Below are 57,671 nucleotides of genomic sequence, written 5' to 3'. Positions count from 1 at the left end.
TAATGCAGATAGTTTAGCGACATGGTTTTTGCCCGCACTCACCGAAGTTTTTAAACGGCATAAGTGGCTATTGGAGTTAGTGGTCGATGATGAGGCTTACACACATCATCTATTGAAAAGTGGCGACGCGGTAGGATGTGTGACCACCAGCCAATCACCTATGGCGGGTTGTAGCAGTGAGTTTCTTGGCCACATGGAATATATTTGTGTCGCGACACCCGAGTTTATAGGCCTTTACTTTAATGACTTAATAGACAAACCTCAGTCAATACTACTGGCACCTGCCGTCGTATTCTCCACTAAAGATAAACTGCATGATAAATTTCTTAGCTTCTATTTTGATATTAGCGAATGCAGTAGTCGAGAGCATAAAATCCCCTCTTCGGAAAGTTTCTTAGAGGCAATAAAAATGGGGCTAGGCTATGGATTAGTGGCTCATTTACAGGCCAAACCCTTGCTCGACAGTGGCCAACTGGTAGAAGTATTTCCGGCTAAACGGATGCAAGTGCCGCTCTATTGGCAACATTGGAACATTAAAGCGAAGCAAACAACCATTGTTTATCGTTCATTAGCCGCGACGGCTCGTCATCTGCTGATCAATCCTAACGAATAAAAAAAGGGGCATTAAGCCCCTTTCCGTTGATTTAACTACTCAAAGCCTATTTTACTTCGGGCAATGATTCGTCGCTATTGGTCAGTAGTGGCTCATGCACTGGCCAGGCATTAATCACCGCTTTGACCAGTGATGCCAGCGGGATTGCAAAAAAGACGCCCCACACTCCCCACATCCCGCCAAATACCAGTACAGCTGCAATGATAAATACAGGATGTAAATCCACCGCGTCAGAAAACAGTAGCGGCACGAGTACATTACCGTCTAAGGCTTGGATTATTCCATAGCCAATCATCAGATAACCAAATTCAGAGCTTATACCCCATTGGAAAAAAGCCACCAATGCGATAGGTAAAGTCACCAGTGTTGCCCCCACATAAGGGATAAGCACTGACAAGCCAGTGAGCACGCCTAACAACGCTGCATACCTCAGATCCATAACGGCAAAAAAGGCATAGCTCACAACACCGATAATCACAATTTCGATCACTTTACCGCGAATATAATTAAAAATTTGTTGATGCATCTCATTCCAAACCTTACGGGCTAAATCTCGGTTTGAAGGAAAAAACCGTTTGCTACCGCGGATCAGTTGATCTTTATCTTTCAAAAAGAAAAACACCAATAATGGCACCAAAATCACATACACCATCAGTACTAAGAGCGATGCTGAGTAACCTAACAACTGCTTACCAATATCTAACAGGTGCTGGGTATCTAGCATTTTTTTCAGCTCTGCAACCATGGTATCTAACTGCGTCGGATTGACAAATTGTGGGTACTGATTAATGTATTGCTGCGCTGTCTGCAGCCCTTTATCAATCATATTAGGCAGGTCACCAATTAAGCTGACACCTTGACGCCAAAGGCTTGGGATCAAGCCAAAACTTATCAGCAGCATTAAACCGATAAACAAAATTAATACCAGCGACGCTGCGGGTGTGCGGTTGATCCCAATCCGCGCCATTTGAGCAACGGGCCATTCCAATAAAAATGCCAAGACTAGCGCAACGAGTAAAGGCGCGAGTAAGCCACCAGCAACATAAATAGCTAGCGCGATGCCAACAAGAATAAAGACTAAAGTAACGGCTTGTGGATCACTAAAACGTTCTTTATACCAACGACTCAAAATGGTTAACATTTATATTCCCTAATCCAGCAAAAATACACTCGGTACTGCTGCCGCTAAAAATGATGTTTTACACTTACAGATGTAAAACAGTTTAAAAGTCACTTTACTTAGTGATCTCAAGTGCCAAAATACACTCATCGTGTTTGAAAGTTTGGTGATGATAACCAACTTTTTTTAAAAAGCGGGGAACATCTTGCTTAGACCCAGGGTCTGATAACAATACCCTTAATTTTTGTCCCGGGTTAAGCTGCTTTAAAGCCAATTTAACTTTGACTAATGGCAACGGACAGCGAAAGGCAGTTAAATCAATAATAATCATAATGAACTTGCTATAAACAATCTAAGGCTATTATCCTAATAAGCAGCGCAAACCACAAGTATGCATTGTGGCCTTACAACAAGAAAAGCATAGCCCAAATTAAGGATCCGCTTGAGTAAATTAACTTTTTCAAAATCAGTTATTGCAGGGACGTTGGCATTTATCTTAAGTACCACTACAGCGGTTACCTACGCTAACAACGATCTGCCTGATTTAGGTACTGCCGCAGTTAACACCTTCAGTTTAGAGAAAGAAACTGTATATGGTGATGCGTATATGCGTGTTATCAGGGCTTCAGCCCCAATGCTCAATGACCCCGTGCTTAACCAGTACCTAACAGAACTGGGCAATAAGCTGGTAGCGCATGCAAGCGGGGTGAAAACACCTTTCTATTTTTTCTTACTGCGTAATGATGAAATTAATGCTTTTGCCTTTTTTGGTGGCCATGTTGGCGTACACACTGGCTTGTTTCTCAATGCTGATACCGAAAGCGAACTTGCTTCAGTGCTTGGCCACGAAATCACTCACGTCACCCAGCGGCACTTAGCTCGCTCGCTTGAAGCTCAGGATAAAAGCTCGACTGCCACTATAGTAGGGATGTTAGGGGCGATATTATTAACCATAGCCTCACCTCAAGCTGGTATGGCTGCCCTTGCAACAACCCAAGCGTTAGCAACTCAAGCAAAAATTAACTTCACCCGTTTGCATGAAAAAGAAGCTGATAGAATCGGCATGCAAATTTTAGTTGATGCCGGTTTTGATCCCAATGGCGCTGCCAATTTTTTTGGTAAACTTGCAACCCGCTATCGATTCACCACCAAGCCACCACAAATGTTGCTGACTCACCCTTTACCAGAGTCACGGATCTCAGAAGCCAGAATTAGAGCACAGCAATACCCGTTAAGGCATATCCCAGATAATTTGAACTTTCAGCTAGCAAAGGCACGAATTCAAGTTCGATTTTCTGGCTACAGTGAAGCTGCAGTGCTATCGATATTCGAAAAACAGTTAAAACATAACCGTTATAGTTTTAAAAGTGCGGCTGAATATGGCAAAGCACTCGCACTCTTTAGAATGGATAAATTTGACGAATCGGAAGAGATGATTGACGAATTGTTGAAAAGTGCCCCTAACAATCTGTTTTTCATTGATACGAAAACCGATCTATTGACTCAAAAAGGTGATTTTAAAGGCGCTATAGCCTTACTGCTTAAAGAGCAACAAATCAAACCGACCTCTAATGTGGTTAATACCAATTTAGCCAATGTTTACATAGAAGATGACCAAACCGAAAAGGCGATCCCATTACTCGAAGACCTTATCTTTCTTGACAAGCAAGATCAGCTTGCCTATTTACTCTTGTATCAGGCTTATAGAAAAAACGGCAACAAGGCGATGGAATATTATGTTAAAGCAGAATCTTTAGCGCTAGCCGCCGATTATAAAACAGCAATCGATCAACTGAACTTTGCCTATAAACAATCCAAAGATAATCCATTGCAGCTTGCGCGAATTGAAGCCAGAATAAGACAATTTAGACAAGCAGACAGAGCAATGGAAGCCTTGCAGTAACCACTGTTTATTGTGACTCACATCACTAATTACAGTATGATGTCGGCAATTTTAAAATAAGAATAAAATGACTATGACAAGTGTAAGTATTATCCACAACCCTAGGTGCTCAAAAAGCAGACAAACGCTGGCTTTATTGGAAGAGCAAGGCTGTGATATTCAAGTCATTGACTACTTGAAAACACCTCTCTCGGCAGATGAAATCACCAGCATACAAACCAAGCTTGGCGTAAGTCCTAGACAAATGATGCGAGTAAAAGAGGATGAATACAAACAGCAAAATTTATCTGACGAAAGTTTAACAGATGCACAGCTAATTCAAGCAATGGTCGACACTCCCAAGTTAATTGAACGACCCATTGTATTAGCCAATAATAAAGCGGCCATTGGTCGTCCCCCTGAAAATGTATTAGCAATTTTATAAGCGAGCACGCAAATGGAGTCATCTACCCTCTTTACACTTTGCCGCGCTGGATATGTCATTTTAGTTATATTGCTTGGCAGCTGGTTTATCCAACAAGGTATGTCAGGCGAATATTCAATGTTATTTAGTCTGCTATGGTTAGTGCCGTTGCTACTCCCTCTGAAAGGGATCTTGACGGGCAAGCCATACACCTACGCCTGGGCAAGCTTTATACTTTGTTTATATATGCTGCACGCCCTAACCTTACTTTATGTTACAGATACCCGTTTTATGTTTGCTCTGACTGAATCTCTCCTTATCGGCGCACTGTTAATTGGTTTTCCTTTTTACGCTAGAATTCGTGGTCGCGAATTGGGCCTTGGTCTTAAAAAGAAGAAAAAATAACACGGTTCCCTAAAGGCTGGTTTGCGCCAGCCTTGGCTCTTTACTTCATTTAAAAGCCTTTTCTACCTCACAATAGCAGCCACGATCAGTCAACTCTGAGCCAAAAAACTCGGCGAAAAATGCCAATCGCGCCCATTACGCTTTTCAATCGGCACCTGAATCCGGTGCAACATATCATTAAAGTCTAGCCATAGCCCAATATTGGCTTTTACGGCGTAAACCAGTGGCAGCTATCAATTTGAACTAACATGACTAGGACAAAGCAACTCACACACGCTAATGACTTATTCCCTCGCAGTATTCGTTCAAACTTTCAAGGGCCAACACTGCTATTCGATTATCAACAGCGAGATAGTCAGCAACAGCTCATCGCTGATCAATTATCAGCCACATATCCGTTAAGCCGCGAGATAATGGCGAACCTAGCCGATATGAGTTTCAGAGGTGAAACCTGCCAATTATAACCAAACGGCTTACAGTCCAAGTGATATAACCAGCTTTTTCTCAACCGATACCGCCACCGATTACTATGCCTATTCCACCCGTAGGGAAGATGCGCCGATGTTATTTGAAGAAGCCATGATGAGTTATCGACTTTCAATACTACGAGACGTTGCAGTGACTGACAGCCCTGAAGTGACCACAGCTGAGACTATTAGTGTTGACTGGGGACAAAGAGGGATAGTCGGTGATAATGCCCTGCAGCCACGCGCTGCATTCGTTATTGAGCAAATATTGCCAGAGCTGGATAGTGTTGGCTTGGTGAGTCGTTTACCGCAGCCAATTCTTATGAATCAAGGAGATAGCTGCTCTAAAATTTATCGATTTCACAAGCAGTATCTAACTCAGACAATCGCGTATCACACCAAGTTGAAGTGACTGCGCCAGCACTGACTTTAAGGGGCAAGCGACACTTCTTACACGAAGAGTAGCTCAGTAGCGACTGCTGTCCAAGTTGCAAAAAGCCCAGCAAACGCTGGGCTTTTTATCTTTAATATTTTGACTCAATGACAACGATTAAAGACGTAACATCTCTTTTATAAAAGGAATGGTCAGTTTACGTTGGTGAACCAATGATGCTTTATCTAGACGGTCTAACACATCAAACAAGGTTCTTAAGTCTCTGGCTAATCGATTCAGCAAAAAACGACCGACATCGTCAGTCAGCTGTAATCCGCGCATCGCGGCGCGACGCTGCAGCGCTGCTAGCTTTTCATCATCAGCCATAGGCTGTAGTTGGTAATTAAGACCCCACTGCATACGTGAGATGAGATCGGGTAACGAAAAGCCGGTATCTCCCGGTGAAACACTGGCACTTAATATCAATGAACAGGTTTTTTGTTCAGATATTCGATTGTAAAGATCGAAAATAGCTTCTTCCCAAACGGGATGACCTGCGATCGCATTGACATCATCAATACAGACTAAATCAATCTTTTCCAAACCTTCTAACAATGCAGGAGAGATACTGGCATGGATCCCTAATGGGATATAAAAACTACTGCGTCCGAGCTCGTTAGCATGGGCACACGCTGCATGCATTAAATGAGTGCGACCAGACTTCTCTGGGCCCCAGAGAAAAACAGCACCTTCAGCTAAGCCTTCGGCACAGGCTTGCAAACTCTGTATGAGTTGATCATTTCCAGCTGCAGGATAATAACTGTTAAAGGTTTCATCGTCTGGTAGATGAACGGGTAATGATAATTGTAACGGTGAGTTTGATTTCACTCAGGAGTATCTCGACAACGCAGTATTCAGTTTAGGTGCACATGCTACCATGTGCACCTCCTAATTGGGAGCTATTGACCTTTCCAATAGTAGATCTGTGTCTGTTTCTCGACGTTAGTCATTGTTTCAAAGCCTGCATATTCCACTTCATCAGCAGTAATACTGCTGATGACTTCAATTCGCGGATCTAGCTTCATCAGGCGGTGTAGGTCATCTTCATTACCAAATAGTGCGACGTTAAACTCAACGGTCATGCCTTCAATACGCGCAACGCTTACTGTTTTGATGGCGCTTAACTGATTGAGGTATTTTTCTATTTCAACCAATTGTTTCATTTGACTGACATCGGTAAACGCAACTTTAGCAGTCAACTTTTCACCTGAGTCTGCTATCGCATATTGACCTACGTAATACTCACTCGCCGCTGCTGTTATCGCCGTTACAGCCTGTTCTACCGTCGATACTTCACCATTAGCACTGATTAAGGGGGTGAGTTGACTCGCGTCATCAGCACGCTCTCTTGGATAAAGTGCCATTTGGTAACGTAATACAGCCCCTTGCGGTTCTATGGTCGCCATAATGAAATAGTTTGATTGATACCTCAATGACGCGTTGGCGACATTATCAGTAAACTGACCACGAATATCGTTGACACCCACCTGCATAGCATCATCTAAATCCATTAAAGGAAACACTAAAGGCACACCGCGATTAGCCGACTGCTTATTGAACGCATTTCGTGTCGCCGACAAAGAGGCATCACTTAAAATACTTTTATCAGCTTCAACTTCTTCAACAAGCCACACTAAGGTTGATGGACGTTGTCTTCCCCAAACAGGCAAACCTGCTTGGCGTAATAGACGAATCAAACGTTTATGGTCGAAGTTAACTTGGATGAATAACTCACCGTCTAACTCTTGATAGCCATACTGGGTCATCAGTGAACTCGCACTGGCTAACTGCTTAACGACATCCGGATGAGATAAAGCACTCTGGGTACCTGTATTTTTAAGCACAACTTCCTTGAAAGCCTGTTTAATCGCTTGGCTTCTCAAGTTATTGGCTCTTGATTCAACAGCCACGAGGCTTTCATCAAGCTTACTCACTTCGGCGGCGGTAACAAGGGAAGGAATACTCGCGAATAGCGCAAATATCATCAAGTAACGACAAATAGATCTCAGCATACTTAGGCTTCAAAAACGACACGATTATTCAATATTGTACCACAGTCGCTGAGATTAGGAATTTTTATCAACAAGGCATTAATGTAATAAGATCAGTGTAGTTTGAGCTAAATCGCTTTATATTTTGCTGCATAAAGATATGATTGATAAGTTTATTTAAAATCAGAGAATAATAATGAAAAACCTTACACAGCCTTTGCAGGGGGCACAAATGTTGTTTGTCGCCTTTGGTGCGCTAGTATTGATGCCTTTATTGACAGGCTTAGATACCAATGTTGCATTATTTACTGCGGGGATCGGCACCTTAATCTTTCAATTAATCACCAAGCGTCAAATCCCGATCTTCTTAGCATCTTCTTTCGCCTTTATTGCACCCATTATGTATGGCGTGCAAACATGGGGGATCCCGTCAACCATGGGTGGACTGATGGCCGCCGGCATGGTGTATGTGTTATTAGCCACCGTTGTCAAAGTTCGCGGCCCAGGCTTTATTAAACGCTTATTACCTCCAGTCGTTGTTGGTCCGGTTATTATCGTTATCGGATTGGGCTTAGCGCCTGTTGCGGTCAATATGGCCATCGGTAAAACAGGCGATGGAAGCTTAGTATTAATAGAACAAAATACGGCATTAATCATCTCTTTGGCCTCATTGTTTACTACCATCGCGGTGGCAATATTTGCTAAAGGCATGTTGAAGTTAATGCCCATTTTGGCAGGTATCTCTGTTGGCTATGGCTTAAGCTTGGCATTTGGTATCGTAGATTTCTCAGCCGTGACCAACGCAAGCTGGATTGCCATGCCTAACTTTGTGGCTCCAGAATTTAACTGGCATGCCATCCTCTTTATGATCCCTGTAGCGATAGCACCCGCGGTAGAGCACATTGGTGATATTCTAGCGATATCCAACGTCACAGGAAAAGATTTCATCAAGAAACCAGGCTTACACAGAACACTCGCGGGTGATGGCTTTGCGACCATAGCCTCTTCTGCATTCGGTGGTCCACCAAACACCACTTATTCTGAAGTGACTGGCGCTGTAACCCTGACGAAAGCCTTTAATCCCGTGATCATGACATGGACTGCCATTACCGCCATTACTCTGGCCTTTGTCGGTAAATTGGGCGCGTTGATGCAAACTATCCCCGTCCCAGTGATGGGCGGTATTATGTGCTTACTATTCGGCTCAATCGCAGCAGTAGGGCTTAATTCCTTAATCAAAAATAATGTTGATATGAATGAACCGCGTAACTTAAGTATCGTGGGTGTGACCTTGGTTTTTGGTATTGGGGGGATGGCCTTTGGTATCGGTTCATTTAGCCTTACCGGGATCAGTTTATGCGGTATCGTAGCGATATTAATGAATCTTGTGCTTCCAGATAATGCAGCAGCGCATAGCAAAATCATCAGTGAAGACATTGATCAGATTTAGGTCACTGAGTTTGCATTCTTCATAAGACCCCATCAATAAAAAAGCCCTGAATATCTAAAATATTCAGGGCTTTTCTTTAACAAACTGAAGATTAGCTACTCGCTTGCTCATCTTCCGTTTTATGTTTTGCAGCCGTTTCCTTGATAAGGGTCTGTAACTCACCCTTTTGGAACATTTCAGTAAGGATATCGCACCCACCGATCAGCTCGCCTTCAATCCACAATTGTGGGAAAGTCGGCCAGTTAGCGTATTTAGGCAGTTCGCTACGAATATCTGGGTGCAGAAGAATATCAACGAATGCAAATTGCGCTTCACAATTAATCATGATCTGCGCGACTTGAGAAGAAAAACCACAGCTCGGTAACTTTGGTGAGCCTTTCATGTAAACGATAATTGGATTCTCAGCTATTTGCTGCTTGATTTTCTCAACTGTTTCCATTTTTATTTCCTGAGTTATACAACATTGCAATTTAGCTATTGTACGCCAGTATAGTACAGAACAAAAACCTACTTTTAGTAAGGACAATTGCTAATAGATATAATCGATTGAGGTAATCGACCAATTCGAATAAACAATGATACACTTCACAAGTTTATTAGGTAAAATGTCTCGCAGTGAGCAAGAACGCATAAAACAACAATCTAGAGTTAACGGAGAAAACTAATGGCTTTCGAATTACCAGCATTACCTTACGCAAAAAACGCACTTGAGCCGCATATCTCAGAAGAAACAATCAACTATCATTACGGTAAGCATCACAACACTTACGTTGTAAAGCTTAACGGCCTAGTTGAAGGAACTGACCTTGAACAGAAGAGCCTAGAAGAGATCATCAAGACCTCTACTGGTGGTATCTTCAACAACGCAGCTCAAATCTGGAATCACACTTTTTACTGGAACTGCCTCTCACCAAATGGTGGCGGAGAAGCAACTGGACCAGTAGCTGACGCTATTGTTGCAGCTTTTGGTTCTTTTGAAGCATTTAAAGCACAGTTTACAGATTCTGCAGTTAACAACTTCGGTAGCGCTTGGACTTGGTTAGTGAAGAAAGCTGATGGTACTGTTGCAATCGTTAATACGAGCAATGCAGCGACTCCACTGACTGATGGAACTGTAACGCCAATCATGACTGTTGATGTTTGGGAACATGCTTACTATATCGATTACCGCAATGTTCGCCCTGATTACATGGCTCACTTCTGGCAGCTAATTAACTGGGAATTTGTTAACGCAAACTTCGCTGGTTAATAGCAAGTCTATTTCAACGTAGTCCTTGTTGAAAATGAACTTAAATACAAAATCCGAGCTCTATCAGAGGTCGGATTTTTTTATACCTGTAGGTGCTACCTACCAGACCTTAATCGTGCACTTTTTTGCTGTGCTAAACCTATAGCGGCAGCTTATAAGCTGTGAATGATGAAGGCTAGTTATACCTCGACTTAACACCGCAATTTAAAAACACGATTTAAAAACAGTCTTCAAGTGTCGTTCGGGTGAGAATGTTGGTGAACTGCATTCAATAAACACTGCGTTTGCTGACGTTATAAAACGAATGCGATAGCCACTAAGGTGTGTCATGGTGCTAAAACAAAAATGCCGATAAGCAAAGCGTATCGGCATTTTTATTCAGGGCAAATAATTCAATCGCCCCTCTTAACTTTACTTACGTTAAAACTTATACAGTACCGGTGCCATTGCTGGGGTTGTAGATTCAGTTGCTTGCCCTGAAAATATTGCCTGTAAGTAATAACCCTTTTCTATAGCGGATGCCACATCAGCAGCAATGTTAAATTTTACGTTTTGCGTTTTACCCGCTGCCATCACCGTTTCACGTAACGCTTGAGTAAACATCATCTCATTAGACCAAGCCCATACTTTTTTGCCTGCTGAATTAAACAGCCATAGGTCAGCTGTCATTCCTGAACGAAACATCAGTGGCACACCATGTGATTGATTATTGGTGTATTGCAACGTTACTTTCATTGCACTACCTGCAACGCGATCTACCATCAACTTGCCATCAAACAAGCTTTTGGCGATAAGCTTAGCCTTCATATCATCACTCTTAGCTATTGGAGTAATAATCGCTGGCGACACCTTGGCATTACTCTCTGCTTTTGTCATCTCAGCAACCTCTATCGAACTTTGACTCGTCGCGCCCTGCGAGCAGCCCAAAGCACTTAATACCACTAAACCTAATCCTGCTTTATATAACATCAAAATCCTCCGAATTTTTTAAATAAGCTGTCTTTCAGCTTATTGGTTTCATCTTTTAGCTGTGAATCAAACAAGGCTTTAGTATCTAACGAAAATTTAGGTTCTGACATTGTGCCGCTTATTGCAAATGGGATCTCAACACCGTATAGCGCATCGCGTTCATTGCCTCCTTGCCCTTCCAGCGAGCCAACGACCGACGTGGTCAGTCTGTAATCTAAAGCCTCATTGATGACATTCGCGGTCCCCGCTCCCGTAAGACGTATGAGTGGGGACGCCATATGAAGGTCAGGATTTGAAACAACCCCATTGGCGACCTTAAAAGACCCCGTCATACTGGTAAAGTCTGTCTTTTGTTCTGTTGAGTCACTTGGTGACATATCACCGCCAAGTTTGGCTTTTGCATCGCGGATCATTTGTGGAATATTGACACCATGAATAGCGCCATCGGCAATTTCAAATTTGCCATTGGCCAGTAAGTTCTTTTTCAAATTATCAGGGAGTAAACTCCTACCCTTGCCTACAACATTGAAGTTAGCCGTACCATCGAGCATATCGACTTCAGCTGCATCCACTAATAATGCACGAATATCGACGCCACTCAAGCGCTTGTCAAACTGGTACTGTGCCACTTTATTTCGGCCATCGAGTTTTGCCGACGCCTTTATCGTCCCGCCATATAAATCGGCTGATAACTGGTTGATATTAGCAACACCTTGCTTCATGACCATTTTAAATACCCAGTTTTGAGTTTTTAAATTGGCTACTTTTACTGATTTAACATTAACGTTGATATCTAAGTTAACCGTTTTCATTGCCGTTAAATCCGGTTCAACTGCAGCCGCATTTGATGAACTGGTTTGTTTTTGAGTTGCAGCGCCCTCCTCTTGTTTTGGCAATAATCGATCGATATCAATATCTCCAATATCAAGTTTGGCGACTACAGTGGGGACTTTAGCGCCATAGGCAATATCGACTTTACCTGATGCATTAATATCAGCGGCACTGAAACTGGCTAACACTAAGCTCATTGTTTGCTTATCTAGCGCCATTTCAAGCGACGTATTGACGTCAGCTTTTAAAGAACCGTTTGGAATACTGTTACCAGTGATAAGATTTGTCACCACAAAGTCGTTAATCGTCACATGTTGTAGATCTTGGGACACTCTAATTTGACCTTCACCACTGCTGTCTAGATTAAGATCGGGTAATGACGCGGATAACTCATATTGCAATGTCGCAAACTTATCTAGCTGAAAACGCCCTAGCGTTAATGACTTGAGTGACAATACTTGTGTCGTGTTTGTTTGATGGTCAAAATTACTGATTTTGGTATTGGTGATTGAAATACCGCCAATATCTAATTTTGATAACGTTGCATTTGATGCCGCACCGTCACTGGTCTGTGGTTGAGCGTTATCGCTAGCCTGCCCAGTAAGCCCATCAAAACTGGTTCTACCGTCTTTTTGAGTTTCTAACGCCAATGTCAATCCATCTAAGTTTAGCTGGGAGATCTCTACCTCTTTCTTTAGCAAAGGCATTAAGGCCACTTCCGCGACGACTTCATTGATTGAAACCATGGCTGCATTTTCAAACCCTTCTGGATTTGAAAGTGTGATCCCCCCAAGCTTGATCCCTAAACTAGGAAAGAAGGTCCACGATAGATCACTGCTTATTGCCAAATTACGACCGGTTTTATCTTTAACCACATCGACAATTTGAGGTTTAAAATCATTTGGGTCAAAAATTAAGGTGATATATAACACCAACGCTGCAACTAAACCTAAGATTGCTACAAAAAACCATTTTAAAAATTTCATGACAGATTCCATCTGAATAAAAAAAGCGATTACTATAAATTTAGCACGGATAAATCTAAAGCTTGATGAGATATTGCGATCCCGTTGAGATCAGCATATACAAATGAATGTGGAGAAATAATGACACCGTATATTTCTACCGCGATATTAATCTCCCCAAGCCCTTTCTTAACTGTTTTTACAGGGTTAACCCCAATGGCTTGTATGCCAATATCCATGGTCTTAAGCGCAGCCACATCTCGAACACAGCCAAAAATCACAATACCTTGCCAATCATTCAGTTCGGCATTTTTTGCGATCATATCGCCTAGTAGCGCACTGTCGGTTACCCCTTGCCCATCAACAACAAGCACCTTACCTTTACCATTTTTCGATAACACCTCTTTTACTAATGAGTTATCTTTAAAGCATTTAACGGTGACGACTTCACCCCAAAAACAATCTTGTTTACCGAAAGACTTAAACATAGGGGGAAGCAGCGACAAACGTTCAGCATATGAATCAAATAAATCAGGTAATAGATCTAGCATCAGCGGTTCCTTGCTTTAAAAGCGGTAAATCATATTAACTAGACTGACAGGTCATTAAGCTAAACCCAAGTAAATAGTTGTCCTTTTATACTAAAAATGACGTTTTTCCTTTTACAGATATAGATTACAAACTATAATCTTTAGCAATGTCTACTTTTAGACGCGAATCTTGTTAACCTCGGACTCCTATGAAAGAAAATCTTGATTTAGAAAATGCCATCGCAGCTTTAGACCAGTACGGTTATGATAAAAAAACCAGCAGCGATCTTGAGCAAGCTCGTAATAAGCCACAAATGCTAAAATATATTGATTCGCTTGATTTTAATTTACGACGTTTACTTATTTTACAAGAGGCTGTGAGTGAACTTGTCGATAATGAAAAAAAAATACTTGCTCAACAAGAAAGCATTCAAACATATAAAACAAAAATAATTAATCTTTCTCGTCAATTCAATATATCTTACGATGACGTCATTCAAATCATGAGACAACAGGAAAGCGCATAAGAATAGCCCGCGTGATTTTCTATTCCTTAATTATTGTGATGTTATAGAAGCACAACAATATGCATTTCAAGCCTCAGCTATTAGTTAAATAATTACTCCATTAAACAATCGTAAAGTGCCTACGGATGGGCGCCAGCGAGACATCTCACTACAAAAAAATCCTTATATAGAGTCAACACCCAATAAAACCAGTGTTAACCGATGGCATAATATTTCGCCACGCTCAGCGATGAACAATAGTTAAATCAGTGTATCTTCAACAGATTAATAGCGTTACGTCTTATTCATGCCTATAAAAAAGGCCAGACATTTATCAATGCCCAGCCTTCTTACAATTGAAACATTAAGATTCAGGATTTATTTCTCTGCCTTTGAATTTACTTTTAACAGATAACTGTTTCCACCAACGTGATGCTTTCAATCTTATTCCTAGCAGTAAACCCACCATTATAAAATAGAGTATCGGTTCAATAATCTCAGATTTTACCGACCAATAAAAATGTATTGGAATAAGTAACGCGATTAGGTAAATGGCATTATGCAGCTTTTGCCAGCGTCTCCCCATTTTTCGCATAACGGCTTTAAACGAAGTGAACGCCAGCGCCGCTAGCAGTAAATAAGCTGCTGCTCCCACTAGAATGTATGGTCGCTTTAGCACTTCTTCAAAAAATAGTCCCCACGCAAACAATAAGTCTAGGCTGAAAAAAGCCAATATATGCAGGCTTGCGTAGGCAAATACATAAAGGCCCACAAGCCGCCTTGTTTGCAATAACATTCCTTGCTTAAACTTTCTTGCAATAGGCGATATCAACAAGGTCGCAATCAATGCATTGAGGGCACCAACCCCCGTGTAGTGGATAATGTATTGCACTGGGTCGCCGCCAGCCTTGTCATTGAATACCAATAACACCAAATAGATAATAGGTAACAATCCGATACAGTGCATTAAGCCTTTAAGCCAAAACAGCGAGCGAGAGGTTAATCTAAATTGTTTATTCTTCATCAAACCCTCTCATTAAAAGTTTCTTTTTAGGTCTAGTCCTTCATATAAACCAGACACTAGATCACCATAACCGTTAAAAGGAAGTGTGGGGATCCTTTTCGCTGAAAACAGTCCACCTTCTGCAATGCGCCTTTCTGACGCTTGTGACCAACGAGGATGATCCACTTCTGGATTCACATTCGCATAAAAACCGTATTCACTTGCGGCCAAGAGATTCCAAGAAGATTTAGGTTTGTTATCTGTCACACGAATTCGTACGATAGATTTAATGCTTTTAAAGCCATATTTCCAAGGCACAACTAATCTGATTGGCGCTCCGTTCTGTGGCGGCAACGTTTTACCATACAAGCCCACAGACATAAATGTAAGATCGGTCATCGCCTCCGCTAATGTAAGACCTTCAACATAGGGATAGTTTATTCCACCACCGCTATAACGATTCTTTTGTCCTGGCATTTGTTCAGGGTCATACAATGTTTCAAACGCGACGTGGGTTGCATTGCTTTTAACACCGGCCTTTTTTAATAGATTGGCCAATGAAAAACCTACCCACGGGATCACCATTGACCATGCCTCAACACATCTAAAGTTGTAGATCCGCTCCTCTAACGGAAACATCTTTAAAATGTCGTCATAATCCAATGTCAAAGGGGTATCAACTTCACCCTCAATCACTAACTGCCAAGGATTAACCTTTAATTCCTGCGCATTTTCGACGGGATCCGTCTTACTGGTACCAAACTCATAGAAATTGTTATGTGATATCACCTTATTTTCAGGTGTTAGCTCACCATAAAGCAGATGATCGTATTCAGTCTGTTTCGCATGTGGTAGTGCCACCCGCGCAAATGCTGCTTTTTCCTCTTCGCTAGAAAACAGATCAAATACTCCCGCATTAGCCTGTGAAGATAGCAAAGCTCCGGCACCAACAAACCCCATCTGCTTAAGAATACGTCTTCTGTCATGGTAAACCTCTTCAGGTGTTACATCACAATCTTTAAATTTATCCCATGCAGCTTTCTTAATTATATTCATTGGCCGCTATCCTCTAGATCCGTCAAATTAAAACACTTAAATAATCAGACCGCGCTATTGTGTAAAAGATTTCGTAACGGTTAAAACATTACATTTCATTAACAGCTGATTACGTCTGCAGCACTCATCTTATACTTGATGTACTTAAGCTTGCAGTGTTTAAAGCAGCATGCCACTCTACGGTTTTCATCAACCATGTTAAGAGCCTTCTCACATGCCTTTAAATATCGCTTTCTCTACTCCTGAGATTATCATCATAATCGCAATCGCGTTTCTTTCTATTTTAATCGGGGCTCTTTTTAACCAACGTAAAACGCGCATTAAATGGGAATACGTTCGTAAACAGCTAACAGATGACATTGAACTGACAAAAGTTGAACTCAATTCAGAGATTTTAGAACTAAAACAATCATTAAATCAAAAAGATGACCAATTAAGTCATTTGCAAGAAAAATTAGAATATCGCATAGAGCAACTGGGTAAGGCACAAGCACAAGCAGAAAGAGCCCCAGAGCTTGAGCAAGCGTTAAGCGATAATCAGCGCAAGCAAATGGAAACCCAACTAGCCCTGTCTAAATCCAATGCTATGCAACAAACCATCACGGCACGCTATGATGCGGAGCAGCAAGCACTTAACGACAAAATTCAATTACTAGAAGATACTGAAATTAGGCTTAATGCCCAATTTGAAAACCTCGCCACTAAAATATTTGAAGCGAGAAGCGAGAAACTGCAAACTCAGAACAATCAGCAGCTCGACAGCGTGCTAGCGCCCTTCAAACAACAGCTTGAAGGGTTCAGAGTCCAAGTACAAACCTCTTATGCCCATGAACAAAGCCAGCGCAGCGCTTTGAAACATCAATTAGATTCTTTAACTGAACTCAACCTAAAAATGAGCCAAGACGCTATTAACCTTACCAAAGCGTTAAAGGGCGATAACAAGCAACAGGGTAACTGGGGTGAGGTTATTTTAGAGCGAGTATTACAAGAAAGCGGGCTACGCGAAGGACATGAGTATGACACTCAAGCAGAGCTAAAAAACGACGATGGCAAACGCTTTAAGCCCGATGTCATTGTGCACCTGCCTGAGAATAAAGACGTTGTTATCGACGCGAAAATGTCATTGCTTGCTTATGAGCGCTATTTTAACAGTGACGATGATGTCGTGCGTGCTCAAGCTATTAAAGAACACATTGTATCGGTTAGAGCTCATATTAAGGGATTAAGCCACAAGGATTATCAAAAGCTACACGGCTTAACGAGCTTAGATTATGTATTGATGTTTATTCCGCTGGAACCTGCATTTTTACTCGCGTTAGAGCATGATCCAAGTTTAGTTAATTACGCGCTTGATAGTAATATCATGCTGGTGAGTCCTACCAATTTATTAGTGGCACTTAGAACCATCCATAATATTTGGCGTTACGAGTATCAAAATCAAAATGCGCAGTTGATAGCAAAGCAAGCAGGGAAAATTTACGACAAGCTATGTGGGTTCCTAGAAGACATGGAAAAAATCGGTCGCTCTCTGGAATCTGCTGATAAAAATTATAACAATGCCATGAACAAACTCGCATCTGGCAAAGGTAACGTTATACGTCAAGCTCACCAAATGCAGCTACTCGGAGTCGAAACCAGTAAAAAAGTCGATACCCAGTTGCTTGATAAAGCGCTAAGCTTATCTCAAGATGAAATCATCTCGCAATAAAATAAAGAAACATATCTGGCAATAGGGACATTGAAAGAGGATTTAAGCAGATGCACAAGCAGTTACGAGGCATTTTATTCGCGGTTATAACGTTCATTTCCTACCCCATTTCTGCTGCTCAGGCCTTAACGCCTCAGCAGCAAATTTACTTAGATGCCAAACAAGCGCTCGATAAACAAAAGCTAAATACTTATCAAGAATTACGCGATAAATTAGCAGATTACCCTTTGGCTATCTATCTCGATTTTAACAAAAATATCGAGTCGATATTAAAACAACCCGGTAGCAAAGCAGCAAACTCTTTTCTCCAATTTGACGGTAGTCCTTTATATAACACTGCTCGCTCTCGATATTTAACCCGCAGCGGCAAACAAAAACGCTGGAATGACTTTCTGGCTGTTAGCCCCGAAAGACCCAACAACATCTCATTGCAATGCTATTTTTATCGTGCCCAATTACAAAAAGGCGACAAGCAGCAAGCCTACAAAGGTGCAAGCGAGCTTTGGCTTTATGGCCGTTCACGTCCAAAAGAGTGCGACCCACTGTTTAAGGAGTGGAAAAAAGCAGGTTTTCAGACTCAAGAGATGATTTGGTCAAGAATGCTGCTCAGTTTTAAACAGGGTCAATACGGCCTATTAAGCTACCTATCAAGAAAAGTCACCAGTAATAAGCAAGCCGCTGAGCGCCTAGTGAGTGTCTATAAAGATCCTCGTAGCCTTCGTCACACCTCCAGATTTAGTGGGAAAGCCAAGATAAACTCGACAATTGTAGATTTTGGTCTGCGACGTTTAGCAAAAAAAGATTTAAAGCAAGCGGTTAAATTATATGCTAAATATCAAAAAGCAGATCGTTTTAGCGATTATAAAGGACGCCAACTGAGCCGTTATCTGGTCCGTAGAGCCTTAATTTACCAGACTGAAGAGCTAAAGAGTTTTGTCGATACTATGTTACCGCTGCTTGATAGTGACGATTTAATTGAGATGCGACTGCGTTGGGCACTAAGAACAAATGAACGCACTCAATTTGAACAATTTGTCCCTTTACTCAGTAAGGAAAAACAAAATACCGCTCGCTGGACATATTGGCGCGCAAATATTTTGCTCAATAGTGACGCTAAGCAAAATCAACAAAAGGCTCAAAAACTATTATCATCACTGAGCCAACAGCGTAATTTTTACGGCTTTTTAGCGGCGAATGCCATTAAGGTCCCCTTTCAGGTACAACATCAACCGACGCTTAGTGTCTTAGAACGTCAAAGCCAAATTTTTACAGATAAAGGGCTAGCGCGTGTAACGGAACTGTTAGCATTAGACAAACAATCAGATGCCCGTGCTGAATGGGTTATGTTATTAAGTCGATATGATAAAGCCATGCAAAAAGAGTATGCGGTCTATGCTATTTCGCAACAATGGCACAGCCTAGGTGTGCAAGCGAGCATCCAAGCTAAATTATGGAACGATATGGATATGCGCTTCCCTTATGCGGCTCAATCTTCGTTTACCAATGCCAGTAAAAAGTATCACGTAGATATTGATGAAATACGCGCCATAGCAAGGCGTGAAAGCGCTTATTACCCCAATGCTACCTCAGGTGTCGGCGCTAGAGGTTACATGCAGCTCATGCCAAATACAGCCAAACAGACCGCAAAAAAAGCCAAGCTAAACTACCGCGGGACGCGTAGCCTTTACGATGAGAAACTTAATATTGCCTTGGGCAGTGCCTACTATTCAGGTTTACTTAAACAGTTCGATAATAATAGAGTTCTAGCCACTGCATCCTATAATGCAGGTCCACACAGGATTAAGGGGTGGCTTAAAAAGAGCGACGCGCAGCTCGATGCTGTGAGTTTTATTGAATCTATCCCGTTCACTGAAACAAGAGAATACGTACAAGCCGTGTTAAGTTATCGAATTATCTATCAAGTAAAGCAAGGTAAAATACCCGAATTACTTTCTAAAGATGAACTCAATTTTGAGTACTAAAGAATACATACCTAGAGTTAATCGCAGCTAAGCTGCTTCCATTTAGGCACCGGCATTTAATTACTGCAATTTAAGCACTGGCACTTTTGCGTCCGCATCAAAAAAGTTAACGGCTGGCTCCTACATATCTTTCTAAGCGTATTACCGTTCTCATGAGAGCCCTTACATAGGGCTCTGATCCATCAAAGTGTTGCAAACCAATCCTTGAACAAGCCTATACTTTTTAGGGGCTGTTGATCTTTCGAGCTTAGTTTTTGTTCGATTCTTTACCGTAAGGAATAATGGTTTTAGTACGAGGCTTGAGCGATGATGCTTAGCTGGCTAAGCGGAAAACTCGTAACGCATTCTAGTCATAAAAGACTAAAAGTATTGAAACGAACCCTAAGGGCCGCGCTTCTTGGCTATTTTTACTGTGTTGTAGGCTATTTGTAGAGAATGACTAAACGACATAGCCTCCGCCTTGTCAAAATAGCCAATAAACTGCGGCAAAAAACAACCGTGAAAGATCTACAGCCCTAGTCTAATCACTCATAAGTGTCTATAAATAAGCCACTTAAATATTATTTACATTCTGTTCAACTCAATACATGATAGTGTTAACAATTATCATTTCACATGGAAGCGCTACGATTGGAAAGAACTATGTTTCAGCTCACTGGCCTACATTTAAGTGCAGAGTTTCAACCTCTGTTAAATCCTCACACCAATGAGATCTACGGTTATGAAGCGCTTTCACGTTTTTATAACCAAGACGGCATACCAATAGCACCCAATATTGTGTTTGAAGAATTACACGCTCATCATGAGTTACTCAGCAGTGTTGAAATGGCGGCGAAATCTTTCCAGTTTAAACATGCACCTAAAGAGGGTGTACTCTTCGTCAATATTGACCCTCATGCGGTTGAATTTAATACTCCTGACATGCTGTCTTTGCTTAGACAGCAGCACAATATCTGCGTTGAGATAATTGAGAATACCTGTATAAATGATGCACACCTAGCCGCAAGTTTTATCAAACAATTGTTGAAATATGATATTCCCGTCGGTTTAGATGACGTTGGTGCCCCCCACTCCATGCTTTCAATCGATTTAGTAAGCCAAGTTAGCTGCCTGAAATTTGATAAATACTGGCTAGAAACCGCTAAAGATCCTCAGTATCACCATCTCATTACCGCGCTATTAAGTTTTGCAAAAAAAACCAATAAACTCACCGTTCTAGAAGGTATTGAAACTGAGGAACAACTATTATTTGCCCAGCAGATTGGCGTTGATTTAGTACAAGGATTCCTGTTTAAACCACTGTTCATTTCAGCGGATAGAAAAGAGTTACTGGCACCCTTGATAAAGTCATCTCAGCGACAACCAGTCATTAGTTAACCCTAGAACTGGCATTCTATGGCTAATATGCCTAGTGACGATAAGCCAAGTCATAATTAACTGCCGAACCAGTTATCATTTAACAAAAAACCAAGCTAACACGCTTTTAATTGGCCTAGTCCAAATAATAGAGTGGAAAGCAAGAGGATTTTCCACCATAGTCATTAATAAGCTTAATTCTCCAGCGAGCAACAGCTTCAGCACTTTATTATTGACATCTAACTGAGTAAAGGACGCTCATGACTAATGAAAATATTGCGATTCTATTAGCCCAATTAGATCAGGTCTTACTCGGTAAAAATCACCAGATAAAACTCGCGTTGTGCTGCATCTTAGCCAGAGGGCACCTATTGATCGAAGACCTACCTGGTATGGGCAAAACCAGCCTATCTCACGCGCTAGCGCAAAGTCTTAGCCTCAGTTATCAAAGGATCCAGTTTACCAGTGACATGTTGCCAGCCGATATCCTCGGGGTGACCATTTTCGACAAGCAACAAACAAAATTTATCTTTCACCCTGGTCCCATTTTTAAACAGATGATCCTTGCCGATGAAATCAACCGTGCCAGCCCCAAAACCCAAAGTTCTTTGCTAGAGGCGATGGCGGAGAAACAGATCACCGTCGATGGTGAGACATACCCTTTACCCGCACCATTTTTTGTTATTGCAACGCAAAACCCCAGCGATCAATCAGGCACCTTTCCACTGCCAGAATCTCAGCTTGACCGCTTTATGATGCGCTTATCTATTGGCTATCCCGATCCCAGTTCTGAATTCGCTATGTTAAAGAACCAACAAGATGACAACGCAGTAGCGTTACCACAATGCTTAAATGCGATGGACTTGCAAGCATTACAAGAAAACGTCAGTAACGTCAGCGCCTCAGATTCACTGCTAAAGTATATTCTAGCTTTAGTGAATACCTCACGAAATCAATCAGAAGGCATAGGTTTATCACCAAGAGCAAGTAAAGCAATTTTACAAGCCGCTAAAGCCTGGGCCTTAATCAGTGGCCGCCAGTATGTTGTTCCCGAAGATGTACAAGTTATATTCCCTTATGTTGCCGAGCATAGAATTAGACAAAATGCCCAACAACAAGGTCAGGTGATGTCAGCAGCGATATTGAGCCAAGTAAACCCCATTCTTTAATCACGCTGTTAAAGGGATTTATGATATTAACTTTTGCCGCCATTAAACGTCAGATAAAGTTTCGATTAGATAGCTGGTTATCTCGGCGTATACCAGCGGCTAAATCAGTCACCTTAAGCCACAAAAGTATTTTTATACTGCCCACGGGTTTCGGTTTTGCTTGGATTTGTCTGTTTATTATTCTGTTTCTCTTCGGCACCAACTATCAAAACAACCTGGTAATGGGGTTAAGCTTTTTACTATTAAGCATGTTTAATACGTGTATCATCTACAGCTACCAGAATCTCGCAGGGCTTACCCTTTCCAGTACTCAGTCATCCACTCATTCTTTTGCAGGTCAACCTAGTTACATCCCTATTTTGTTGTCATCTAAAAGCAGTGCATTTGAGATCCAACTCAATTTCAATGGCCAACCTCTGGAAATTGCTAACAAAGTGGTTGCTCAATCGCTCCCTAGCCGACTCACGGTGCTGCAACCTTTGCGCGGCCTATTGAGGCCAGGCCGACTAAAAGTCGAATCACGCTACCCTCTAGGACTCTGCCGAGCCTGGTCTCATGTTGATTTGGACATAAAACAGGTTATTTTTGCTAAACCCATAAGCGGGCAAGACACACTCGCCTACAATCTCGGCGCACGCGATGATCAATTACAAAGCGGTAAATTCATTGCCGGAATTGATGAATTTAAAGGACTGAAACAATACGTAAAGGGCGAGTCACTTAAGCAAGTGGCTTGGAAACAATGGGCTCAAGGCCGAGGCATGTTAACTAAGGAGTTTCAGCAACCACAAGGGGCCCCAATGTGGCTAACCTTTGACTTAACCGCCAGCAACCCAGAACTCAGCTTAAGTAAACTGGCATGGCAAACCGAACAATTGACGAATAAACAACAAATATTCGGCCTCAAAATGGGTTCCAATACCATCGCCCCCGCTAAAGGTGAACAGCACAGAATAAAAGTGCAAACCCAACTGGCGCTATTTCCTAAAAAATACCCAGCGTATCGCGATGATTAAATTAAGCCGTAATAAAAAAGTAAAATTTACCGCGCTGAGGAGTATCTCGAGGCACACATTGATGTGGCTGCTGATCACTAACATCGCCATATTATCGCCTCTTTACCAGCAAGTAACAGTATGGTCATTAGCTATTTGCACTATATGTATTATTTGGCGGGTAGGTATTTATCTCGGCAAAGTAGCTAAGCCTCCAAAGTGGTTGGTGACGACTTTAGCTTTTGCCTCAGCGATGACACTGGCAATGGTGGCCAACAAGATTGGTGTGCTCACTGCGCTTATCAATTTATTAATCTTAGGTTACGCCCTTAAGTACATTGAGATGCGCAATCGAAGAGATGTACAAGTTGTTGTGCTTGCTGGATACTTTTTAATCGCCTTAACCTTTATTCAGCAACAAAGCCTGTGGTCAACATTGCAGTTGCTTGTTGTCACCTTCATTAATACCTGTGTGTTAATTAGCCTTTATCACGACGAAAATAACTTTAAACACGCCGCTAAACTCGGCGCGAAAATCCTATTACAAAGTGTTCCGCTAGCGATCATTCTGTTTGTTATTCTGCCGCGCCTTCCTCCACTGTGGATGGTACCGCCCCAGGGCGGCGCCAAAACAGGCCTGTCTAATACCGTCAGTTTCGCCAATATCACAGAGCTCACTCGCTCTGCAGAATTGGCTTTTAGAGCCACCTTTAGTGACAATACTTTACTCCAAAATTCAGCGCTTTACTGGCGAGCTATCGTGATGGAGGATTACGATGGCACCCAGTGGTTACAAAACCCAAGCATTATCACTGCCGAACGCGGGCTCACAAACCCCAAAAGCAGTAATACCGCTGGGTTACAGCGCTTCGCACCCGTTAGCAATAATGTACTTAACTCCGCCAAAGCACTCTCCTATTCAGTCATAGCTCAACCAAGCTCACAGCATTGGCTGTTTGGTTTAGATCGGGCCACCAGCCAAGATCACGGCATCAATATGTTGGCTGATTTTCGTTTGTACGCCTCCAAGCCAATTGATCAACAAAGGCTTTACAATGTCACCTCTTACCCAAACCAACCGTTAGAGCCGAGCCTGTCTCCAGCTTTGAGAGCGGTCAATTTAAGCTTGCCTAACAACAGTAATCCGCGCACCACACGTTTAGCCATGCAGTTTGCAGCTCAATACCCCAAAGAAACCGATCGGCTTGATGCCATGATGCGTTACTTTACCCAGCAGCCTTATTACTACACCCTGCGGCCTCCTGCGGTAGGCAAACAGCAAATCGATAATTTTTTACTGGATAACAAAGCCGGTTTTTGTGTGCATTACGCCAGTGCTTTTGCCTTTATGGCTAGAGCATCAGGTATTCCTGCCAGATTGGTCAGCGGCTATCAAGGCGGCGAATATAACTCGGCTGCAGGTTATTACAGTGTTTATCAATATATGGCCCATGCATGGGTTGAGGTATGGCTACCCGCTCGCGGCTGGGTTCGCTTTGATCCCACCGCCATGATAGCCCCCGAAAGAATTGAAGCTGGCTTTGACGCGTTTTTCGATCCACAGGAGAGCTATTTAGCCGACAGTCCTTTCGGTTACATGAGCTACCGCACGAGCGAAATGTTTAACCAATTGCGTATGCAATTTGCCAGTGTTGATTACTTTTGGAGCGTATGGGTGCTGGGATTTAACACTGACAAACAGCAACGTGTTTTAGAAGAGGTATTAGGTGAAGTCACTCGCATCAAGCTGGCGATGTTTATCATCGTCAGTTTAGGTGTGATAGGGCTATCTATCGCCTATAGCGCAGGGTTGATACAATTTCATCGTTCAAAAGACCGACATCTTAATGCCTATTATGCGGTGTGTAAGCTACTTAGAAAGCGAAACTTACCCAGAGACTACAACGAAGGGCCGCTGGATTATAACCAACGAGTTGCAGCAGCCTTCCCCAGCATCGCCAAGGATTTTGACAAGCTTACTCGCTACTACATTGCCATTAAATACCAGAATATTGGAAATAAGCCACAAAAGAAGCTTTCTCGATTACTTATCAAACAATCAAGGTGGCTAAAAATCATAATCATCAAACAGAGATTGGCACTTAATAAAACAAACACATAGAATGGATAAATTCGAGAAATGATCCGCTTAAACTAGCGCATTTTTGTCAAAGGAACGTCATGCTATACCTAGTCCAATCCAATCAGATGGAAGCCTTGTCGCAATTATTGGCAGCAGAGCTAACCACGCCGCTACCAGACACCCCATTACTGATGCCAGAACACATATTGGTGCAAAGTCCAGGCATGTCGACGTGGTTACGACTAGAGATAGCGCGGCAAAATAACATCGCTGCCGCACTTGAATTTCCACTGCCATCGAGTTTCATTTGGCAACTTTGCCATACCTTGCTCGATGATGTTCCAAAAGAAAATGCTTTCACCAAAGCTGCTATGACGTGGAAGTTAATGGAACTACTGCCGTCACTTATCGACCAAGATGACTTTACGCCCTTAGCTAACTATTTAAATAACGGTAACCATCACGTTAAACAGAGCGCCGATATATCTGCAGCGCCAACAGATAGCACAGATCACAGTACGGTGGAGAGTACAGCGCCCAGTCCGCTTAAGCTTTACCAGCTTTGTGGGCAAATTGCGGATATCTTTGACCAATACCTCGTTTATCGTCCCGATTGGATAGCGGCATGGGAAGCCAATGAACCCACCCTTCCCCCTAAAGGTGAGAAGCTGAGTGATGCACAAGCATGGCAGCCGATATTATGGCGGGCGCTCATTGAATTTAACGCCAATACCTTGCAAAAAAGCCAATATCATCGTGCCAATTTACATCAAGCGCTATTCGACGCATTAGATGATCCGCAGACCTCAATGGATACGCTTCCGAGGCGTTTATTTGTCTTTGGGATCTCTTCAATGGCGCCACAAACATTGGATGTACTCCATTATCTCGCCAAGCGTATCGACGTTATCATGCTTAGCCTTAGCCCTTGCCAGCACTATTGGGGTGACATTGTTGACCCAAGACTCAGAGCACGCATGGCGCTGCAATATGCCAACAAAAATAAACTCGATATTGAATGGGAAGATAAACTAGAAGTCGGTAACCCACTGTTGGCCAATAACGGCAAGATGGGTCGAGAATTGTTAGACCTTATGCTGGAATTGCCTGAAGAGCATACTGCATTCAACTTAGACTGTTATCAAGATCCAGGCGTAGACTGCATGCTACATGGCGTACAGCATGATATTTTGGAGCTTAGCACTCGAGGACAGGTTTTAGGTCCTGATGCCTCGCTATATTTGAATTTAGAAGGTAGAAGGCTGTTACAACAAGACGATCATTCTATTACCATCCGCAGCTGCCACAGCCCGCTGCGCGAGGTTGAAACCTTGCATGATCATCTGCTGGAAATGTTATCCAAATCAAAAGATGCTAATGGAAAACCATTAGCGCCCAAAGACATCGTCATTATGATGCCCGATGTCGCCGCATACGCGCCTTATATCGACGCGGTGTTTAGCGCCAAAAAAGGCAGTCACTACATCCCTTACGCCATTGCTGATCGCGGTGCAGTGCAAGAATCACCGCTCATTGCGAGCTTTTTACATCTGCTCAATATCAATCAAAGCCGCTTCGGGCTGACCGATATTCTCAGCATTTTAGAGGTTCCTAGCGTATTGAGGCGTTTTGAACTAGATGATGATGCTTTAACCATTATCAAGCGGTGGTTAGAGCAAGCTGGCGTACGCTGGGGCCGTGACGAAACCAGCCGTGTGGAACATCAGCTACCCGCTTTTGAACAAAATGCATGGTCACTGGGAATAAAACGCCTTATTTTGGGTTATAGCTTTGCCGATGACGCCCCTCTTTATCAGCAAACACTCACGGTGAATGGCATTGAAGGACAGACAGCCCAAGCGTTAGGCAAGTTACTCGATTTTATTGAAGCGCTCGATGATGTGCATAGCGCACTCGCCAAAAGCTGCCATTTAGCCGAGCGTATCGCTCAACTAGAACAATTATTAAATGCATTCTACCTCGTTGACGATGATGAACAGGTTCAGTTGCAAGAAATTCGCGATGCCATCGTTAAACTTGATGAAGAGTTAACCGAATCAGGGCACAGTACGCCGCTGCCCATAGAAGTACTGCAAAACTGGTTTAACTGCCGATTATCTGAGTCGCGCGTCGGTCAGCGCTACCTTGCTGGCAGTGTCAATTTTTGTACCTTGATGCCAATGCGCTCTATCCCTTTTAAGGTGGTGTGTTTACTCGGTATGAACGACGGGATCTATCCACGGGTGCAGCATCCTGTCGGGTTTGATTTGGTAGCGCAAATGGGACCCCGTAAAGGTGACCGTTCCCGCCGCTTGGACGATAGATATCTTTTCTTGGAAGCCATACTGTCTGCAAGAGAGCAGCTTTATATCAGTTACATTGGTAATAGTGAGCGAGATGATTCCGAGCGGATCCCCTCGATGTTAGTCTCAGAACTGGTGGAATATTGTCAATTAGTCTATCTACCCCAGGCGTTATCATCGATTGAATTGCACACCGATAACAATGGTGACAATCAAGCGGCGGCCAAACGGGTTGAACAGATAGAACAGGCCATTGAGCAACAGCTGATCTGTAAACAGCCGCTACAACCTTTTGATGAACGCCTCTACCGCGACTACCAAGACGCAGGTTTGCTTCCCGTGCAACAAAGTTATAGCGCTCAGTGGTGCCCCGTCCCAATGGCACAAGATAACGCTGTCGATATAGCAACCAGCGCTAACGGCTTTATTAACTTAAGCAACCCACTATTGAGTGCCGCTGAGCCTTTAAGTGATGAAGTTGAAGAGATTGAGCTTTCTGCGTTGATCCGATTTTTCCGTAATCCCGCCCAGTATTTTTTCAATCGCACCTTAAAAGTAGATTTAGCCATTAATATCCGTGCCGATGATAACGATGAGCCCTTTAGTTTAAACGCATTAGAGCGCTATAAGCTGCAGGCGACGTTAATCAATCATGCAATAGACAATCAAACTGAAACACCCGATGAAGTGTTACTTGAACGTTTAAAAGCACAAGGCAATATCCCGCTGAAACCGTTTGATGACTTGCTATTGGGACAGTACCTGCACGATATAACGCCGCTCATAGGTCGCAGCTTATATCTAAAAGGTGAGTCTAGTCAGTCTGTTGATATTGCCATTGAATTGAGCCCTAAAACGAATTTAGGCGATGGGGCTATCGCCAATGAATGGGCAAGTAGAACCCTTAATCTGGTGGGTCGAATCGATGATCTATGTGCCAAAGGTCTGGTCAACTATCGACCCGGCACGGCCAATGGCAGAGATCTAGTGCGGGTGTATTTACGCCACCTTTGCCTGTGCGCGATGCAAGGTAAAACCGATGTGTCACGCTTAAACCAGCCCATTAATAGCTACTTACTTGATATTGGCCATTTTCATGTATTTGCGCCAATCACCGCCGAGCAAGCAACGAGCCAATTAGGTCAATGGCTCGGCTACTTTAAGCAAGGTCAACTACAACCGTTAATGTTTATGCCACGCACCGCATTGGCTTATGTTGAGGCTGAGGGCGATCACTTTCAAAAATTACGTGAAGCACAATCGCAATGGCTCGATGAGCAGAGTCAGCTTGGTGAAGGTATGGAACCGCATTTTCAGCGTTTGTATCAATTCCCTGATGATTTTACCGAACCGTGTTTTGGCAACACTGCACACACCTTATTGTTGCCACTGCTGAGCTTATATCACAAGGGTAGGTTAAGTGAGCTAACCACCTACGTAGAAGCTGGGGCCAAAGTCGCTACCTCGCCGACCGCTGCTGCCGAGGAAGGATAATATGAACCCGCTTGAAAACAAGACAAATGTCACTGAGCCACTCGATACCCTCACGCTCCCATTTGGTGGCAGCAGACTGATTGAAGCCAGCGCGGGCACGGGTAAGACCTACACCATTGCTGGCCTATATGTGCGCTTATTGCTCGGTCATGGTATTACCCATGCGCTTACTTGCGAGCAAATTCTAGTGGTCACCTTTACCAATGCCGCGACAGGTGAGCTAAGAGATCGTATCCGTAAAAAGATCCAATTGGCTTATCGATGCTTTATTGGATTAAGCGTTGATGATGTGCTGATCACTCAACTATATGTTGCGACGCCTGATAGCGATAAAGCGATTGCCCGAAAACGGTTAGATTTGGCGCTAAAATCGCTTGATGAAGCCGCGATCTATACCATTCATGGATTTTGCCAACGTATTTTGGCTGATATGGCATTTGAATCTTCATTGCTGTTTGAGTCCGAATTCACCTTAGATGATAGTGAATTTTTACACCATGCCGTACGCGATTTTTGGCGGGAGAAATGCTATCCACTCGACGAAAGCCTCGCTGCCGTGATCCAAAAAAAGTTTGCCAGCCCAGACGAATTATCGCGCCAACTGAGGCCACTTCTCGGGGCAAGTAGTGCGATAGCCCACCCCTTACCTGAGGCTTTTGAGAAAGTAGAAGCCAACTTATTACAAAGTTTAAGTCGCTTAAAACTCATTTGGCCAACGGAGCGAGCACAAACAGAAGCGCTGCTTCATGCTCTGCCACTCAGCGGTGTTCGATTCGGTAAAAAGGCCGATGCTTATCCAAAACTCGCCGTGATGCTTGATGCCCTTGATAACTGGGTCGCCTTCGGCACAGGCTTACCACCACAAAAGGTGCTCGAAGCACTTTCCCTTAATGGATTAAAATTAAATAAGGGCGGCGAGATCCCAAGTGCTGAACAAGCCCCCGTGCTTGCCCATATCGAAAGGCTCGCAGGCCTTATTACCGACCTTATACCCAGTTTTCTCTTCAGTGCCAGAGAGGGGATCGCGAAACGTTTTGCACAACAAAAATCAGAGCGTAACCTACTGACCCCAGACGACCTGTTGTTAACATTGGCGCGTGCATTAACCGCTTCGCAAGACCAGTTTCTTGCGACGTCAATTGCAAAACGTTTTCCCGTGGCGCTGATTGATGAGTTTCAAGATACCGATCCATTGCAATTTGATATATTCAGTCAAATCTATCAACCGTCGGCAGCGGTTAGCGCTCATCCTGATGCGCTTGTAGCTGAAACGGTAACAACACCGAATGGTCTTGAGTCCGCAGAGCCACAAGATGGCTTAAGTTTGCTGATGATTGGCGATCCAAAGCAAGCCATCTATGCTTTTCGCGGCGCCGATATTCACACCTATATTCATGCTAGAGAGCAAACTGAAAAGCACTATAATCTTGATACTAACTACCGCTCAAATAGACAGATGGTCGACGCCGTCAATTGTATTTTTGAGCATAGATACGATCCTTTTATTAGCGCATCAATCCCCTTTGAGCCCGTCAAAGCCGCAAGCTTTGCAGACACTAAAGTGCTGCAAGAGTCTAAGACGGACAAGAGCGCATTAAGGCTCAGAATTTTAAGTGAAGATCCTGAAAAGGGATTAAATAAAACCACGGCAAGACAACTGCTTGCTAGCGACGTTGCCGATGAGATCACCCGCCTGCTGATTGAAGCCCAGCAAGGCTTATGTGGCATTGGTAATGCCGCCTTAAAAGCAAAAGACATCGCCGTATTAGTCCGAGACCGACATGAAGCCAATGTGATAAAAAAAGCGCTCGAACAGCGACAAGTTGGCTCGGTATTCTTAAGCCGTGACAGCGTGTTTGACACTATTGAAGCCCGAGAGATGTTGCTTATATTGTACGCCATGGCCGATCCTAAAGATGAGCGAGCGCTACGAAGCGCCCTTGCGACCTCTTTATTGGGCTATAGCGCAGAAGAGATCCATGGCTTTAACCAAGATGAAGATAAGCGCCAAGTGCTACTTGAGCAATTCGCCGCGCTGCAGCAACAATGGCTTAAACGCGGCATCATGCCAGCACTGCTGAACCTTGCCGGCCAAGCAAAGCTTATCGAACGACTACTCTACAACAGTGAAGGTGAACGTCGCCTAACGGACTTTAGGCATCTTGGTGAACTACTGCAGCAAAAAGCGACCGAGCTTGATGGCATGAGCGCGTTAATCAACTGGTTTGAACAGGCGTTAATCGGTAATCAACCCAATGAAGAGTCACAGCTAAAGCTCGCGAGTGAGCAAAACCTAGTGCAAATTGTCACCATCCATAAAAGTAAGGGGCTTGAGTACCCGATCTGTTTTATTCCGTTTGTGAGCTTAAGTCGAGGTAGTAGTAAGAGGCCTGCGCCTATGCTCTATCACGAGCACAATAAACTGGTATGGGATATCGAACAATCGGATGAGGGTTGGGACAGACAAAAACGGGAAACCTTAGCCGAAGATCTACGCTTACTTTATGTTGCACTAACAAGACCAGTACTTAAATGTTATTTGTACATCGCCAACCATAGTCGCTTAACAAAAAGCAAAGGCATGACCAGCCAGCTCAACGAAACTGCCATCGGTTATCTTCTTGGTATTGAGGATAAAATATGCGAGTACAGTGAGTTGCAAAGCAAAGCTCAGTTACTTGCTCAAAAAGACCCGCTAGCCATTAGTCTGACTGAAATGACCGCGGCAGGTTCGACTCCTTTTGAAGAGGCGTATTTACAGCTTCCAAGCAACACTGACGTGCAAGTAGAACTTGCGCCAAAGGTGCTTAAACGTCCACTTCAAACACCTTGGCGTGTTGGAAGTTACTCAGGACTGGTTAAACACCTTGCCCATGAAAAAGTGCTCCCTGGCGCCGATGATGAACAGTTTCCCGAGGTCGACATCATCATTGATGAAGTTGACACTGAAGCCTCTCGTTTCAGTTTTGAGCGCGGCGCTAATGCAGGTAGTTTTATGCATTTAGTACTGGAGCTGATTGATTTCACCCAAGCAAGTTCAGGTCTAGATGAACAGTTACCCAATGCCATGAGTAAATATGGTATTGATGAGCAATGGACTGAGGTGTTAAAAGACTGGTATATGGATCTGCTCCATGCGCCTCTGGCAACCGATGATTCATTATCTCTTGCGCAGCTAACAAACCAGCAAAAATTAGTTGAAATGGAGTTTTACCTACCTATAACCCAACTTAATGCCAATAAACTTAACCAGTTACTTATCGACTTTGGTTATAGCGGTGGCCTAGTATTCGATGATTTACAAGGCATGCTTAAGGGCTTTATCGATTTAACCTTTGAGCATAATCAGCAGTACTTTATTGCTGATTATAAGTCTAACCATTTGGGTGATAGCCTCAATATTTACCACTACAACAATATGAAACAAGCTATTCGTAGCCATCGATACGATCTGCAATACATCATCTATACCTTAGCCTTACACCGATATTTAGGACTCAGAATGACCCACTATGATTACGACCAACATATTGGTGGTTGTTTTTATCTGTTCTTAAGAGGGATGTCAGTGAGTGAACCTCAATCAGGTGTATTTTATGACAAACCACCCAAAGAGCTGATTGAAAAGCTTGATGTGTTATTTGGCAAGACTCAACGGCAATCAATACCTGTAGAGGCTAACTAATGTTGACCATTTCACGTCCAATAGAAACCTTATTAAAAGAGTGGCAAAGCGAGCGATTATTAACCTCTCTTGATCGACATTTTGCGCTACAAATGGCGCAGCTACATCCAGATCCATCGCCACTTATTGTACTCATTTACGCCCTACTGAGTCAGAACTTATCGAGCCAACATACCTGCTTACCACTGAGCCAGATTGACTTAGCTAACCCTGTAAAAGAGAAAAGCAGTCAATGTCAGATTAACATAAGTGTTGCAGAGTTAACTGAAGAACTCCTTCGTTGTGCAGCCGTCGGCACACCAGGAGACAGTGACTTAAAACCACTCATTTTAGACAGTGGTAATCTTTACTTGCAGCGTTATTACCACTTTGAGTGTGAAGTTGCCGAGCACTTAACTCGGCTGTCCCATACTCCCGCTCTGGATGACTCATCGGATAAAGCGCAGTTAACCCAAGCCAAGGCATTACTCGATGATCTCTTTCCACAAAATGGGCAACGCTACGATTGGCAGAAAATATCAACTGCAACCGCATTAACCAAAAAGCTAGCGGTGATCACTGGTGGCCCGGGTACAGGTAAAACAACCACAGTGACTAAGTTATTGTATCTGTTAACCTCACAACAAGAGCTTACCATCCGCCTTGTTGCCCCAACGGGTAAGGCCGCTGCGCGCTTAAGTGAATCGATTAAAGCCTCAAAACAGCGACTTACGAATGATTTACAACATTTACCTGCCGATGAATTGAAGTTAAATATGGCGCGCATTCCTGAAGGCGCTGCCACCCTACATCGATTACTCGGGGTTATCCCTAACTCGCATCAATTCAGACACCATAAAGATAATCCGTTAAGACTCGATCTACTGATTATTGATGAAGCTTCAATGGTTGATCTTCCGATGATGCATAAGTTACTCACCGCCTTACCGGCCAACGCAAGCCTCATCCTGTTGGGCGATCAAGACCAATTAGCCTCCGTCGAGGCTGGCGCCGTGCTGGCAGATATCTGTAGTGGCCTAAAAATGAAGTCAGCAGAGGGTAATACTGGCTGGCAGATGCGCTATTCACCGCCTCAAGCAGCGCGATTAAGTCATTTAACCGGTTACCCGTTGAATAACTTGATCAGCGATGATCCACAAATTGGCGACAGCCTCTGTATGCTCATGCACAGCCATCGCTTTCAAGGTGATGCTGGTATTGGCCAACTGGCCAACGCGGTCAATCAAGCGGACCTGCCGTGCATTGCCAAGGTATGGCAGACAGGTTATCAAGAGTTGTTATGGATTGATCATCGTCATCTCAATAGTACGAACAAGATGGCCAATCAAGGTTTAGAGACCCTACTCGATCAATCTGTGACTCAATATGCCCCTTACCTTAATGCGATTGGCACACCGGGTGTGACAGCGGCACATATTATCGAACACTTTAATCAATACCGAATATTGTGTGCCATGCGCGCAGGTGAATACGGCGTTGATGGCATTAATCAAAGTGTCACTCGCAGTCTTGCTGACAAAGACCTCATCAACCCAGAACAAGAGTTTTACGCCGGCAGGCCGGTGATTATTCAAAGCAATGATTATAATCTTGGACTGTTTAACGGCGATATCGGGCTTATCTTGCCCGATGAAGCCAGTGATTCCAAACGATTGATGGCGCACTTTATTCAAGCTGATGGTGGGTTATTAAAGGTGCTTCCCGCTCGCTTACCGAGCCATGAAACCTGCTTTGCAATGACGGTGCATAAGAGTCAAGGCAGCGAATTTAGCCATGTATCTTTAGTCTTGCCAATAAAGCCCAGTCTGGCGCAACAACAACTGCTGTCAAAAGAGCTTGTCTATACCGCGATTACTCGTGCAAAGCATCACTTTACTTGTCTTGGCAGCCAACGTGTATTTGAGCAGGCCAGTTCGCGCTTAACCCAGCGTGCATCTGGGTTAGCACAGCGGCTTTGGAACCCTGTAGATAATCGGAATAGGCCTAATTGATTATAGAGAGCATAGTGACGACCTTGTTTAATCATCTTACGGGCGCTTTTAATCGAGGTATTTTGAAGTGCTTTGCCTAGAATACTGAACCAGCTCATTAACGTTGAATACAAAAACAGCAAATGGCAACGAAATCACCGCTAACAGTTGCAATAGTGAGTGATTCCGCCATAGTAAGTCTGCTAATTTTATCGAGTAACAAGTGGGGATTAAATGCTTACAACGAATGTTTTACTGCTATGTGGTGGCGGTGGTGATGAACATGCTATTTCACTATTATCAGCCAACTATTTTGAATCTTCGTTAGCAACATTGCCTCATTTTAATGTGCTTCGTGTTGAGCTAGATGCAAACGGTCATTATCGTACTTCAGCAGGCGAAAGCTGTGAGCTCAATAACCGTCGACAGATCCGTTTTGAAAATGAGCAAAAAGCCCCTTGGCATGTCGATTATGCAATTCCTTGTATTCATGGTTTTCCCGGAGAAACCGGTGATATTCAGTCATACTTTGAATTAATCAACCTTCCCTACTTTGGCTGTAAAGCTGAAGCTAGCCGCAACTGTTTTAATAAAATCACCGCTAAGATGTGGTTTAGTGCGTTAAATATCCCCAATACACCTTACTTGTTTTTAAGCGAACTATCGGAATTAACAGTAGCCCAAGCCACAGAAGCACTAAAACAATGGGGCAGTATATTTGTTAAAGCCGCATCACAGGGATCATCTGTAGGTTGCTACCGTGTTGACGATATCAGCGATGTAGAATCGACTTTAGCGCAAGCCTTTCACTTCTCAGATTATGTGGTTGTAGAAAAAACCATTAACGCTAGAGAGCTAGAAGTCGCAGTATATGAAATTAACGGCGACGTCATTGCGACCGTGCCGGGTGAAGTGATCTGTTCGAATAATAGTTTCTACACCTTCGATGAAAAATATGCAGCTAACAGCCAAGCCCAAACTCACATCGTCGCAGATATTCCAAGCGATGTTAGCAACTTAATCCGTAAATATGCCATCAGTGCCTTCAAGGGTATGAAGCTTAGACATTTATCTCGAATAGATTTTTTCTTAACTGATGAGGGTGAAATACTGTTAAATGAGATCAACACCTTCCCAGGCTTAACGCCCATTTCTATGTTTCCCAAGATGCTGCAAAATCATGGACATAGCTTCCCAGATTTTCTGTCGAGCAACATAGGGGTCATTAACTCATAGAGTGTAGGGGCTGTTGTACTTGAGCAGAACAATTGAATCAAGATACTGATATTTATTATTTTAAATTACTCGTGGGTCTCTGAGCGCATTACAGTTAAGTGAGTGTCACCCGATTTTATGCCCATTTTACTCAGTATTTGGCCCATTAAGAGCTCCTCAGACGGTTCAATTCAAGCCGCATTGGTGACAAACGGTTATTCGCTTTTAAGCCAATGCAAAGCAGAGATGGAAAGTCTGAGCCGCGTACAATGTGCAGCCAACGTTTAAAGCAAATGGCAATGCCCTATAAGCTTCGTTGTAGGCTTTTGATATACGACTTAATGGTCTATTTTGTTCCATAAAAAAGAGGACATTTCCACCTCCTTGGCGGTCAGATTCAAGAGGTAGAGTAATGCACGGAACAATTACCGAGGATGCCAGAGCCGAAAATAACGATTAGTTTCAAGCCCCATCTTACCTACAGGGCTTTGAATTCCCGCTGAATGATCAAACTTTTAATGCAACTGGTATAACATATTCTTTGCTATCCAATTTCTGTTATAAAAAAAGCCTGACTTAATTTAAGTCAGGCTTTTTAATTTTTGCTTAAGTCAGCACAGAAATATCTGACCTTCGCATCCTATTATTATGGCTTACTTGTCAGCAGTTTTGGACAAAATCCAAATAGAAGCAACAGCAACGACAGAAAAACCACCTAGTATAATGACCGGCATGGCGCTGTAGCCGAGGACATGCCATATAACATTTTCTAATGTACTCATAATGGCTCCTTATTGCCAACCTTCAACTTTGTGCATATCTGGTAGATTATGGGCGATACCTTTATGACAATCTACACAGGTGTTCTCACCACTGGCAAGTGCAGTAGAGTGCTGCCTTGCACTGCGAGGACTCTGCTCAGAGAAATCCATAAATTCAAAGTTATGACAGTTACGACACTCTAAAGAGTCGTTCTTTTTCATTCTTGCCCACTCCCTTTCGGCTAAATGAGCTCGACGCTCTTTGAACTTCTCAGGTGTGTTAATGGTTTCAGTAACAAAATAAGCAAACAGCTCTTTAGAAGCCTGAACCTTACGCACGATTTTATCCGTCCACGCATGGGGTACATGACAATCTGAACAGATAGCACGAACACCAGAGCGGTTAGCGTAGTGAATAGTTTCTTTAATTTCTGCCACAATTGGTGCATGACATCCAGAACAAAACTCTTCAGTGTTTGTCGCTTCCATACCCGTGTTAAATGCACCCCAGAACATGAGTCCACCAGCAAAGCCCATAAACAGAACGATACCTACCGCAGCTTTACTAGGCCGCCTCAATATGCCCCAGAAGCCTTTTAAGGCGTTAATAATCCATTTCATATTATTACCTGCCTATTTTGTTATTGCAGTGATTTAACACGTTCGAAGGAGTTACCCACTAACGGTTTCGCATCTGCTTGTGTCACGTGGCACTGCAAACAAAAATATCGTCTAGGAGAAACATCAGCTAATACTTCATCGTTTCGACTGACAAAGTGAGTCACACTGATTTTAGTGGCTCCCATCTGCTTAGCTTTATTCCAGCTATGGCATGACAAACACTTGTTAGCATTCAATGAGATTTCATAGTGTCGAATGTGATGTGGTATGAGTGGTGGCTGAAAGACATAACTACTTTCAATATCCACCTGATCTCTTGGTACTTTCTTCATCGGATCCGCGGTTCTAGTTGTTTCCAATTCCGTGTTACCGCGCAAGGACTCAACCCCACCGATCCCACGGTCTTGGCTAACTGCAAAACCACTGATCAGGGTTAAGGTAATACTCAACGTGATTAAAATTGATTTTTTCATCATAACCCTGCCTTAAGCTATTTTAGTAATTTTAACAGGACACTTTTTATAGTCTGTCTGTTTAGATAGCGGATCGGTTGCATCTAGAATAAGTTTATTAATTAAGATACGAGCATCGAAGAATGGGACAAATACCAAGCCTTTTGGTGGACGGTTACGCCCTCTAGTCTCGACACGTACACGAATATCACCGCGTTTGTTACTCATTAACACTTCATCACCACGGCGTACACCATGAGACTTAGCATCATCTGGATGCATGTAACAAAGTCCATCAGGGACGGCTTTATAAAGTTCAGGTACACGACGTGTCATGGTCCCTGTATGCCAATGTTCAAGTACACGACCAGTACATAGCCACAGAGGAAACTCTTCATCTGGAGACTCTGGTGGTGCCTCGTAAGGTGCAGAGATTATCCATGCTTTGCCATCTGGCTTACCATAGAATTCGAATCCTTTACCTTTACCGACATAAGGATCATCACCTTCTCTGAAACGCCACTTAGTCTCTTTACCGTCCACAACAGGCCAACGCAGACCGCGCTCCTGGTGATAGCGATCGTATGGAGCTAGATCGTGACCATGGCCACGGCCAAAGCTTGCATACTCTTCAAATAGGCCTTTCTGGATGTAGTAACCTTGGTCTTGTGCATCATCATTAAGCTCCTGCGCTTCTGATAATGGATATTTGTTCACTTGGCCATTTTCAAATAGCACTTCATACATGTTCTTTCCACGTACTTCAGGCATCTTGGCAATAAGCTCTTCTGACCACACTTCTTCAATTTTGAAGCGTTTTGAAAACTCCAGTAGCTGCCATAGGTCAGACTTAGAGTCACCCGGTGCTTTCACTTGCTGATACCAAACCTGAGTACGACGCTCAGCGTTACCGTAAGCGCCCTCTTTTTCTACCCACATTGAAGTCGGTAAAATCAGATCTGCCGCTTGCGCTGTTACTGTTGGATAAGGATCAGAACAAACAATAAAGTTTTCAGGGTTACGGAAACCAGGTAAACGCTCTTGGTTTATATTGGGACCGGCCTGCATATTGTTATTACACATTGTCCAATAAGCATTAAGCACGCCATCATTCAATTTACGGTCTTGCTGTACTGCATGGAAACCCGGCTTAGGTGGGATAGTGCCTTCAGGAATTTTCCATAAATGCTCAGCACGTTTACGGTGCTCAGGATTAGCAACAACCATGTCTGCTGGTAATCGATGTGAGAATGTACCCACTTCACGCGCGGTACCACATGCAGAAGGTTGACCGGTTAGTGAGAACGGGCCATTACCAGGAGTCGAGATTTTACCCACTAGCAAATGGATGTTATAAACCAGCGAGTTCATCCATACGCCACGAGTATGTTGGTTCATACCCATAGTCCAAAGTGACATCACCTTAATCTTTGGGTCGGCAAACTGTTTGGCAAGAGTAATCAATTGTTCTTCATTCAGACCCGTCATCTCAACCGCTTTTTCAAGGGTATAAGGTGCTACTGATTTTTTGTATTCTTCGAAATCAATAGAGTGGATCTTGCCGCTATTCGGATTAGCTGCTGCTTTTTGTAGAGGATTATCATCACGTAAACCGTAACCAATATCTGTAGTCGCTTGCTTGAAATGGGTATGCTTGTTAACAAAATCCCAGTTGACCGCATCATTTTCAATGATGTAATTAGCGATGTAGTTAGCAATGACTAAATCAGTTTGTGGCTCAAAGATGTAGCCTTTGTCAGCGAGTTCAAATGAACGATGGTAGTAAGTCGATAACACGTTAACTTTAACATGGGGATGACTTAAACGGCGGTCAGTAATACGGCTCCATAAAATGGGATGCATCTCTGCCATATTTGAGCCCCATAAAACAAAGGCATCAGCATGTTCAAAGTCATCGTAACAACCCATTGGCTCATCAATACCAAAGCTACGCATAAAGCCACCTACAGCTGATGCCATACAGTGACGTGCGTTAGGATCGATGTTATTAGAACGGAAACCTGCTTTCATCATTTTAGAAGCAGCATATCCTTCCATAACGGTCCACTGACCAGAACCGAACATACCCACACTGGTTGGGCCCTTTGCTTTTAATGCAGACTTCCATTTCTCAGCCATTATATCAAAGGCTTGATCCCAACTAACAGGTGCGAAGTCGCCGTCTTTATCAAATTTGCCATCAGTTTGGCGCAATAATGGCTGAGTTAAACGATCTGAGCCGTACATGATTTTTGATAAGAAGTAGCCTTTAATACAGTTAAGGCCTTTATTGACTGGTGATTCTGGATCACCCTGAGTCGCGACGACTTTACCTTCCTGAGTACCAACAAGCACTGAACAACCGGTGCCACAGAAACGACATGGGGCTTTGTCCCAATGGATCTTTGACTCGTCACTTGCTGCGATTAAATTTGTTGCTGTGGCTGGAAGAGTAATACCTGCAAGCGCAGCAGCTGACGCTGCTGCATTGGCTTTGATAAACTCACGTCTAGTCATTTTCATACTTGTTCCTCGCTAACACACTCTTTATTATAAGGGGGTAAACTGGTGGAGTCGGGATCACTATCTATTTGGTGATAGACCATGGTTGCGCCAAGCACACCGGGCATATTATTAATTTTCTCAATAATGTCGCTTATAAAACCTTCTTTTTGTGTTTCTAACACTACGACGATTTTACCAACGTCATTAACACCATAAATTTCGGCTTCTTCAAAATCTTCTATCAGCTTTTTCGTTGTATTTAAATGCTCAGGGCTAACTTGTACAAGTAAGCTTGAGATATGTACCTCAGGTAACGACATGGGTGCGTTCCTTATCTATCTGAGTAATAAAGCTGAAATGATATTATCTGGTTAGCTTCATTAAGCTAACCCTCATCCATTACAGTCGTGTCTTGCTATTGTTTCTTCGTCATGTTGTCCATTTACAAAAATACATCGGTATTGGCGCTACACGCTAACTATGCACTGGATGCTATTTTGTATTTATGCTTTCCCAGCGATCATCAGCAATGGTTGGTAGGTTGCTGCAATAAAATATTGTGCGGTTAGATACCAATAACGAGCGACTTAAACAACGATAATCCAAAACAGAATGACAGTCTTATTTGAGCGTGAATTAACACGCATTTAACTTAGTGCAGATAATAACAGCTCTCTATCTAGTTGTTACATACCTACTTTTGGTAAAGCCAACCGCAGGTTGATCTAGATCATCTTTTTTTCATGAAAAACAACTAGATCACCCTTCCTAATCAGCTGGATAGATTAAGATCTAAGTAAAACAGCCCTCAGACTATTAAGAACACTCTAAACAATGGGTTATGGCTGGATAAATATCAATCAGTAAATGCTATTTTTTAAACAAAATATTCACAAAGAGGTACTACATATTTTTTAGTAACCAACATTTCAAATTAAAAATGCATCTCCTATGTCTCTAGTTTGTGAAAACCTATGCTGTACTCTCACCTGCCTATCCAATTTCAGCGCTGTTAATGTCTACTAAATGATGTGATATGCACGGTGTTTATTGAGCACAAAGTATATAACCTCACCGTAAATTAGCAGCATTATTCGATAGTGCTATTGTTAGTCAATACAAAGAACGATAGGAAATGGATCAATTTAAGAGTGAATAATGACAAAAAGAAAGCGGTGCGTGGTAGATACAAAAACGCACGGCATAAACCGTGCGTTTTTATCATTACGCTGATAATGACTATTCGTTTCAATACTATTTAGTCTTTTATGACCAGAATGCGTTACGCGCTTTTCGCTTAGCCAGCTAAGCATCATCGCTCAAGCCTTTTACTAAAAGCATTATTCCTTACGGTAAAGAACCGAACAAAAACTAAGCTCGAAAGATCAACAGCCCCTAAGATTAAACTTGTGAGATTTGGTTCAAAATACGTTTTTCAGATATTGGATATGCAGTGCCCAATGTTTGCGCAAAACAAGACACTCGATACTCTTCTATCATCCAACGAGCTTCTACCAGCACATCGGGAACAGGCACCGACTTAGGCAATTTAACCAGCTGTCCTTTTAGAAGTTCCTGCACTTTATTGATGCTGTGCATATGTAAACGATCTCGGTTCGGGTCAATCGGTAGTTTCTCTAGTCGATTCTCAATGCCTTTCAAATATCGAATGATATCGCTCAGTCGATTCCATCCACACTGCTGAACAAAACCTTTAAAAACTAATTGCTCAAGTTGGCTTTGAATATCACTCATCGCAAATGCCATATCCAAGCTAATTTTGCCTTTTAAGCGTTTCTTAATACGATTATAAATGGTCAATACTTCTTCAACTTTAAGGGCTAACTTTTCGGCCGTTGGATTCAATTCTTGCCTGACTAAATCCCTCGCTTTATCAAATTGGGATTCAGAACGAATGTCGAACCCTTCTTCATCGATAAGCTGTTGTACTGCAGCGGATAAAATATCATCAATAAGGATCTGCACCTGACCAAAGGGATTGAAGTACATCGCCAGTTTTGCTTTATTGGGCAAGGATTTTTGTAAGTGCTTTACCGGTGATGGAATATTGATCAGCAGCAAGCGTTGCAAGCCTATTCGGTGCTGTTTCTCCGCTTCGAATTCATCATCAAATAATTTGATCGAAACGCTGGTTTTATCGTCCACCAACGCAGGAAACGCTTTAACTTCAAAGTTGCCTTTTTTCTGTTCAAACAGTTTAGGCAGATCGCCAAACGTCCAGCTCTCTAGCCCCTTTTGCTCAATCCCCGAGTCAGCGACTTCACGAATAGCTTGAATGACCTGTCCTTGCATACTCGCTTTCAAGGGCTCCAAAATACGCCCCTGGGTTAATAGCTTTCCTTTATCACCTTCAACTTGAAAGTTGACCAATAAATGCTGTGCTAACTGAGTATCATCAAAATCCTCTGGAGAAACCCGCACGCCGCTCATTCTCAGCAACTGCTTACACATGGCATCAATAAGAGGCAATTCAAATGGGGTAATGGCTTGTATGCACGCTTTGGCGTAATCAGGTGCTGGAACAAAGTTTCTACGCAGTGTTTTAGGCAAAGACTTAATCAGCGCAATACATTTCTCTTCGCGAAGACCCGGCACGATCCAATCAAAATCAATGTCATCGACCTGATTAATCAATGCCACAGGAATATGTACAGAGACGCCGTCGTCAGCCGCCGATGGCTCAAAATGGTAACTGACATTAAGGGTTAAATTCCCTTTATACCATTTATCAGGGAAATCCAGCATTGATACGTGATCGCTACTGCGCTGCATTAACGCTTCGCGTTCAAAATCAAGTAGATCAGGATTTTGTTGCTTGGCTTTTTTCCACCACTTTATAAATGTTGGCTCATTATAAATATCAGCCGGAATTTTAGGCTCGTAGAAATGAAATAACGCTTGCTCATCGACTAAAATATCGCGACGACGTGATTTATGTTCAAGCGATTCAATGTCTAGCAATAACTTTTGGTTACTGATAAAAAAGGCTTCGTTGGTTCTTAGCTCGCCTTCAGCAAGTGCTGAACGAATAAAGATATCACGGGCTTCGACCGGCTCAATGGGTCCGTATTGTACTTTACGGCGATTCACAATTTGTAAGCCATAAAGTACTTGGTTTTCTAGTGCAACAACAGAGCCCTGTTTAGATTCAAAGTGGGGCTCGATGTAGCTTTTTTTCACTAAATGTTCCGCAAGTGGTTCTATCCATTCAGGCTGGATCTTAGCGCAGCAACGAGCGAATAAGCGTGAAGTTTCAGTCAGCTCTGCTGCCATCAGCCATTTAGGGCCTTTTTTGGCTAGAGGAGAACCTGGAAACACAAAGAACTTACTGTTTCGAGCACCTAGGTATTCTCTATCTTTATCTTTAAAACCAATGTGGCTTAATAAACCGGTTAACAAAGACTTGTGTAGCAGTTCATAATTGATTTCAGCGCTGGTGTCATTGAGCTTCCACTTAAGCTCGTGGGTCGCTTGCCTTAGCTGTGCATAGAGGTCTTGCCACTCTCGTACACGTAAGTAGGCTAAAAACTCACCCTTACACTGCTTTCTAAATTGGCTACTCGAGAGTTCTCTTTGGCTTTGCTTTAAAAAATCCCATAGGTTTAAAAAAGAGACAAAGTCAGAATCTGGGTCGCTAAAGCGATTGTGAGCTTGATCTGCGGCTTGTTTTTTGTCCATAGGACGTTCGCGCGGATCTTGAATAGATAAAGCCGAGGCAATCACTAGCGACTCATGTAAACAGCCATTTTTCTGTGCTTGGATCACCATGCGCGCAAGACGTGGATCAACCGGAATATGGGCCAGTTGTCTACCCAATGATGTTAGGGTTAACTGACCTTTCTTCAGGCTCACGGCTTGTAATTCTTCGAGCAGCATAAAGCCATCACGAATATAGCGCTCATCAGGTGGCTGAATAAACGGGAAGCCTTCGATATCTCCCAGTCCAATCGCCAACATTTTTAAGATTACTGAGGCCAGATTGGTGCGTAAAATCTCTGGGTCGGTAAACTCGGGGCGAGAGGTAAAGTCTTCCTCGCTATAAAGCCGAATACAGATCCCCGGCGCAACGCGGCCACAACGCCCTTGACGTTGGTTGGCACTTGCCTGGGAAATAGGCTCAATCGGTAATCGCTGCACTTTAGTGCGGTAGCTATAACGACTCATCCGCGCTGTACCGGGATCAATCACATACCGTATACCAGGCACGGTCAGAGAAGTCTCGGCTACGTTAGTCGCCAATACTATGCGTCTGCCAACATGGCTCTTAAATACTTTGGTTTGCTCACCATATGACAGCCTGGCATACAAAGGAAGAATTTCAGTATCGCGGTATTTGCGACGATTAAGCTGCTCTGCAACATCACGAATTTCGCGCTCGCCATTCATAAAAATAAGAATGTCACCAAGACCTTCATTGATCAGCTCATCGGTCGCGGCAAAAATACCTTCCATGAGGTCAAAATCTTCTGCATTGTCTTTAACTAACGAGCAATAGCGCGTTTCAACCGGATACGTTCGACCCGATACCTCTATCACGGGCGCACCATTAAAGTGTTGCGAAAAACGCTCAACGTCAATGGTCGCTGAAGTAATAATCACTTTTAGATCAGGACGTTTCTTTAGCACATTTTTAAGGTAACCCAAAATGAAATCGATATTAAGGCTACGCTCATGCGCTTCATCGATAATAATCGTGTCATATTGGTTAAGTAATTTATCTGACGTGAGTTCAGCCAGTAAAATACCGTCCGTCATTAACTTGATATAGGATTCTGGCTTTATCGCATCGGCGAAGCGGACTTTAAAGCCTACTGCCTCACCTAGCGGTGAGTTCATCTCTTCTGCGATACGGGTGGCAACACTGCGCGCGGCAAGTCGACGTGGCTGCGTATGCCCTATTAAACCACGCGTGCCCAACCCCAGCTCTAAGCAAATTTTTGGCAACTGAGTAGTTTTACCAGAACCGGTTTCACCCGCAATAATGACCACTTGATTACCCGCAATCGCTGTAGCGATTTCATCGCGTTTTTGCGATATTGGTAAATTTTCTGGAAAGGTAATTTGTGGCCGATTAGCAAGACGAAGCTCTACTTTTTTACGAGAGGCTAACGCGAGTTGCTCAAGAGAATCTAACGTTGCACTCTTCTTTTCAGAATCAGGCTCTTTACGAAGCCTAAACAAGCGACGCCTAATTTGGGCGGCGTCGGCTTCATAACAGTTTTTTAAAAATGCGTTAGATAGGTGATGCTGTTGCGAACTCAAGTGCAAATTCCATAGCCAAAATCAAAGAGGTTGATCCTAACAAGGAACGCACTTCAGTGGTATAGCTGACATAAAAATACTTTCTGCTAAGCCGGAGTTAAATAACATTGCTGCATATAGGTATTTATCGCCGCTAAAACATTGGTGCGATTAATGGTGCCAATCACTTTTCCATTATCAACCACGGGGTAAACCTTGGGTTTTGGACCTAACATTTGTTCTGCTAAGGCTAATACGCTGCTATTAGGCTCTACTGATAACACCTCAGTCCGCATGCAATCCTTAACGATGGCCGTTAAATCACAATGGTAACTACTTTTAAGCATTACTGATAAGCAGTCTTGCTGAGATAAAAAACCTACCAGTTTGCCGTCAGCATCAACAACCGGCGCACCTAACTTTTTGTTCGCTAGTAATTTTTCTACCGCTGTTGCTATCGACATCGATGGTGTCAGCATTACCGGTTGGCGATCCATATGTTCTTTTACATTGATTGAATTCATTGCATTCCCCTATTCATTTGTTTCTATTTTAGTTTAGCTAATATTTAGCAATTAGGGAGTGGATTAAACCGATAGCGGTAACCGTAAAAGCCGATATCGTTAAATTTGCCGCTTTGCATTAGAACACTAGTAATCAAAGAGAGGATTGTTCACAATTGAATAGTGGCTGAGTCACTTATAGCCGTTTGACTTGCAAAAATGGCCACTGCAGTTATATCGGTTCGACTAAATATCTTCGTTAAATAACAATAATATACTGCCGCCACTTAATACACTGCCGATGTTAACCGTAACGCCTAAACCAACATTATCAATCCATGATAACAACCAAGGTGTGTCAATCACCCACCCAGCGCCAACTTTATAAAAATGATCAGTGCCTAAAGGTTGAACGGCATCACCCGATAGATCTATACGCTGGAACATGAGTCGCAATTCATTATCGTTATCAGCCAATAGGGGGAGATCATAATGAAACATAAATGTATTGCTAAAGCGGCCCACTTTTGAAAACACCTCTTGCGGTGCGGTATCGGTTAATACGGTGCGGCCAATCGCGAAGCGATAACGACTGATAAATTGCCATCGATGACCAAAAAAAAGGTTGTCATAACGAAACTCAATTGAAGGGTCAATCACCAAGGCGCCATAAGAGGTATTCAATAAGCCATTATCAAATAGAGATTCGAGCTCCTTTAATTCGCTTCGGTACTGGAATTGATTTTCATACCAAATGGCTTGTGCTCCGATCCCGATTTGGGTTTTCCAATGATCAGTTAACGCGTATTGCCAACGCTGTTCAGCTTGAAACAGATAACTTTTCTCCGACAGCTCATCGATGTCAATCAATGGCTGAGAAAAATCTACCGTCTGATTTGAACCAATATAGGATAACTTGAAGTAAGTCGATGTGTGCCAATGAGGGAAAGCTTGTGTCCAATCACCGTTCCACGGCAAAGAATATGTTTTAAGCTCACGCCGCCGCTGAAGGGAACTTTGTGAACCCGTGTCTAAACCACCAACATCAACGACCGAACTCGGATCAAAATTAACCACACCTAACGTGATCAAGCTAGCATCTGTTAACACTATCGAGGTGGCTATGTTTTCTCGAGCCACTCAACTGACCATATCATCTAAAGAGTCTATCGATGGCTTGGCGCTGTAAGCGCAAGCGCTATAAAGTATAGCCAGACAGAAAACGGCATTTAATAAGCGCATATTAGGACGATGACAGTATTAATATTGGAATGGTAAAGGGAGTATAGCAGTGTTAAATATCGGCTTTATACCATCCTGCATGACTCATAGCATCCCTATCTTTATTTACCCATGGGGGTGCCAAGCAACTTACCAATTACAGAAGTTTATCAGTATTGTTATTGCTTTATATTCTGATACTTTGCTAGCGCATCATTACGTACTAGCCCTCTTCTCACATTCTTACACAATTTGGCAAAACGACTAATATCTCCCAATTGTGGAATGTCACCGTTAGCCATAGCACTTTCCCAGTAGCACAGTTCACTATCAACCAACTCCAGTAGTTTTTTAGGACAACCAATACAACTGCCATCAGGGCCACAAACAAACGTTGCAGGATCTTTTAAGGGTAACTCAAGTTTGACTTGCTCGATAATGTTCTGCATTGCAGTAATACGATCGGGTTTGGGCGACATAGAACACATCGAATTTAGCAGTAATAATTATTTATTAGTATATAGCAATATACGTAGATCAATATGTGTACTAAAGCCCACTAATTTGCTTTAGTACACATTAGGAGCCACTACAGATCAGACCAAATCATCACTTGAGCGGGGTCGCCACCTTTGCGGGTAGCGCGGTACATTCCTTCAGTATTAAACGGCGTTGCAATATTGCCGCGATGATCAATCGCGATGACACCACCGCTGTCAGCAGCGGTAATGAGACGTTGATTCATTAATCCTAAGTGGAATATTAGCGCTCTAATAAACGAATTACTGTTTCACCAAGCAATTGATGTAAAACTGCTTCTGCTCCGTCAATCTTCACTCCGACCATTTCAAACAATTTTTCCATTCCCTGCTTACTCATTTCATTGGGAGCTTCACTCGCAGCGTTTGCTATTAACATTTGCAAAATATATCGAAATTGCTTGTCATCGAGTGCTTTCGCCCAAGAGGTTCGTAATGATTTATGACTAGATAGATCTAGATGAGACAAAAAAATAGGAAATATCTTTCCCCTTAGGGCTTCTCCCAATTCAGTGTAATAGCCTTGAACTGTAGAACGACGAATATCAGCTGCTGCTGCAACATTCCCATAAGTCACATGATGCCAACCTTCCTCTAAGAAAATATTGAGGATGATTTCATCAAGTTTTCGTTTCATTTCAGCTTTTGCTTCTTTTGATATTTTAGCCATTAGCATCGAATAATCAGTGTACGTAAAGAAGAGAATACCACCGAAAAATAAATATCACCACTTGTTCTAAAGCGACTAACTTAAGCTCAATGAGATGTTTATTATTGTTTAATGTTTCTAACACAGCCACAATGCGTACACCGTATCTATACGTGTTCGTGGAAAATTTAAGATTTATGAAAAATATTATTACTACTTCAATAATTGCATTATTAATGACTGGTTGTGCAAGTGTATCTAACAAGAAAATAGCAGAATACGGCTATAACATACCCAAGGAAATTCTCAAGGAGCATTCAGGTTCGATAATAGTTGATGATCTTGAGAAGAGATTTTATTACTCAGATACTGAATATTGGGACTTCCTTTTGGGCACCGCTTATAAAAGAATAACTTTCACTTACCATCCTGACTCTGTAAGTAATGTCAAAAAAATTAGAGCTGAATTTCGATCTATGACCAAAGAATGGGCACATTCTAAGTGGATCAGTGTATACGTCAACGGTGAGAAAATAATAAACCAAGCGAGTAATAACAGAAGAACTTCAACAAGTATCGTTAATGGAGGTTCTGCTGGCAATACTGTTTACACTCATGAACATTATACAGTTCCCATCTCTATTGAATTAGCAAAGAAAATAGCCCACGCGGACTCAGACTCAGTAACCATCCGCTTTGGTGGAGGAAATGCGGGGTATGTGGATGATAAGCCACACCCACTTGCAACAATGAACGGTCTAAAGTCAGTTATAGCACTCACCGAAACCACAACAAAAATTTGACCTTTTCTGCAATATTCTTAGGTGGGGTTAAACAAAGCCCCACCTAAGAATATCAGTGCTACTTATCTCGCCAAATCATCACTTGCGCTTCTTCACCACTTTTGCGCGTCGCGCGATACATGCCTTCGGTATTAAACGGGGTCGCAATATTGCCGCGATGATCAATTGCGATGACACCACCGCTGCCACCAGCGGTAATGAGACGTTGATTAATCACCTCGTCTGCCGCTTGTATTATGGATTTCTTTTGATATTTCACTTTTGCGCATATATCGCCTGCTACGTGGTAACGAATAAAGAACTCACCATGGCCAGTTGCTGACACTGCACACACGCCATTTTCGGCGTAAGTGCCGGCACCAATCACTGGAGAGTCACCAATACGGCCAAAACGTTTAGCTGTCATCCCACCAGTAGAGGTTCCCGCGGCAAGATTGCCCTGTTGATCTAAAGCGACTGCACCAACGGTACCGAACTTATAATCGAGTTCCATATAATCGAGTGCACTTTGTTTATAATTGTGACCCGTGCTCGCTTGATACTCTGGATTGGATTCAGCTTTGTTGATTTTCTCTTTAGCATTTTGCAATTGTTGATAGCGGCTTTCAGTATCAAAGTGATTTGCAGGCACCAATTGGTAACCTTGCGTAAGTGCAAACTCTTCAGCACCTTGACCCGAGAGCATCACGTGGGGTGATTTTTCCATAACTGCTTTTGCCAAGTCAATCGGATTCTTAATATGCCTAACCCCCGCAACGGCGCCTGCGTTCATGGTCTTACCGTCCATAATCGACGAGTCCATTTCATGGGCACCATCATAAGTATAAACCGCTCCTAAACCGGCATTGAATAGAGGGCTGTTTTCGAGTACGTTAATTGATACTTGCACCGCATCAAGACTATCGCCGCCGTTTGCCAATACTTTATACCCAGCATCGATGGCTTCTTGTAACTTAGCGCGATAAGCCTTTTGTTGTGATTCTGTCAAACTGGCTTTAGAAATTGTGCCGGCGCCGCCATGTATTGCAATAGAAAATGGCTTCTCAGCCGCAAATGAAGTTGAGCTAACAGCGACGAATACCAGTAAACCGGCGGCTAAGATTGGGGAATAATTCATAAACGCTATCCAATTATATTTATTTGCTCTCTTTGTAACCATTTTCGACCATAATTACAATCAGCAACTTGCTTGAGTTCACTATTCTAGTGACAATAGGGACATAAAACTAAAGCTAATAATAAGAGCCTGATATCTTTTGATAAGTTTGATTCGAGCAACGACCAAATCGTTATTTTTGATCAGTGTATTACTGACATCTTTTGCCGCTCTCGCAAATGACTGGTTAACGCTCAATATCAAGGGCGTAAAAGGCAGTTTGGAGCGGAACGTAAAAGCTCACCTTGGCGCCTTGCCAGATTCGAATGTGAAAAGACGCGCTTTTATTTTTAACGCAGAAGACAATATCAATGCTGCTATGCATTCGATGGGTTATTACAACAGTAGCGTCAAACAAGAGTTTATAACCCACGAAAAGGGCCCTTGGGTACTCAACTATGTCATCACGCCAGGCGCGCCAACAACGGTGCGTTGGGTTGATATACAAGTTGACGGAGAATTGCGCGACGACATTCTATTTGAACAATGGCTAGCGCAACTATCAATTCGTCCCGGAGATAGGCTTAATCATGGCGTATATGAAGAGTTAAAAGGTCAATTACTGACTTTGTCTTTAGCACGGGGTTATTTTGATGGTAAATTCGTAAAAGCAGAAATTGAAGTTGATCGGGATTATAACAGTGCCAAAATCGCGCTGCATTACGACTCCGGTAAACGATATCATATAGGCCAGGTAACCTTTACTGGGCACACACTGCAACCAGAAATACTGCAAGAGCTTATCCCCTTTGACGTTGATGCTCCCTACAGTACTGGTAACCTCGGACAACTTAATCGGCAACTACTCGATACTGGCTACTTTTCAAACATTAAGGTATTACCGTTAGTTGAACAGGTAGAGGGATTACTGGTGCCTATTAGAGTCGACTTGAGTCCAAAACCAGATCACTCTATTGAGCTGGGTTTGGGTGTTGATATTGGTAATACGATTGATAACACTATCGAGCCAAGAGTCCGAGTCACTTGGCGTACACCGCAGATAAACAGTTATGGTCACTCCCAAGAAACAACCGCCGAATGGGCCCCCGACAGACCCAAATTTTTAACCACCTACACGATTCCGCTGACTCACCCACTCGATGACCAACTTAAATTACGTGTTGGTATGCTGCGCGATAAATATGGTGTGACTCAAGTTTATAACACTGATGACCGCAAATTTGAGAATACTGGACAGCTCGAGTCATCTAAAATGACTTTTGCAGTGATCCGTCAACAACGTTTGGGATATCAGTGGATTGTAAACTATTCTGCTGAAGTGATGAAAGAGAGTTATACCCAGTCTGGCGTTGATTATGACCCCCGCTTTGTCCTTTTGGGCGCTAACGTGTCTAAAACTTCTCGTGGAGACAATTCACTCGACCCAAAATCTGGATTTTTGCAATATTACAGCGTTGAGTATGCAGATCCCAATATAGGCTCCGAAGTACGCTTGGCGCGTCTACAGGCAAAGTTTAAATGGATCCAAACATTCTTTGATAAACATCGTATCGTCTCTCGTTTAGATCTTGCAGCGAACCTCACAAATGAAGCTAACCTAGCCGAAATCCCTCCCTCTTTACGCTATTTTGCAGGTGGTGACCAAAGTATTCGAGGTTACAGCTATAACGAATTGGGCCCGTCTATCGACTCCGTTAATGATGATGGGGAAGTGATAAGAGAAGTCGTTGGTGGGCGCTATTTAATGGTTGGCAGCATTGAGTATCAATATTACGTTACGCCAAGTTGGCGAGTAGCCACTTTTGTCGATGCGGGTAATGCCTTTGACGTCAATCAAATAGAGGCTATAACGTCTGTTGGTGCTGGCGTACATTGGATATCACCTATTGGTCCCGTTAAATTTGACGTGGGTGTTGGCTTAAAAGAAACCGATACGATTAGCAGGCCTTGGCGGATCCATATCACCATGGGAGCAGAGCTATGAGTGAACTCAATAGCAGTATCTCTGGCTCGCGTGAGCCCAAAAAAGCCAACTCACCGACACAACCAACTCAAACGGTATCAACACTGGTATGGCGTTGGTTTAAACGCGTTAGCCGGGTAATTGTTTACCTTCCATTAGCCCTGCTTATCTTGTTCGCCATCATTATAGGCACCAATTTTGGGACTCATATTGCTGTAAAAATAGCTAATATGCTGGTGCCCGATCTTAATGTTACTTATCAATCAGGAAAGATAAACCGCCGCTTAATACTGGACGTCGGCAATTGGAAAATGCCCGGCGTAAAAGTTGAAACAACCGATCTGCTATTAGATTGGAACCCAATGTGTTTAGTCCAAAAGCAGCTCTGCGTTAATGAACTCAGCGCAAGCAAAGTCAATGTTGAGATTGATACAGCTCTTATTGGCGCACCCGCTTCCAGTAATATGACCAACATAGATACTGCCAATACTGATATCGCAACGGTTGATTTAGCCACTCGCGATACATCCGTTACTGAGGATGCTAGTCAATCTGTCGAAAAGATACTCAATGAGATTGCAAAAAACCAAGAGATAATTCTGCCTTTCGGCATCAAATTGGATGTAGGCTCACTGAGCCAGGTGACCGTTCGTGTCAACGATATGGACTTTAATGCCGCCCAACTTAATCTCAGTGCTGAATGGCAAAGTACCGGAATTAGAGCAAGGACTATTTACGCTGAGGGGTTACTGGTATCGATCCCATTTAATAACACAATAAAAGACCATCAAACAGTCACCACCAATATTGCGCAGCTGTCTGCCACTGAGACCGCTGCAGCGACTGAAAAAAAGAGCATTGATACAAAGGATGACATCGACTGGGCAATGGCGAATCTGCCCGAAGTTTTTATGCCCATACCCGTTTATGTTGAATCGCTAGAGATCAATAATGGCGACTTAATCCTAGGCCCAAGAAAAGATCACTTCAAACGTGTTTACCTCAGTGGCAGCTATCAAACATTCCTGATTAATATAGCAGCATTTTCGGCAAATCATTCTTATGGCACGGTCGATTTAGAGGGAGAAATGTCCCTTTCTAAAGATTATCCAATGGATTTCGAGTTAGATCTCACACTTGATCATGTCACTGAAATACCCGGATTACATAACCAGCAACTGCATGCCATCGTAAGCCAGGGGTTTAACCAACTTAAAAGCGAAATCCAGGGCCAAGGACAGTTTGAATTTGAACTATCGTCAAGCATTTCTCTCGCTAAACCTACGATACCTTACTCAATATCATTAACATCGAACAAGCTACAATGGCCATTAGCTGAACCTGAGTTTATAGCCACTGATATTGACTTAAACACCAAGGGGGACCTCAAGGTGCAGCAGATTGATCTCAAAACCCACTTTAACTCTCATTACCATCCATTGTTAAAGGTTGTTAGTCAGTTTGAGCACAAAGAACAAACATTGGATTTTAGCCAGCTTGAAATAGAAAGCTCAATGGGAAATGTGGCGTTAAATGGCACCTTAAATTATGGTAAAACACTCTCATGGAACTCCCATTTCATGAGCGAAAAATTAGATTTAAGTCAACTCAGCTTTGGCTTAAAGCAATCCTTGCCTAAGAGTGATATCAATGGTGCCATGACAACAACGGGGCAATTAGCGCTAAAAGATGCTCAATGGTCTTTAGGAATAACCGACGCTAACCTCAACGGCGATGTCGCGGGTTATCCTCTTACGTTAGATGGCGATCTAACCCTAAATAACCATTGGTATTTAAGCTCGCCTGGACTTAACATTCACGCACTGCAAAGCTCACTCTATATTAAAGGCGAAGTGGATAGACGTTGGGCACTGACTGGCGAGTTAAAAGTGCCAGATTTGAGTTTATGGCTTCAAGATGCTAACGGAAAAGTTAATAGTCATATTGATGTGTCGGGCGAATCTGAACATCCAAATATTAATGTCTCCCTTCTCGCTAACAATCTAAAACTGAAGCAACTGGCACTGGACACTCTCACGTTAAATGGCCAATACCAACCGGCGGATAATCAAGCATTTTCAGCTAAACTGACCTCTGAAAAATTTAGCTATAATGATATTAATCTAGAGAGTATTAATATTAATACTCGTGGCGATCTCAATCAGCAGTCATTGCAGTTAGAAACCCAAGGGGACATAGCCCTAAAAACTGACCTTAATAGCCAATACGATGACGAAAAAAATGCCATTACAACGCGTATTAACCAATTATCACTATCATCAATCCTTGGTGTCATTAACCTCGATAAACCGCTTAATGCCCTTTATGATTTAACCCTCGCAAAGGGTGAGATCAGCTCGTTTTGTCTATCGCATATCAGTGGACAATTATGTTCACAAGCCCCCATTAAACTTGGGCTAAGCGGTGAAGCCAAAATTGAATATATCGGAGACGTTGGGGTGTTAGTTGAACCTTGGTTACCTAACAGCGTCAACTGGCATGGTCCTGCCTCATTAGCAACGGAGTTTAAATGGTTTGACCAAGGTAAACCTACAGGTTTATTGCAGCTTGAGCTTACCCCAGGAACCCTCGACTTCAATGCAAAAGCCACCAACAAAAACGAAGTCACTATCAACTATAAGTCTCTTCTTGTTAATAGCCTCTTGAACGAGCAACACCTTAAAACCTCTGTTTCATTTGAATCGGATGAGATAGCGAGCCTAAATGCTGATTTATCGATAAACGTAACCCCAGATAGAGCCATCGACGGTGCCCTATCGCTACAACAGATAAACTTGCAAGCATTAGCACAGCTACTACCTCAATTGGAAGTATTAGAAGGGATCATTTCGAGTAACTTAAGCATCGGGGGCACACTTTACGACCCACAGGCATCAGGTGATATCTCCCTGACAAAAGGTTCCATATTGGCCACGGCAAACCCAACCCTTGTTGAAGATGTTGATTTGAATCTGACTTTTGCGGGTAAAAAAGCACAAATAGACGGAAAGCTAAAAATGGGTGATGGGCTTGCTTATATTGATGGCCAACTTAATTGGCTAGATAAGAAAATAAAAGGCAGTTTCAACATCAAAGGTAATGACCTCGCGGTCATTCAACCTCCCCTCGCGATTTTGAGTGTTGGCACTGATCTTAATATCAGCTTCACTGATCACTCAGTAGATGTAAAAGGTGACATTAATGTGCCATCTGGACACATCACTATTGTCCAATTACCCGAAGGTGCCGTGGCCGTTTCAAAAGATGTGGTATTTAAAGACAGCCTCACCACTGAAATGAAAAAAGCCACACCGTTAGCGGTCTCGGCAGAGGTCAATTTAAACATCGGCGATAATCTTAAAGTTGATGGTATGGGACTCGATGGCAAGCTGTTAGGCAAATTAGAGTTAAAGCAGAGTCCTTTTAGACCCCCTCTGCTGTTCGGTGAAATTAAAGTCATCGATGGTACTTATAAATTCATGGGACAAACATTACAAATTAGGGCTGGCGAAATGCAGTTCATAGGTCCTATGGATCTGCCAAATTTAAATATTGAAGCTGCTCGCGAGATAAAAGAGGAAGATGTAGTGGCAGGGGTTCGCATCACAGGCACACCAATGAAACCCATTGTTAACCTTTTTTCAAATCCAGCCAAAGAGCAGGCAGAAATTTTAAATTACATTATCAGAGGCACAGGCCTTAACAGTAGCGACGGAGATCAAAATAGTGGCCTGATGATGGGTGCAGCGCTCAGCCTCAGTAATCAAATTGGCGGGGGTGCTATCGGCAATATTGGTAATACCGCCACCGGGATCATCGAGAAAATTGGCTTTTCAAATGTTCAGCTTGACGCTAATGATGACGGCCGATTTGCGATTAGTGGCTTTATTGGTGAGAACCTAATGGTTAAATATGGGATTGGTGTATTCAATCCGGGTTATGAAATGACAGTGCGGTATTACTTATTGTCACAACTCTATCTTGAAACCGTATCCGGTACGATTGAGCAATCTTTAGATATCTACTACAGCTTTGACTTGTAAGTTATCTCGCCCACAAAAAAGCCATCATATTTGATGGCTTTTTTTGATTTCAATAATCACCTTACATAAAAAAGGTATGTTGATTATGTATTAGAGTGACCAAGTTCTACCGGCATATTGTCGCGTAAACTCTGCCACATAATGCCACTATTAATACCGTAGGTTCGCATTAATAGCGCTACATCAGCATGATTTTTATCGATTGCTAACTGTTGCAACTGCTTATAAAAGTCCATTGCTAATGTGCGGGCTTCTGCACTAGAAAAGTAATAGCGACCGACTCTGCTATATAGACCTTTAAATCCATTAAGGATTAATACATACAGCGGATTACCCGATGAAAAAGCCAGTGTATGCTGTAATTCATAATCGAAATCGGCATAAGCCTGTGCAGTATCTTCAAGCTCGCCTAGCTTTGATAATGCTTCAGCCGCTTGTTCGGGGTTGTTGCGAATGGCTCCGCGGAAGTAAATTCCACTAACACTGCTACGTGCAGACAACAGTTGATCGACTAATTCAGGAAATCCATCGGGATCAAGTTCGGCAATAGTCTCAAGAATATTGAGTCCAGACGTTTCCCAGTAATTATTCACTCGGGTAGGTTTTCCGTGTTGAATGGTTAACCACCCATCACGTGCTAAACGTTGCAGTACTTCTCTTAATGTTGTGCGGGTTACACCGATTAACTCTGACAACTCACGTTCAGCTGGCAAGATAGAGCCGGGGGGAAATTTATTGTCCCAAATGGATCGCACAATATATTTCTCTGCAAAACTTGCAGGGCCTTTGGCATTGATTATCATCAGCCTACTTTATCCAATTGTAAGTATTGTTCTATTACTCATCATACCAGAGCTATCTAAAATGGGAACCCAAATAGGAGTATTAGCCAAACGCTGAAACGACAACTCAAAAAAGTGTTCAAAAAACACGCGAACAGCTAATTTAAAATGATTTTTTTTGATTTAGGTAGCCGTTTGAGTAATCAATGCTTTTTAAGTTAGCCAAAAGGTTTTACCTTTAGCATTGGCTGATTTATTAGTAACAACAAATCTTAGTTATTTTGTTGTTACTATCAAACTATAAAAATACAAGAGTGAGGATTCCATGCCTGTGACAATGAGTCACGCGTTTCTTGATAACTTCCTAGGCAATTCGCCGAAGTGGTTCAAATTCGCTATATTATCGTTTCTAGTGATCAACCCAGTTGTGTTTTATATTAACCCGTTTGTTGCGGGTTGGCTGCTGGTCTTAGAATTTATCTTTACCCTTGCTATGGCACTTAAATGCTACCCTTTGCAACCCGGTGGGTTGCTTGCTATCGAAGCCGTGATTATCGGCATGACATCCCCGAGTCAAGTACTGCATGAAATAGAAG

General features: G+C 42.8%; 45 protein-coding genes and 1 pseudogene (2 of these 46 running past the window's edge). 23 read left to right on the top strand and 23 right to left on the bottom strand.

Annotation, left to right across the window (positions count from 1 at the left end):
• Nucleotides 1-613, top strand: partial view of a LysR family transcriptional regulator ArgP gene (locus tag L2729_RS09440; protein ID WP_248988050.1) — the 3' portion only. The gene continues 290 nt to the left of window position 1, outside the view; 613 of the gene's 903 nt are visible here — the last part of the coding sequence; the start codon falls outside the window, past its left edge; its stop codon occupies nucleotides 611-613.
• Between the two features lie 46 nt (nucleotides 614-659).
• Here the strand turns inward: L2729_RS09440 and L2729_RS09435 are convergent, their stop codons facing one another.
• Both L2729_RS09435 and L2729_RS09430 read right to left on the bottom strand, forming a co-directional pair.
• Entirely contained in the window at nucleotides 660-1,754 is a 1,095-nt protein-coding gene (locus L2729_RS09435; protein WP_248988049.1) for an AI-2E family transporter, read from the bottom strand.
• 94 nt (nucleotides 1,755-1,848) lie between these two features.
• Nucleotides 1,849-2,064: a sulfurtransferase TusA family protein gene (locus tag L2729_RS09430; RefSeq protein ID WP_101090967.1), complete on the bottom strand. Its 216-nt coding sequence runs from the start codon at nucleotides 2,062-2,064 to the stop codon at nucleotides 1,849-1,851.
• A 111-nt stretch (nucleotides 2,065-2,175) separates the two neighbouring features.
• On the opposite strand from L2729_RS09430, the gene bepA reads away from it, so the two are divergent.
• The 5 genes from bepA to L2729_RS09405 all read left to right on the top strand — a co-directional run bounded on the left by bepA (nucleotide 2,176) and on the right by L2729_RS09405 (nucleotide 5,323).
• Entirely contained in the window at nucleotides 2,176-3,636 is a 1,461-nt protein-coding gene (gene bepA, locus L2729_RS09425) for a beta-barrel assembly-enhancing protease (RefSeq protein ID WP_248988048.1), read from the top strand.
• Nucleotides 3,637-3,709: 73 nt separating this feature from the next.
• A complete protein-coding gene (gene arsC, locus L2729_RS09420; protein ID WP_248988056.1) occupies nucleotides 3,710-4,060 on the top strand; it encodes an arsenate reductase (glutaredoxin) in 351 nt (116 codons plus the stop codon).
• Nucleotides 4,061-4,072: 12 nt separating this feature from the next.
• Nucleotides 4,073-4,444 (top strand): DUF2069 domain-containing protein, encoded by a 372-nt coding sequence (locus L2729_RS09415; RefSeq protein ID WP_248988047.1) that lies wholly within the window; start codon nucleotides 4,073-4,075, stop codon nucleotides 4,442-4,444.
• Between the two features lie 248 nt (nucleotides 4,445-4,692).
• Nucleotides 4,693-4,908 carry a hypothetical protein gene (locus tag L2729_RS09410; RefSeq protein WP_248988046.1) on the top strand — a complete coding sequence of 72 codons (216 nt, stop codon included), beginning with the start codon at nucleotides 4,693-4,695 and terminating at the stop codon, nucleotides 4,906-4,908.
• Nucleotides 4,889-5,323, top strand: coding sequence for a hypothetical protein (locus L2729_RS09405; RefSeq protein ID WP_248988045.1), 435 nt, complete (start codon nucleotides 4,889-4,891; stop codon nucleotides 5,321-5,323). Before L2729_RS09410 ends, L2729_RS09405 begins: the two co-directional genes overlap by 20 nt.
• A 138-nt stretch (nucleotides 5,324-5,461) precedes the next feature.
• Here L2729_RS09405 and hda read toward each other — a convergent pair whose 3' ends face one another.
• Together hda and L2729_RS09395 are read right to left on the bottom strand one after the other, a co-directional pair.
• Nucleotides 5,462-6,172 carry a DnaA inactivator Hda gene (gene hda, locus L2729_RS09400; RefSeq protein WP_248988044.1) on the bottom strand — a complete coding sequence of 237 codons (711 nt, stop codon included), beginning with the start codon at nucleotides 6,170-6,172 and terminating at the stop codon, nucleotides 5,462-5,464.
• Nucleotides 6,173-6,243: 71 nt separating this feature from the next.
• Complete coding sequence (locus L2729_RS09395) at nucleotides 6,244-7,356, bottom strand: DUF2066 domain-containing protein (RefSeq protein ID WP_248988043.1); 1,113 nt, start codon at nucleotides 7,354-7,356, stop codon at nucleotides 6,244-6,246.
• A 175-nt stretch (nucleotides 7,357-7,531) separates the two neighbouring features.
• Here L2729_RS09395 and L2729_RS09390 point away from each other — a divergent pair, with 175 nt between their 5' ends.
• Nucleotides 7,532-8,785, top strand: a complete 1,254-nt coding sequence (locus L2729_RS09390; protein ID WP_248988042.1) for a uracil-xanthine permease family protein — start codon at nucleotides 7,532-7,534, stop codon at nucleotides 8,783-8,785.
• A gap of 91 nt (nucleotides 8,786-8,876) precedes the next feature.
• On the opposite strand, the gene grxD is transcribed toward L2729_RS09390, so the two are convergent.
• Nucleotides 8,877-9,224: a Grx4 family monothiol glutaredoxin gene (gene grxD, locus L2729_RS09385; protein WP_101090975.1), complete on the bottom strand. Its 348-nt coding sequence runs from the start codon at nucleotides 9,222-9,224 to the stop codon at nucleotides 8,877-8,879.
• Between the two features lie 225 nt (nucleotides 9,225-9,449).
• Here grxD and sodB point away from each other — a divergent pair, with 225 nt between their 5' ends.
• Nucleotides 9,450-10,034, top strand: coding sequence for a superoxide dismutase [Fe] (sodB, locus tag L2729_RS09380; RefSeq protein WP_248988041.1), 585 nt, complete (start codon nucleotides 9,450-9,452; stop codon nucleotides 10,032-10,034).
• Between the two features lie 420 nt (nucleotides 10,035-10,454).
• Here sodB and L2729_RS09375 read toward each other — a convergent pair whose 3' ends face one another.
• Genes L2729_RS09375 through L2729_RS09365 form a run of 3 tightly spaced genes read right to left on the bottom strand, consistent with a single transcriptional unit; the run spans nucleotide 10,455 to nucleotide 13,350 of the window.
• Nucleotides 10,455-11,003: a BsuPI-related putative proteinase inhibitor gene (locus tag L2729_RS09375; RefSeq protein WP_248988040.1), complete on the bottom strand. Its 549-nt coding sequence runs from the start codon at nucleotides 11,001-11,003 to the stop codon at nucleotides 10,455-10,457.
• Nucleotides 11,003-12,820 carry an AsmA family protein gene (locus L2729_RS09370; protein WP_248988039.1) on the bottom strand — a complete coding sequence of 606 codons (1,818 nt, stop codon included), beginning with the start codon at nucleotides 12,818-12,820 and terminating at the stop codon, nucleotides 11,003-11,005. The genes L2729_RS09375 and L2729_RS09370 overlap by 1 nt, the downstream gene beginning before the upstream one ends.
• 32 nt (nucleotides 12,821-12,852) lie before the next feature.
• On the bottom strand, nucleotides 12,853-13,350 hold the full coding sequence (locus L2729_RS09365) for a putative 4-hydroxy-4-methyl-2-oxoglutarate aldolase (protein WP_248988038.1): 498 nt from the start codon (nucleotides 13,348-13,350) through the stop codon (nucleotides 12,853-12,855).
• A gap of 188 nt (nucleotides 13,351-13,538) precedes the next feature.
• On the opposite strand from L2729_RS09365, the gene L2729_RS09360 reads away from it, so the two are divergent.
• Complete coding sequence (locus tag L2729_RS09360; protein ID WP_248988037.1) at nucleotides 13,539-13,856, top strand: hypothetical protein; 318 nt, start codon at nucleotides 13,539-13,541, stop codon at nucleotides 13,854-13,856.
• 343 nt (nucleotides 13,857-14,199) lie between these two features.
• Here L2729_RS09360 and msrQ read toward each other — a convergent pair whose 3' ends face one another.
• Together msrQ and msrP are read right to left on the bottom strand one after the other, a co-directional pair.
• Entirely contained in the window at nucleotides 14,200-14,859 is a 660-nt protein-coding gene (gene msrQ / locus L2729_RS09355) for a protein-methionine-sulfoxide reductase heme-binding subunit MsrQ (RefSeq protein ID WP_248988036.1), read from the bottom strand.
• 12 nt (nucleotides 14,860-14,871) lie between these two features.
• Entirely contained in the window at nucleotides 14,872-15,894 is a 1,023-nt protein-coding gene (gene msrP, locus L2729_RS09350) for a protein-methionine-sulfoxide reductase catalytic subunit MsrP (protein WP_248988035.1), read from the bottom strand.
• 214 nt (nucleotides 15,895-16,108) lie between these two features.
• On the opposite strand from msrP, the gene rmuC reads away from it, so the two are divergent.
• The 10 genes from rmuC (at nucleotide 16,109) to L2729_RS09300 (ending at nucleotide 35,875) form a co-directional block, all read left to right on the top strand.
• A complete protein-coding gene (gene rmuC, locus L2729_RS09345) occupies nucleotides 16,109-17,602 on the top strand; it encodes a DNA recombination protein RmuC (RefSeq protein ID WP_248988034.1) in 1,494 nt (497 codons plus the stop codon).
• A 50-nt stretch (nucleotides 17,603-17,652) separates the two neighbouring features.
• Entirely contained in the window at nucleotides 17,653-19,584 is a 1,932-nt protein-coding gene (locus L2729_RS09340; protein WP_248988033.1) for a transglycosylase SLT domain-containing protein, read from the top strand.
• A gap of 642 nt (nucleotides 19,585-20,226) precedes the next feature.
• A complete protein-coding gene (locus L2729_RS09335; RefSeq protein WP_248988032.1) occupies nucleotides 20,227-20,961 on the top strand; it encodes an EAL domain-containing protein in 735 nt (244 codons plus the stop codon).
• Nucleotides 20,962-21,200: 239 nt separating this feature from the next.
• Entirely contained in the window at nucleotides 21,201-22,109 is a 909-nt protein-coding gene (locus tag L2729_RS09330; protein WP_248988031.1) for an AAA family ATPase, read from the top strand.
• 20 nt (nucleotides 22,110-22,129) lie between these two features.
• Complete coding sequence (locus L2729_RS09325) at nucleotides 22,130-23,125, top strand: DUF58 domain-containing protein (RefSeq protein WP_248988030.1); 996 nt, start codon at nucleotides 22,130-22,132, stop codon at nucleotides 23,123-23,125.
• A 61-nt stretch (nucleotides 23,126-23,186) separates the two neighbouring features.
• Nucleotides 23,187-25,226 (top strand): transglutaminase TgpA family protein, encoded by a 2,040-nt coding sequence (locus L2729_RS09320; RefSeq protein WP_248988029.1) that lies wholly within the window; start codon nucleotides 23,187-23,189, stop codon nucleotides 25,224-25,226.
• Between the two features lie 59 nt (nucleotides 25,227-25,285).
• Nucleotides 25,286-28,984: an exodeoxyribonuclease V subunit gamma gene (gene recC, locus L2729_RS09315; protein ID WP_248988028.1), complete on the top strand. Its 3,699-nt coding sequence runs from the start codon at nucleotides 25,286-25,288 to the stop codon at nucleotides 28,982-28,984.
• Nucleotide 28,985: 1 nt separating this feature from the next.
• Entirely contained in the window at nucleotides 28,986-32,669 is a 3,684-nt protein-coding gene (gene recB / locus L2729_RS09310) for an exodeoxyribonuclease V subunit beta (RefSeq protein WP_248988027.1), read from the top strand.
• Complete coding sequence (gene recD, locus L2729_RS09305) at nucleotides 32,669-34,660, top strand: exodeoxyribonuclease V subunit alpha (protein WP_248988026.1); 1,992 nt, start codon at nucleotides 32,669-32,671, stop codon at nucleotides 34,658-34,660. Before recB ends, recD begins: the two co-directional genes overlap by 1 nt.
• A gap of 213 nt (nucleotides 34,661-34,873) precedes the next feature.
• Nucleotides 34,874-35,875 carry a D-alanine--D-alanine ligase gene (locus L2729_RS09300; protein ID WP_248988025.1) on the top strand — a complete coding sequence of 334 codons (1,002 nt, stop codon included), beginning with the start codon at nucleotides 34,874-34,876 and terminating at the stop codon, nucleotides 35,873-35,875.
• Between the two features lie 632 nt (nucleotides 35,876-36,507).
• Here the strand turns inward: L2729_RS09300 and L2729_RS09295 are convergent.
• From L2729_RS09295 to L2729_RS09245, 11 genes and pseudogenes are all read right to left on the bottom strand, one after another.
• On the bottom strand, nucleotides 36,508-36,636 hold the full coding sequence (locus L2729_RS09295; protein WP_142870697.1) for a TIGR02808 family protein: 129 nt from the start codon (nucleotides 36,634-36,636) through the stop codon (nucleotides 36,508-36,510).
• Between the two features lie 9 nt (nucleotides 36,637-36,645).
• Nucleotides 36,646-37,236 carry a NapC/NirT family cytochrome c gene (locus tag L2729_RS09290; protein WP_101090993.1) on the bottom strand — a complete coding sequence of 197 codons (591 nt, stop codon included), beginning with the start codon at nucleotides 37,234-37,236 and terminating at the stop codon, nucleotides 36,646-36,648.
• Between the two features lie 20 nt (nucleotides 37,237-37,256).
• Nucleotides 37,257-37,712: a nitrate reductase cytochrome c-type subunit gene (locus L2729_RS09285; RefSeq protein WP_248988024.1), complete on the bottom strand. Its 456-nt coding sequence runs from the start codon at nucleotides 37,710-37,712 to the stop codon at nucleotides 37,257-37,259.
• Nucleotides 37,713-37,721: 9 nt separating this feature from the next.
• Entirely contained in the window at nucleotides 37,722-40,211 is a 2,490-nt protein-coding gene (napA, locus tag L2729_RS09280) for a nitrate reductase catalytic subunit NapA (protein WP_248988023.1), read from the bottom strand.
• Nucleotides 40,208-40,513 (bottom strand): chaperone NapD, encoded by a 306-nt coding sequence (locus tag L2729_RS09275; RefSeq protein WP_248988022.1) that lies wholly within the window; start codon nucleotides 40,511-40,513, stop codon nucleotides 40,208-40,210. Before L2729_RS09275 ends, napA begins: the two co-directional genes overlap by 4 nt.
• Nucleotides 40,514-41,594: 1,081 nt before the next feature.
• The gene (hrpA, locus tag L2729_RS09270) at nucleotides 41,595-45,476 is read right to left on the bottom strand and encodes an ATP-dependent RNA helicase HrpA (protein ID WP_248988021.1); all 3,882 of its coding nucleotides are present in this window, start codon (nucleotides 45,474-45,476) and stop codon (nucleotides 41,595-41,597) included.
• An 86-nt stretch (nucleotides 45,477-45,562) separates the two neighbouring features.
• A complete protein-coding gene (locus tag L2729_RS09265) occupies nucleotides 45,563-45,979 on the bottom strand; it encodes a CBS domain-containing protein (protein WP_248988020.1) in 417 nt (138 codons plus the stop codon).
• A 225-nt stretch (nucleotides 45,980-46,204) separates the two neighbouring features.
• Entirely contained in the window at nucleotides 46,205-47,098 is an 894-nt protein-coding gene (locus tag L2729_RS09260) for a Solitary outer membrane autotransporter beta-barrel domain (RefSeq protein ID WP_248988019.1), read from the bottom strand.
• Nucleotides 47,099-47,358: 260 nt separating this feature from the next.
• Entirely contained in the window at nucleotides 47,359-47,658 is a 300-nt protein-coding gene (locus L2729_RS09255; protein WP_248988018.1) for a hypothetical protein, read from the bottom strand.
• Nucleotides 47,659-47,768: 110 nt separating this feature from the next.
• Nucleotides 47,769-47,927, bottom strand: a pseudogene (locus L2729_RS09250) (isoaspartyl peptidase/L-asparaginase); the annotation flags it as partial.
• A gap of 14 nt (nucleotides 47,928-47,941) precedes the next feature.
• A complete protein-coding gene (locus L2729_RS09245) occupies nucleotides 47,942-48,388 on the bottom strand; it encodes a hypothetical protein (protein WP_248988017.1) in 447 nt (148 codons plus the stop codon).
• 176 nt (nucleotides 48,389-48,564) lie between these two features.
• On the opposite strand from L2729_RS09245, the gene L2729_RS09240 reads away from it, so the two are divergent.
• Entirely contained in the window at nucleotides 48,565-49,170 is a 606-nt protein-coding gene (locus L2729_RS09240; protein ID WP_248988016.1) for a hypothetical protein, read from the top strand.
• A 58-nt stretch (nucleotides 49,171-49,228) separates the two neighbouring features.
• Here the strand turns inward: L2729_RS09240 and L2729_RS09235 are convergent, their stop codons facing one another.
• Nucleotides 49,229-50,287 carry an isoaspartyl peptidase/L-asparaginase family protein gene (locus L2729_RS09235; protein ID WP_248988015.1) on the bottom strand — a complete coding sequence of 353 codons (1,059 nt, stop codon included), beginning with the start codon at nucleotides 50,285-50,287 and terminating at the stop codon, nucleotides 49,229-49,231.
• Nucleotides 50,288-50,426: 139 nt separating this feature from the next.
• On the opposite strand from L2729_RS09235, the gene L2729_RS09230 reads away from it, so the two are divergent.
• Complete coding sequence (locus L2729_RS09230) at nucleotides 50,427-52,271, top strand: autotransporter assembly complex protein TamA (RefSeq protein ID WP_248988014.1); 1,845 nt, start codon at nucleotides 50,427-50,429, stop codon at nucleotides 52,269-52,271.
• Nucleotides 52,268-56,293: a translocation/assembly module TamB domain-containing protein gene (locus tag L2729_RS09225; protein ID WP_248988013.1), complete on the top strand. Its 4,026-nt coding sequence runs from the start codon at nucleotides 52,268-52,270 to the stop codon at nucleotides 56,291-56,293. The genes L2729_RS09230 and L2729_RS09225 overlap by 4 nt, the downstream gene beginning before the upstream one ends.
• A gap of 83 nt (nucleotides 56,294-56,376) precedes the next feature.
• Here the strand turns inward: L2729_RS09225 and fadR are convergent, their stop codons facing one another.
• The gene (gene fadR / locus L2729_RS09220; RefSeq protein WP_248988012.1) at nucleotides 56,377-57,096 is read right to left on the bottom strand and encodes a fatty acid metabolism transcriptional regulator FadR; all 720 of its coding nucleotides are present in this window, start codon (nucleotides 57,094-57,096) and stop codon (nucleotides 56,377-56,379) included.
• 304 nt (nucleotides 57,097-57,400) lie between these two features.
• On the opposite strand from fadR, the gene nhaB reads away from it, so the two are divergent.
• Nucleotides 57,401-57,671, top strand: the start of a protein-coding gene (nhaB, locus tag L2729_RS09215) for a sodium/proton antiporter NhaB (protein WP_248988011.1). The gene runs 1,316 nt beyond the window's last position; only the first 271 of its 1,587 coding nucleotides appear in the window; it begins with the start codon at nucleotides 57,401-57,403; its stop codon lies off the right edge, out of view.

The organism is Shewanella gelidimarina, assembly GCF_023283945.1.
Lineage (GTDB): Bacteria > Pseudomonadota > Gammaproteobacteria > Enterobacterales > Shewanellaceae > Shewanella > Shewanella gelidimarina.
This window is presented reverse-complemented; position numbering and strand designations above follow the sequence as displayed.

What these genes read in the sequence shown, in the direction of transcription:
- L2729_RS09435 (WP_248988049.1), bottom strand. Translation starts at nt 1,754, where the DNA reads ATGTTAACCATTTTGAGTCGTTGGTATAAAGAACGTTTTAGTGATCCA.
- L2729_RS09430 (WP_101090967.1), bottom strand. Translation starts at nt 2,064, where the DNA reads ATGATTATTATTGATTTAACTGCCTTTCGCTGTCCGTTGCCATTAGTC.
- arsC (WP_248988056.1), top strand. Translation starts at nt 3,710, where the DNA reads ATGACAAGTGTAAGTATTATCCACAACCCTAGGTGCTCAAAAAGCAGA.
- L2729_RS09415 (WP_248988047.1), top strand. Translation starts at nt 4,073, where the DNA reads ATGGAGTCATCTACCCTCTTTACACTTTGCCGCGCTGGATATGTCATT.
- L2729_RS09410 (WP_248988046.1), top strand. Translation starts at nt 4,693, where the DNA reads ATGACTAGGACAAAGCAACTCACACACGCTAATGACTTATTCCCTCGC.
- L2729_RS09395 (WP_248988043.1), bottom strand. Translation starts at nt 7,356, where the DNA reads ATGCTGAGATCTATTTGTCGTTACTTGATGATATTTGCGCTATTCGCG.
- L2729_RS09390 (WP_248988042.1), top strand. Translation starts at nt 7,532, where the DNA reads ATGAAAAACCTTACACAGCCTTTGCAGGGGGCACAAATGTTGTTTGTC.
- grxD (WP_101090975.1), bottom strand. Translation starts at nt 9,224, where the DNA reads ATGGAAACAGTTGAGAAAATCAAGCAGCAAATAGCTGAGAATCCAATT.
- sodB (WP_248988041.1), top strand. Translation starts at nt 9,450, where the DNA reads ATGGCTTTCGAATTACCAGCATTACCTTACGCAAAAAACGCACTTGAG.
- L2729_RS09375 (WP_248988040.1), bottom strand. Translation starts at nt 11,003, where the DNA reads ATGTTATATAAAGCAGGATTAGGTTTAGTGGTATTAAGTGCTTTGGGC.
- L2729_RS09370 (WP_248988039.1), bottom strand. Translation starts at nt 12,820, where the DNA reads ATGAAATTTTTAAAATGGTTTTTTGTAGCAATCTTAGGTTTAGTTGCA.
- L2729_RS09365 (WP_248988038.1), bottom strand. Translation starts at nt 13,350, where the DNA reads ATGCTAGATCTATTACCTGATTTATTTGATTCATATGCTGAACGTTTG.
- L2729_RS09360 (WP_248988037.1), top strand. Translation starts at nt 13,539, where the DNA reads ATGAAAGAAAATCTTGATTTAGAAAATGCCATCGCAGCTTTAGACCAG.
- msrQ (WP_248988036.1), bottom strand. Translation starts at nt 14,859, where the DNA reads ATGAAGAATAAACAATTTAGATTAACCTCTCGCTCGCTGTTTTGGCTT.
- msrP (WP_248988035.1), bottom strand. Translation starts at nt 15,894, where the DNA reads ATGAATATAATTAAGAAAGCTGCATGGGATAAATTTAAAGATTGTGAT.
- rmuC (WP_248988034.1), top strand. Translation starts at nt 16,109, where the DNA reads ATGCCTTTAAATATCGCTTTCTCTACTCCTGAGATTATCATCATAATC.
- L2729_RS09340 (WP_248988033.1), top strand. Translation starts at nt 17,653, where the DNA reads ATGCACAAGCAGTTACGAGGCATTTTATTCGCGGTTATAACGTTCATT.
- L2729_RS09335 (WP_248988032.1), top strand. Translation starts at nt 20,227, where the DNA reads ATGTTTCAGCTCACTGGCCTACATTTAAGTGCAGAGTTTCAACCTCTG.
- L2729_RS09330 (WP_248988031.1), top strand. Translation starts at nt 21,201, where the DNA reads ATGACTAATGAAAATATTGCGATTCTATTAGCCCAATTAGATCAGGTC.
- L2729_RS09325 (WP_248988030.1), top strand. Translation starts at nt 22,130, where the DNA reads ATGATATTAACTTTTGCCGCCATTAAACGTCAGATAAAGTTTCGATTA.
- L2729_RS09320 (WP_248988029.1), top strand. Translation starts at nt 23,187, where the DNA reads ATGTGGCTGCTGATCACTAACATCGCCATATTATCGCCTCTTTACCAG.
- recC (WP_248988028.1), top strand. Translation starts at nt 25,286, where the DNA reads ATGCTATACCTAGTCCAATCCAATCAGATGGAAGCCTTGTCGCAATTA.
- recB (WP_248988027.1), top strand. Translation starts at nt 28,986, where the DNA reads ATGAACCCGCTTGAAAACAAGACAAATGTCACTGAGCCACTCGATACC.
- recD (WP_248988026.1), top strand. Translation starts at nt 32,669, where the DNA reads ATGTTGACCATTTCACGTCCAATAGAAACCTTATTAAAAGAGTGGCAA.
- L2729_RS09300 (WP_248988025.1), top strand. Translation starts at nt 34,874, where the DNA reads ATGCTTACAACGAATGTTTTACTGCTATGTGGTGGCGGTGGTGATGAA.
- L2729_RS09295 (WP_142870697.1), bottom strand. Translation starts at nt 36,636, where the DNA reads ATGAGTACATTAGAAAATGTTATATGGCATGTCCTCGGCTACAGCGCC.
- L2729_RS09290 (WP_101090993.1), bottom strand. Translation starts at nt 37,236, where the DNA reads ATGAAATGGATTATTAACGCCTTAAAAGGCTTCTGGGGCATATTGAGG.
- L2729_RS09285 (WP_248988024.1), bottom strand. Translation starts at nt 37,712, where the DNA reads ATGATGAAAAAATCAATTTTAATCACGTTGAGTATTACCTTAACCCTG.
- napA (WP_248988023.1), bottom strand. Translation starts at nt 40,211, where the DNA reads ATGAAAATGACTAGACGTGAGTTTATCAAAGCCAATGCAGCAGCGTCA.
- L2729_RS09275 (WP_248988022.1), bottom strand. Translation starts at nt 40,513, where the DNA reads ATGTCGTTACCTGAGGTACATATCTCAAGCTTACTTGTACAAGTTAGC.
- L2729_RS09265 (WP_248988020.1), bottom strand. Translation starts at nt 45,979, where the DNA reads ATGAATTCAATCAATGTAAAAGAACATATGGATCGCCAACCGGTAATG.
- L2729_RS09255 (WP_248988018.1), bottom strand. Translation starts at nt 47,658, where the DNA reads ATGTCGCCCAAACCCGATCGTATTACTGCAATGCAGAACATTATCGAG.
- L2729_RS09245 (WP_248988017.1), bottom strand. Translation starts at nt 48,388, where the DNA reads ATGGCTAAAATATCAAAAGAAGCAAAAGCTGAAATGAAACGAAAACTT.
- L2729_RS09240 (WP_248988016.1), top strand. Translation starts at nt 48,565, where the DNA reads ATGAAAAATATTATTACTACTTCAATAATTGCATTATTAATGACTGGT.
- L2729_RS09235 (WP_248988015.1), bottom strand. Translation starts at nt 50,287, where the DNA reads ATGAATTATTCCCCAATCTTAGCCGCCGGTTTACTGGTATTCGTCGCT.
- L2729_RS09225 (WP_248988013.1), top strand. Translation starts at nt 52,268, where the DNA reads ATGAGTGAACTCAATAGCAGTATCTCTGGCTCGCGTGAGCCCAAAAAA.
- fadR (WP_248988012.1), bottom strand. Translation starts at nt 57,096, where the DNA reads ATGATAATCAATGCCAAAGGCCCTGCAAGTTTTGCAGAGAAATATATT.